The following is a 57671-nucleotide window of genomic DNA, read 5'->3' as shown; positions in this document are numbered from 1 at the left end:
GTCTCGGCAGCCCGGACGTCGTCACGCACCCGGTCGTGCGCCTGCCGGGGACGCCCGACGTCACCGCGGTCGTGATCGGCCGGTACGTGTCCTCGGAGTACGACACCGAGCCGATGTTCTACCAGCTGGCGCGGTCGGTCGCGACGTCGAGCGCGGAGGCCGCACCCGACGACGGTTCGCAGCGGCTGTTCGAGGTGTGGGTACCGGAGAGCGACGGGAAGGCGGTCGCCGGACGGATCGCATCGGACGCCGAGCGGGCGCTCGGCCCCGGGTGGACCGTCGACGCGAACCGTTCCGACGCGGCCGGCTCGGTCGACGGCGACCCGCTCGGTGCGCTGCGCTGGGTGATCGCCGGGGTCGCCGTCCTCGTCCTGGTGCTCGGCGGGCTCGGGCTGCTCAACGTGTCGCTGGTGAGCGTCCGGCAGCGGATCCGCGAGATCGGCATCCGACGCGGGGTCGGTGCGACCGCCGGACGCATCTTCGTCGCCGTGCTGCTCGAGAACGTGCTGGGGACGCTGGTCGCCGGCGGGATCGGCGTCATGGTCGGCGCGGCGGTGCTCGGGAACGAGACCGTCCGGGGGCTCATCACGAGCGGGGTCGACGTCGGGGGAGCGCCCTTCCCGGTCGAGGCGGCGCTGATCGGTGTCGGCTCGGCGCTGCTCGTCGGGGCGCTCGCCGGGTTCCTGCCCGCGATCGTGGCGGTCCGGGTCAAGGTCATCGACGCGATCCGGTACTGAGCGCGGAGGGCGTCCGGTCGCGGCGGGGCATCCACGGAATGTCCCGAGCGGGGATTAGGCTCCGTCGCATGGCCGGAGGCACCAAGTCGACCACGCGCTCGCGCGCGTCCACGTCGTCCCGCGGGAGCGGGTCGCGCGGTACGTCGCGCACGCAGGCCACGACGAAGAAGCTGCCGCAGGCGGCACCCACCCCGGTGTTCCGCGAGCAGAACCCCGTCGTGACCGCATGGCTCGCGATGGCGCACGGCGTCGGAGCACTGTTCCGGCTGCTCGGCAAGGAGACCCTCGCCAAGGACGAACGACGCGACGGTTTCCCGTTCCTCCTGTTCGTGCTCGCGCTCGCGGGCGGTGTCGTCGAGTGGCTCAACCCCACGAACCCGGTGTCCGTCACGCTCGACGCCTACACGTTCGGCGGGCTCTTCGGGCGACTGGCGGTCGCACTGCCCGTCATCATGATCGTCTTCGCCGGATGGCTCTTCCGCCACCCGGCGTCGGTGCACGACAACACCCGGATCGGCATCGGTCTCGGGCTGATGCTCGTCTCCATCGCGTCGCTCTGCCACGTGTTCGGCGGACAGCCGAGCGCGTCCGACGGGATGGTCGCCCTGGCCGCCGCCGGTGGTGTCCTCGGCTGGGTGGTGATCAGCTGGCTCGTCGCGGTCGCCACCGTGTGGGTCGCGGTGCCGGTCGCGGTGGTGCTGCTCGTGCTGTCGCTCTTCATCATCACGAAGACCCCGCCGAACAAGACCGGTCGCCGGCTCCACGAGCTGTACGCGTACCTGTTCGGTGCGCCGGCCCCCGTGGCCGAGGACGAACCCGCCACCGAGGCGGACGCCGCTCCGGCCGCGCCCCGAGCACGGACGTCGAAGCGCCGCACGAAGGACCAGACCGACTTCCCGCTGTTCGAGGACCTCGGGTTCGAGGACGAGCAGGCTGCCGGCAGCGAGGACGCCGAGAGCACCGTCCCGTGGTGGCGCCGGAACAAGTCCGGTCGCGAGGAGGACCCGGCGTACGACAGCCCCGTGCTGCCCGCGTCGGCGACGCAGGCCGTGCCCGACCGCGGAACCGGTGCCGGAGTCGGCGTCGGTGCCGGTACGGCTGCAGGTGCCGCTGCCGGTGCCGCTGCTCCGGCCGTCGGCGCGAACGCGGGCGCGGCCGCCGGACTCGTGGACCACACGCCCGCGGTGCCCGCCTCGGTGAACCTCAACGACTCGGTCGAGCACGACGACGTGCACGGCGCACAGGAGGTCGAGCAGGACCTCGCCGTCGCCGAACAGGCCCTCCGCGACTTCGGCACCCCGGTGCCCGAGCAGCCCGCGGCGGTCGCCCGGCCCGACGCCGGAGTCTCCCCGGTGGTCTCGCCGACGGCGCCCGAGCCCGAGGCCGCTGACGACGGCCTGCCCGCCGCGACCGCCGCCGACGAGGACCCGGCAGCCCCGTACCGCCTGCCCGCAGCCACCACCCTCAGCGCCGGCACCCCCTCGGTCGCCCGCAGCCAGGCGAACGACGACATCGTGGCGGCGATCACCGGCGTGCTCACCGAGTTCAAGGTGGATGCGAAGGTCACGGGGTTCTCGCGCGGACCGACGGTCACGCGCTACGAGATCGAGCTCGGTCCCGGTGTGAAGGTCGAGCGCGTCACGGCGCTGTCGAAGAACCTGTCGTACGCCGTCGCGTCGAACGAGGTCCGCATCCTGTCGCCGATCCCGGGCAAGAGCGCGATCGGCGTGGAGATCCCGAACACAGACCGCGAGATCGTCTCCCTCGGCGACGTCCTGCGCTCCGGCGCGGCCACGAAGTCGAAGCACCCGATGACCATCGGCGTCGGCAAGGACGTCGAGGGCGGCTTCGTCGTCGCGAACCTGGCGAAGATGCCGCACCTGCTCGTCGCCGGCTCCACGGGCTCCGGCAAGTCGGTGTTCATCAACTCGATGATCACCTCGCTGCTGATGCGCGCGAAGCCGTCCGAGGTCCGCATGGTCCTCGTCGACCCGAAGCGCGTCGAGCTGTCGATCTACGCCGGGGTCCCGCACCTCATCACGCCCATCATCACGAACCCCAAGAAGGCCGCCGAGGCGCTGCAGTGGGTCGTGAAGGAGATGGACATGCGGTACGACGACCTGGCGTCGTTCGGGTTCCGGCACGTCGACGACTTCAACAAGGCCGTGCAGAACGACGAGATCGTCCTGCCCGCCGGCAGCGAGCGGAAGCTCAAGCCGTACCCGTACCTGCTCGTCGTGGTCGACGAGCTCGCGGACCTCATGCTCGTCGCCCCTCGGGACGTCGAGGAGTCGATCGTCCGGATCACCCAGCTCGCCCGTGCCGCCGGCATCCACCTGGTGCTCGCGACGCAGCGGCCCTCGGTCGACGTCATCACCGGTCTCATCAAGGCGAACGTCCCGTCGCGCGTGGCCTTCGCGGTCACGAGCGTCACCGACTCGCGGGTCATCCTCGACCAGCCGGGCGCCGACAAGCTCATCGGGCAGGGTGACGGGCTCTTCCTGCCGATGGGCTCGTCGAAGGCCGTCCGTGTGCAGGGTGCCTGGGTGCAGGAGAGCGAGGTCGCCGAGGTCGTCGCGCACGTCACGCGCCAGGCGCGCCCCGAGTACCGGCAGGACGTCCAGGCCGTGGTGGAGCGCAAGGAGATCGACGCCGACATCGGCGACGACCTCGAGCTCCTGCTCGCCGCGGTCGAACAGGTCGTCTCGACCCAGTTCGGCTCGACCTCGATGCTGCAGCGCAAGCTCCGCGTCGGCTTCGCGAAGGCGGGCCGACTGATGGACCTCATGGAGTCGCGTGACATCGTGGGGCCGTCCGAGGGGTCGAAGGCCCGCGACGTGCTCGTCACGCCCGACCAGCTCCCGGGCGTGCTCGCGAAGCTCCGGGGCGAGGAGCCGCCGGCTGCTCCGGCTGCCGACGGACCGCCGTCGGTCCGGCCGGGAGGCACGACCTCCGTCGCCGGGGCCGACTCGGCTCCGGCTGCGGCCGGCTCCGGGGCTCCTGCCGGACCCGCCGGGGCGGGTGCCGGTGGTCAGGACGACGACCGGTACGGCTCGGACCCGGTGGCGGACATGACCCGCGGGTACCCTGAGGTCGAGGACGACGGACCGGACGAGGACGCATGGGGACTGACGGGCAGGGAGTGAGCACGTGACCAGCTCGGAGACCACACACGGGGCTCGGTTCCCCTGGCGCGGACGGTTGCTCCGCAAGGGGGACGGCCCGGCATCGACCGCGAACGTCGCCAACATCATCACCGTGGTGCGCATCCTCATGGCGCCGCTCTTCTTCGTGATGCTGCTCTCCGACGGCGGCCAGGACACGTCGTTGCGCGTCTGGGCGGCCGTCGTGTTCGTCGTCGCGATCGTCACGGACAGTGCGGACGGCATCATCGCCCGACGCCAGAACCTGGTCACGGACTTCGGCAAGCTCGTCGACCCGATCGCCGACAAGGTCCTGATCGGCGGTGCCCTCGTCGCGCTGTCGATCCTGGGTGAGCTGCCGTGGATCGTCACGGTGCTGATCATGCTCCGGGAGATCGGCATCACCGTGTTCCGCTTCGCCGTGCTGTCCGACCGGGTCATCCCGGCGAGCCGCGGCGGCAAGATCAAGACCGTGCTGCAGGCCGTCGCGATCACGCTCGCACTGTTCCCGTGGTGGAACGTCGTCGGTGACCTGGCGCACTGGGTGAACGGCATCCTCATGACGGCGGCGCTCCTCGCGACGGTGCTCAGCGGGGCGGACTACCTGTGGCAGGCCTGGAAGCACAACCGCCGAGCAGCATGACGTCGGCCGGTACCGGGGCCGCCGGTCCGACGGGTCGGTCGTCGATGCCGGGGTCGGGGTCGCAGTCGGGGTCGGTGTCGGACGAGGAACTCGCGCGCGCGCTCGTCGGTGTCCTGACCGCCCGGGGCGAGACCGTCGCGGTCGCCGAGTCCCTCACGGGCGGACTCGTCGTCGCGACGCTCGTGGGCGTCCCCGGGGCCAGCGCCGTCGTCCGCGGCGGGGTGGTCGCCTACGCCACGCCGGTGAAGGCGACGGTGCTCGGGGTCGACGCCGACCTGCTCGCGTCGAACGGCGCGGTCGACCCGGAGGTTGCACGGCAGATGGCCTCGGGCGTCCGGACGGCCCTGGCGGTGGACGGCGTCCCCGCCACGTGGGGGATCAGCACGACCGGCGTCGCCGGACCGGACCCGCAGGACGGCAAGCCGGTGGGCACCGTCTTCGTCGGCATCGCATCCGCGGAACGCAGTGTCGCGACGGAGTTGCACCTCGAGGGGGACCGGGCAGCAATCCGCTCGGCCACCGTCTCCGAACTCCTGGCACGGATGACGACCGAGGTCGACAGCGGGGAATAGGTCCTGTTGCCACTGGGTTACATCCCACGCAATCTCCAGCAGGACGGCAGCCGGCGTGGTTAGCATGCTGCGAACGGCAACGCTACTGTTGCTGAACCCGACCCCAGGTCACCCGGACCGGGCGGGCGCGGAGACGACAGGAAGGAGGAGTCCACATGGTTCTCGTTCGTCAGGAGATCGGCGACGTGCTTCGGGACTTCCGCTTGCAGAAGGGCCGGACCCTCCGTCAGGTCGCATCCAAGGCCAGTGTCGCGCTCGGGTACCTCAGTGAGGTCGAGCGTGGTCAGAAGGAGGCCAGCTCCGAGATCCTCGCCTCGGTCGCGGATGCCCTCGACACCCCGATCTCGACCATCATGCGCGAGGTGGGCGACCGTCTCGCAGTCGTCGAGGGGCTCACCCCGGTCCCCGACACGCTGCCCGACGACCTCGTCGCCGAGTTCGACAACGACCTCGCGGTGCGCTGACGCACCATCCCCTCGAACGCCCTCGCCGGTCCGCCGGCGGGGGCGTTCGTCGTTACGCTGGACCGATGCGCGTGAGTGAGTTCTGGCGAGCCGTCGACCAGGTGTTCGGGGAGGCCTACGGCGCCGTGGTGTCCCGCGACGTCGTGCTCGAGGAGCTCGGTGGACGTTCGGCGGCGGACGCGCTCGACGCGGGCATCGACGCCAGGCGGGTGTGGGAAGCACTCTGTGACTCGCAGGACGTCCCGCTGGACAAGCGGCACGGCAAGGGCCTGGCCGAGCCGCGCGACTGACGCCGTCGTCCGAAACTGTGTTCGGCGTGTTGCTCGAACGCGTGTTCGATCGGTGCTAGGTTCCTGCACATCGGCGCTGTCCCGGACCATCGTCCACAGGTCGCGCGGCCGCAGGCAGTGATGTCGGTGGCCCGCCCTAGGTTCGAGGTCATCGGGAACAGCCCGAAGCCTTGTCGCCGAACACCAGCCCTGCACCACCGGCTGGGGTGGACGCGACAGCCTACAGGCGGCCGACACCGAGCACGAAGGAGCACCCCATGCCATCACCCGCAGACCGCGAGAAGGCCCTCGAGACCGCACTCGCCCAGATCGACCGGCAGTTCGGCAAGGGGACGGTCATGCGTCTCGGCTCGGACGAGCGCGCGCCGGTCGCCACCATCCCGACCGGCTCCGTCGCGCTCGACGTCGCACTCGGCATCGGCGGCCTCCCGCGCGGCCGCATCATCGAGATCTACGGCCCGGAGTCGTCGGGTAAGACGACCCTGACGCTGCACGCCATCGCGAACGCGCAGCGCGCGGGTGGCATCGCAGCCTTCATCGACGCGGAGCACGCGCTCGACCCCGAGTACGCGAAGAAGCTCGGTGTCGACATCGACGCCCTCCTCGTGTCGCAGCCCGACACCGGTGAGCAGGCGCTCGAGATCGCCGACATGCTCGTCCGCTCGGGGTCGATCGACCTGATCGTCGTCGACTCGGTCGCTGCCCTGGTGCCGCGCGCCGAGATCGAGGGCGAGATGGGCGACTCGCACGTGGGTCTCCAGGCGCGCCTCATGTCCCAGGCCCTGCGCAAGCTCGCCGGTGGCCTGAACCAGACGCAGACCACGATGATCTTCATCAACCAGCTGCGCGAGAAGATCGGCGTGTTCTTCGGCAGCCCCGAAACGACCGCCGGCGGCAAGGCGCTCAAGTTCTACGCGTCGGTCCGCCTCGACATCCGTCGCATCGAGACGCTGAAGAGCGGGACTGACGCCGTCGGCAACCGCACCCGCGTCAAGGTCGTGAAGAACAAGATGGCTCCGCCCTTCAAGCAGGCCGAGTTCGACATCCTGTACGGCACGGGCATCTCGCGCGAGGGCTCGCTGCTCGACTTCGGTGTCGACCACGGCATCGTGAAGAAGTCGGGTGCTTGGTACACCTACGACGGCGACCAGCTCGGGCAGGGCAAGGAGAACTCGCGCTCGTTCCTGATCCAGAACGCGGACATCGCGGCGGAGATCGAGGGCAAGATCCTCGCGAAGCTCGGCGTCGGTGGCGCCAAGGCCGATGCTCCGGTCGAGTCGATCGCGCCGAAGCTGGCGGAGCGCAAGGGCGCGTGACCGGCGCAGACGACCACGACGAGGGCCTCGCACCGGTCACCGACCTGTTCGGTGCGCGGTCCCGTCGTGGTCGACGCACCCCGCCGGCGGAGCCGGAACCTGTCCGATCGAGTCCGTTCGAGCCGGGCACGGTCGGGCCGGGGACGGTCGGGCCGGGCACGGTCGAGCCGAACCCGGTCGAGCCGAGCCTGAGCCCGGTCGATCTGGCTCCGCGCGCGGAGCGTGGCGTTCCCGGCGGCACCGGGTCGTCCGACGACGGCTGGGCGCCCGAGTCGATGGTGCTCGGTGACGACGAACGGCGGTTCGGCCGGGCACCGACCACCGCGGTGAACGACGAGTCCGAGTCCGCCAGGTCGGGGTCGGCGACGGGGACGCCCGTCGAGGACGACCCGCCGGTGCCGGCCGCGATCCCCTTCCGCGGACAGCAGTCCGAGGCGGAGTGGGTGTCGCCGGTCGTCGGCGACGGCTCCGGTCGGAGTGCACGCGCCGAGCAGCACGGGTACGACGACGACGACACCGCGGACGCCGCGAGCGCATCGGTGTTCGCCATCGCCAGCGGTGACGAGATCGACCCGGCCGACGCCCCACGACCGCTCGACGAGCAGCGCGCCGATGCCGAGCGCGTGAGCATGCGCGCGCTCGGGCGCAAGGGGGTCAGCGAGTCGGAGATGCGGCAGCTGCTGACGAAGCAGGACCTCGACGACGACGTCGTCGAGCACGAGGTCGCCCGACTGGTGCGCGTGGGCCTGCTCGACGACGTGGCCCTCGCCACCGACCTGGTGGACCGGCTGCACGAGCGCAAGGGCCTCGGTCGCCAGGGCGTGGTCGCCGAGCTGCGGCGCCGTGGCATCGACCAGGCGGCGATCGACGCGGCGCTCGAGGCCGCGGAGGACGACGCCGACGACGAGTTCGTCCGCGCGATCGAGCTCGCTGAGAAGCGTGCACGCCAACTCCGTGGGCTCGACCGTGCGACTGCCGAGCGGCGCCTGAGCGGCTTCCTGATGCGCAAGGGGTACGGCTCGGGAGTCGTCCGCATCGCGGTGGAGCGGGCGCTCGACGGTCCGCCGCGACGCTCGCCCTCGGGTGGGGGCACCGTCCGCTTCGAGTAGCACGGCGGCGGGCTCGACGGCCGTCCTGCGGACGCCGCGGTCGACCTACACTGGGACGATCATGGCCACCGTCGAAGCCCGCCCCAGAACCTACGAGGTCCGCACCCACGGGTGCCAGATGAACGTCCACGACTCGGAGCGCCTGAGCGGGTCGCTGCAGGCGGCCGGGTACGTCGCGTCGGACGGCGAGCAGGCGGACGTGGTCGTCATCAACACCTGCGCCGTGCGCGAGAACGCGGACAACCGTCTCTACGGCAACCTCGGGCAGCTCGCGGGCGTCAAGCGCACGCACCCCGGCATGCAGATCGCCGTCGGCGGGTGCCTGGCGCAGAAGGACAAGAACGTCATCCTCGAGAAGGCGCCCTGGGTCGACGTCGTCTTCGGCACGCACAACATGGGGTCGCTGCCGACCCTGCTCGAGCGGGCCCGGCACAACGACGAGGCGCAGATCGAGATCCTCGAAGCGCTCGACGTGTTCCCGTCGACGCTGCCGACCAAGCGCGACTCCACGCACAGCGGCTGGGTGTCGATCTCCGTCGGCTGCAACAACACCTGCACCTTCTGCATCGTCCCGTCGCTCCGTGGCAAGGAGAAGGACCGTCGTCCGGGCGACGTGCTCGCCGAGATCCAGGCGCTCGTCGACGACGGAGCCATCGAGGTGACGCTGCTCGGGCAGAACGTCAACTCCTACGGCGTGGAGTTCGGCGACCGTCAGGCGTTCGGCAAGCTGCTCCGGGCCGCCGGTCAGATCGACGGCCTCGAGCGCGTGCGGTTCACGAGCCCGCACCCGGCCGCGTTCACCGACGACGTGATCGACGCCATGGCCGAGACCCCGAACGTCATGCCCCAGCTGCACATGCCGCTGCAGTCCGGGTCGGACCGGGTGCTCAAGGCCATGCGTCGGAGCTACCGGAGCGAGCGGTTCCTCGGCATCCTCGACCGCGTGCGGGCGAAGATCCCGGACGCAGCGATCTCCACCGACATCATCGTGGGGTTCCCAGGTGAGACCGACGAGGACTTCGAGGACACCCTGCGCGTCGTGGAGCAGTCGCGGTTCGCCTCGGCCTTCACGTTCCAGTACTCGATCCGTCCGGGCACGCCGGCGGCGACGATGCCGGACCAGCTGCCGAAGGAGGTCGTGCAGGAACGCTACGACCGGCTCATCGCGCTGCAGGACCGCATCACCGCCGAGGAGCACGCGAAGCAGGTCGGTCGGAGCGTCGAGGTGCTCGTCGCCACCGGCGAGGGCAAGAAGGACGAGACCACGCACCGCCTGTCCGGCCGTGCCGAGGACTCCCGCCTCGTGCACTTCGCCGTGCCGCAGGGCTCCGCCGTCCCGCGTCCCGGCGACGTCGTCACCGTCGAGATCACGCGCGCAGCCCCGCACTTCCTGATCGCCGACAACGAGGGCCCCCTGCGGATCCGTCGGACCCGTGCCGGTGACGCCTGGGACCGTGCGCAGGCCGAGAGCTGCGGTGTGCCGACCCCGTCCGCCCCGGGCGCCGGGCCCCGTCCGGTCTCGCTCGGGCTGCCGAGCCTCCGTGTCGGACGCTGACCGGCCGCTCGCGGCGGTCGGACCGCGCCAGGACGGTACCCCCGACCTGATCGCGGTCGTCGGTGCGACCGGCACCGGCAAGTCCGAGGTCGCCCTCGCCGTCGCGGAACGGCTGCGGGCGAGCGGCCGTCCCGCGGAGGTCGTGAACGCCGACGCCATGCAGCTCTACCGCGGCATGGACGTCGGCACCGCCAAGCTGTCGGTCGCGGATCGGCGGGGCATCCCGCACCACCAGCTCGACGTGCTCGCGGTGACCGACGAGGCGAGCGTCGCGGCCTACCAACGCGGCGCCCGTGCGGACGTCGAACGGATCACGGCGGACGGCGGCACCGCGGTGCTCGTCGGCGGCAGCGGGCTCTACGTGTCGGCGGTGCTGTTCGACCTCGCCTTCCCCGGCACCGACCCGGAGCTCCGCGCCGAGCTCGAGCGCGAGCACGCCGAGCACGGGCCGAACGCCCTCCTCGCGCGCCTGCGCGCCCTGGACCCGGCCGCGGCAGCCGACGTCGACTCCCGCAACCCTCGGCGGCTCATCCGGGCCGTGGAGATCGCGAGCCGGTCCGAGGTCGTGACCCCGCGCCTCCCGGCCGCGCCCCGCGCATGGCGACCGGCTCGGGTGCTGCACCTGCACCGCGAGCGCAGCGGGCTCGTCGCGTCCCTGCACGCGAGGGCCGAGCGGATGTTCGCCGACGGCCTCGTCGACGAGGTGGAGGCGCTCCGCGCGGAGGGGTTGGAGCAGGGACGCACGGCGCGCGCGGCGATCGGGTACTCCCAGGCGCTCGACGTCCTGCACGGCCGAGCGACGACGGCCGAGGCGGTGGAGGCGACGGCGGTCGCGACCCGCAAGTACGCCAGGCGACAGGTGTCCTGGTTCAAGCGGTACGACGCCGAGGTGATCGACGTCAGCGGCGCCGACGTCGCGGGGCTGCATGCGGCGGCCCGTAGGATCGTGCCGTGACCGAGCTGCACTTCACGAAGGGCCAGGGGACGGGCAACGACTTCGTCCTGTTCGCCGACCCCGACGCAACGGTCGACCTGACCCCCGAGCGCATCCGGGCCATCGCCGACCGCCGCTTCGGCGTGGGCGCCGACGGTGTCATCCGGGCGGTCCGGTCGGAGGCGATCCCCGAGGGGCGCACGCTCGTCGCCGTCGAACCCGCCGCCACCTGGTTCATGGACTACCACAACGCCGACGGCTCGGTCGCCGAGATGTGCGGGAACGGCATCCGCGTCTTCGCGCGGTACCTGACCGAGTCCGGGCTCGTCGACCTCGCGCCGGGGGAGACGCTCACGGTCGGCAGCCGCAAGGGGCTCGTCGACGTCCAGCGCACCACGAACGGCTTCTCGGCCGACCTCGGGCGCTGGGGCCTCGGCATCGAGGGCGGCGGGGCGAACGACGTCACCGTGCGGGCGAAGGAGCTCGACGGTGCACGACCCGGACTCGGCATCGACGTCGGCAACCCGCACGTCGTCGTGGCCGTGGCGACCGAGGACGAGCTCGCCGAGGTCGACCTGACGTACGTCCCCGTCCTCGACCCGGCGCCCGCAGCGGGCGCGAACGTCGAGTTCGTGCTGCCCGGTGACCCCCTCGTCAAGGACGGCGTGGGGGAGATCACCATGCGCGTGCACGAACGGGGGAGCGGCGAGACGCTGTCCTGCGGCACCGGTGCGGTCGCGGCCGCCCTCGCGACGCGGTACTGGGCGGGGCCCTCGGCGCCGGACACCTGGCGGGTGCGGGTGCCGGGCGGGGTCGTCACCGTGCGGATGTTCGCGGCGGAGGACGGCGAGCACGTCGCGCTGGCCGGTCCGGCAGAGCTCGTGTTCTCCGGGGACCTGACCGTCTGACGGTGCTGCGGTGCTGCGGTGCTGCGGTGCTGCGGTGCTGCGGTGCTGCGGTGCCGCGGTACCGCGCTGCCGCCGTGCCGGCGCGAGCGGGACGCCGTCGTGCCAGTGGGACGGCGAGGCGGAGACGACGCGCAAGTGTGCTCGTGAGACGCCGGCGTGTTCTCGAGACGCCGGCATGCGTGCGAAACGCCGTCGATCATGGCGGCGTCTCGGCTGTCCGGATGCGTCTCGCGTCGACGCCGGCGTCTCGTGCGGGTACGGGCGCAGCCCAGCGCAGCCCGACCCGCCGCCTGCGCCCTGCCCCGGGCTACTCGGCGGTCCGGCGGACCCGGATCACGCGGAAGCCCTTGTCGGTCGTGGCCCGCGACACCGCGAACCCGTCCCCGAGCGCGTCCCCGAGCCACCGCTGCAGGGAGTCCCCGCCGAGGTCCTTCGACACCACCAGCCAGGCGTCCCCGCCGACCTCGAGCCGGGGCAGCCACGTCAGCAGGATGGCGTGCAGTTCGTCCTTGCCCACCCGGATCGGCGGGTTGGACCAGATCGTGCGGAAGCGCAGGTCCGCCGGGAGCTCGTCCGGCAGCCCGACGGTGACGTTCGACACCCCGGCTGCGACGGCGTTGCGCTGCGCGAGACCGAGGACCCGCTCGTTGACGTCCACGCCCCAGACCCGGGCGTCCGGCGACTCGAGCGCCATCGTGATCGCGATCGGACCCCACCCGCAGCCGATGTCGAGCAGGTCGCCCTCGGGCGCGGGCGGCGGCACGGACCCGAGCAGCACCCTGGTGCCGCGGTCGACACCGTCCGGGCTGAACACGCCCGCGGCGGTGGACAGCGTGAGCGACCGTCCGGCGAGCGTGACGTGCACCTGTCGCTCACGGGCCTCCGACGAGGGGTTCGCGGAGAAGTAGTGCTCGTTCGCCATGGAAGAACCGTACCGGCGAGCCCGTGTGTCCCGGGCGTGGCGGCGGTACCCTGTGGAGAAGATGACGGAAACCACCATGAACGACGGACGATCCGACGACAGCGCCGAGGGTGTCGTGGAACGCGTCCTCCGCAATGCCGAGACCCGGGCCACGTCGGCGATCTTCGCTCCGGCCCAGGCCATCCAGACACGATCGGTCGACGAGCACGGCTGGTCCGGCGACGGCGACCAGTACGAGCGCGAGGACCGCGCCGCCCTGCGGCGCGTCACCGGGCTCTCCACCGAGCTCGAGGACGTGACCGAGGTCGAGTACCGGCAGCTCCGGCTCGAGCGGGTCGTCCTGATCGGCGTGTACCCCCAGGGCGACGCCCAGGACGCCGAGAACTCCCTCCGCGAGCTCGCCGCCCTGGCCGAGACCGCCGGTGCCGTGGTCCTCGACGGGCTCCTGCAGCGCCGACCCAATCCCGACCCGGCGACCTACCTCGGCAAGGGCAAGGCCGAGGAGCTCGCCATGGTCGTCAAGGCGACCGGCGCCGACACGGTCGTCGCGGACACGGAGCTCGCCCCCTCCCAGCGCCGAGCGCTCGAGGACGTCGTGAAGGTGAAGGTGATCGACCGGACCGCCGTGATCCTCGACATCTTCAGCCAGCACGCCACCACGCGCGAGGGCAAGGCCCAGGTCGAGCTGGCCCAGCTGCAGTACCTGCTGCCGCGTCTGCGCGGCTGGGGTGAGTCGATGTCCCGCCAGGCCGGTGGCCAGGTCTCCGGCGGTGCCGGCATGGGGTCCCGTGGTCCGGGTGAGACGAAGATCGAGCTCGACCGCCGGCGCATCAACACGCGCATGTCGAAGCTCCGCCGTCAGATCGCGGGCTTCCGGCCGGCCCGGGAGGCCAAGCGCGCCGACCGGCACCGCAACGAGGTGCCGAGCGTCGCGATCGCCGGGTACACCAACGCCGGGAAGTCCTCGCTCCTGAACCGCCTGACGAGCGCGGGCGTCCTGGTGCAGAACCAGCTGTTCGCGACCCTCGACGCCACGGTGCGCCGGACCGAGAGCAGCGCCGGCCGCGAGTTCACGTTCGTCGACACGGTGGGCTTCGTGCGGAACCTGCCGCACCAGCTGGTCGAGGCCTTCCGCTCCACGCTCGAGGAGGTCGGCGAGGCCGACGTCATCGTGCACGTGGTCGACGGGTCGCACCCCGACCCCGCCGCGCAGCTCGCGACGGTCCGCGACGTGATGGGTGACGTCGGAGCGCGGGACATCCCCGAGGTGGTCGCGTTCAACAAGGCGGACCTCATCGACGAGGCGCAGCGACTCGTGCTGGTCGGACTCGTGCCGGACGCGGTGTTCGTCTCCGCCCGCACGGGCGAGGGCGTGCCCGAGCTCCTCGCCGCGATCGAGGCACGGCTGCCCGAACCGGACGTCGAGTTGACGGTGGTGATCCCGTACGACCGTGGCGACCTGGTGTCGTCGCTGCACGATGCGGGAGCGGTCGAGACGACCGACTACGTCGAGGACGGCACCCGCCTGCGGGTGCGCGTCTTCCAGCGCCAGGTCGCGGAGCTCGACCCGTACGTGGTCACGCCGGTCGCGACGGCGTAGTCCCGCAGGCGGTCGCGCCACAGCACCGGCCGGGAGGCACGGGTCGGCTCCGGCGCGCCGGTCCGGCCCCTGGGCGGTACGGTGCGGTCGCCTGCTCACGTCGCGCCGTCGGACGGTGCGGCGTGACTTCGCACAACGCGGAGCAGCCCGCGCCACGGAATTCCGTGGCGCGGGCTGCTCCGCGTTGTTCCGGCGTCAGATCGAGCGCAAGACCGCCACGACCTTGCCGAGGACGGTGGCCGCGTCGCCGAGGATCGGTTCGAACGCGGAGTTGCGCGGGAGCAGCCACGTGTGGCCGTCGCGCTGGCGGAAGACCTTGACGGTCGCTTCCTCGTCGAGCATCGCGGCGACGATGTCCCCGTTGTCCGCGGTCTGCTGCGACCGGACGACCACCCAGTCGCCGTCGCAGATCGCTGCGTCGATCATCGACTCGCCGACGACCTTGAGCATGAAGAGGTCACCCGTGCCGACCAGCTGCCGGGGGAGCGGGACGATCTCGTCGACGTGCTGCTCGGCCGTGATCGGCACACCGGCGGCGATCCGGCCGACGAGCGGGACCAGGGTCGTGGCGTCGACGTCGGGCGTCTCGACGTCGGGGGTCGGCTCGTCGACCAGGACCTCGAGCGCGCGCGGACGGTTCGGGTCACGACGGATCCAGCCGCCGAGCTCGAGCTGGCCGAGCTGGTGGGAGACGCTCGAGAGCGAGGAGAGGCCTGCGGCGTCGCCGATCTCCCGCATGCTCGGCGGGTAGCCCCGGCTGGCGATCGACGCGCGGATCGCGTCGAGGATCGCCTGCTGCTTCGCCGTCAACGGCTTCTGGACCCGCAGTTCGTCCGCCACGTCGTCTCGCCCTTCGTCGGTGCCGGGCGGTCGGGCAGGAATGTCAGTGGTCCCCGCTTGACTCGTCCCAGTCGATCGAAACAGTATCCGACCGCTCCGGGCCGGACAAACACCTGTTCGAGCGTGTCGGCAGAAAATCCCGCACAAACCTCTTCCTGGGACTTGTGCGAGGTTGCATTCGAAACTATGTTCGGTACACGACTTCGGTTCCTCCGAACGGGAAGGCAAGAACGACATGAGCACCATCGCCATCGCTGACCAGCGCACCGCGACGCCCGCCGTCCGTACCCGCCTGCGCATCACGCGCCGCGGCCGCATCGTCCTGACGACCGTCGCGGCCCTCCCGGTCTTCCTCGTCGTCGCCCTCTCCGTGCTGAACGGTGGACAGGCCTCTGCCGGCGACTCCTCGCGTGCCGGAGCTCCCGTGCACTTCGAGACGGTCACCGTGCAGCCGGGTGAGACCCTGTGGCAGCTGGCAGAGGAGACCGCGCCGCAGGCCGACCCCCGCGACTTCGTGCAGGACGTCGTGAGCCTCAACGCCCTCGACGGTTCGACGCTGCAGGCCGGCGAGCAGATAGCGATCCCGGTCAAGTACACCGCGGGCAACTGATCCGGTCGGCGCTCGCCTGACCACCGTCCGGTCGGCGCTCGCCTGACCACCGTCCGGACGGCCGGTCGCCGTCGGGGGTCCCGGCCTACGATGGGTCGGTGGACACCACGCTCGAAGACCTCCCGATCCGTGACGACCTCCGTGGGCAGAGCCCGTACGGGGCTCCGCAGAAGCACGTGCGCGTCCAGCTCAACGTCAACGAGAACACGCATCCCGTACCAGAGGCCGTCGCTGAGGACATCGTCGCCTCGATCCGGCAGGCCCTGACGACCGTGAACCGCTACCCCGACCGCGAGTTCACCGAGCTCCGGGAGTCCCTCGCGGGCTACCTGAACGGTGGACTCTCCGCCGGGCAGCAGCTCATCCCTGCGCACCTGTGGGCGGCGAACGGGTCGAACGAGGTCCTGCAGCAGCTCCTGCAGGCGTTCGGTGGCCCGGGCCGGTCGGTGCTCGGGTTCCCGCCCACGTACTCGATGCACTCGATCCTCGCGTCCGGCACCGGCACGCGCTGGATCCCCGCGCAGCGCGACGACGAGTTCCGCATCGCGCCGGAGACGGTCGTCGCGGCCATCCGGGAGCACCGACCCGACATCGTGTTCCTGTGCGGCCCGAACAACCCGACGGGCACCCCGCTCGACATCGAGACGATCCGCGCGGCCTACGACGCAACGGACGGCATCGTGATGGTAGACGAGGCCTACGCCGAGTTCATGCCCTCGGACGCCCCGAGCGCCGTCACGCTGCTGCCCGGCCGTCCGCGGCTCGTGGTCTCCCGCACGATGAGCAAGGCCTTCGCCTTCGCCGGAGCCCGTGTGGGGTACCTGGCGGCCGACCCCGCCGTGGTCGACGCGCTCCGCCTGGTGCGGCTGCCCTACCACCTGTCCGCGCTGACGCAGGCGGCGGCGGTGGCCGCGCTCCGGCACGCCCCGGCGATGCTGGCGATGGTCGACGACATCAAGCAGCAGCGTGACCGGATGGTCACGGAGCTCCGGGCGATGGGGTACCGCACGTACGAGACCTGGTCGAACTTCGTCCTGTTCGGCGGGGTCGCCGACCCGAACGCGGCGTTCGAGGCCCTGCTCGACCAGGACGTCATCGTGCGCGACCTCGGCATCCCGAACCACTTGCGCGTGAGTGCGGGGACGGAGGAGGAGACCACCGCGTTCCTCGAGGCCATGCGCCGCGTGGCCGCCGCCCAGCCGCCGGTTAGGGTTGACGCATGACCGCCCGCACCGCCTCGATCAGCCGGAGCACGAGCGAGTCGAGCATCGAGCTCTCGCTCGACCTGGACGGCACCGGTTCGTCCGACGTCTCGACGAGCGTGCCCTTCTTCGACCACATGCTGACGGCGTTCAGCAAGCACTCGCTCATCGACCTCCGCGTGCGCTCGACGGGCGACACCGACATCGACGTGCACCACACGGTCGAGGACACGGGCATCGTGCTCGGGCAGGCCCTGAAGCAGGCCCTCGGCGACCGTGCCGGCATCGGCCGCTACGGCGACGCGCTCGTCCCACTCGACGAAGCCCTGGCACAGGCCGTGGTGGACGTCTCCGGTCGTCCCTTCCTCGTGCACTCCGGTGAGCCCGAGGGGTTCGAGTTCCACCGCATCGGCGGGCACTTCACGGGTTCGATGGTGCGCCACGTGTTCGAGGCGATCACGTTCAACGCCGGCATCACGGTGCACGTCCGTGTGCTCGGTGGCCGCGACCCGCACCACATCGCCGAGGCCGAGTTCAAGGCCTTCGCCCGCGCGCTGCGCCGCGCCGTCGAGCTCGATCCGCGGGTCGACGGCATCCCGTCCACGAAGGGGAAGCTGTGACCGCGAAGCCGAACGTCGTCGTCCTCGACTACGGATCGGGCAACGTCCACTCGGCGGCCAAGGCGCTCGAGCGCGCCGGCGCCGACGTCACCCTGACCGCCGACAAGCAGGCCGCGCTCCGCGCCGACGGTCTGCTCGTGCCGGGTGTCGGCGCGTTCGCCGCCGTCGTCGACCAGCTCGAGGGCGTCCGCGGCGGCGAGATCGTCGACCACCGTCTGGCCGGCGGGCGACCGGTGCTCGGCATCTGCGTCGGCATGCAGGTCATGTTCGCCCGCGGGGTCGAGCGCGGTGCGGACGTCGAGGGGCTCGGCCAGTGGCCGGGCACGGTCGAGGAGATCCGTGCCGAGGTCCTGCCGCACATGGGCTGGAACACGGTCGAGGCCCCCGAGGACTCCGTGCTCTTCGACGGCCTGCACGACGAACGGTTCTACTTCGTCCACTCGTACGGCGTGACGGACTTCCCGCTCGACGCCTACGGCCCGTTCCGTGCGCCGCGCCTGACCTGGGCCGAGCACGGGCAGCGGTTCGTCGCCGCCGTGGAGAACGGCCCACTGACGGCCACGCAGTTCCACCCGGAGAAGTCGGGGGAGCCGGGCATCCGGCTGCTCCGCAACTGGGTCGACTCGCTCTGACCCGGCCGTCCACCGGGCGCACGACCGCCCGACGGACGCGAGCCGCGCCTCCCGGCCGTGGCATCCACCGGGGCGGCCGCACCACACCCCACCGAGAACCGACAGGACCATGACCGACCTCACCTCGACCCCGCCCCTCGTCCTGCTGCCCGCCGTCGACGTCGTCGACGGCCAGGCCGTCCGCCTCACGCAGGGCGAGGCCGGCAGCGAGACCTCGTACGGCGACCCCGTCGCCGCGGCCCGCACCTGGCGCGACCAGGGTGCGGAGTGGATCCACCTCGTCGACCTCGACGCGGCGTTCGGGCGCGGTGACAACCGGGCGGTCATCGCGAAGGCGATCCGCGAGGTCGAGGGCGTCTCGGTCGAGCTCTCCGGCGGGATCCGCGACGACGCCTCGCTCGAGGCGGCGCTCGCGACCGGTGCTGCGCGCGTCAACCTCGGCACCGCGGCGCTCGAGAAGCCCGAGTGGGCTGCGCGCGTCATCGGCGAGTACGGCGAGCAGATCGCCGTCGGCCTCGACGTCCGTGGCACCACGCTGGCGAGCCGCGGCTGGACCGAGGACGCCGGGGACCTGTGGGAGGTGCTCGACCGGCTCGAGGCCGCCGGGTGCGCCCGCTACGTGGTGACCGACGTCACGAAGGACGGCACGCTGCAGGGGCCGAACGTCGAGCTCCTGCGCGAGGTCTGCGACCGCACCGACCAGCCCGTGGTGGCCTCGGGCGGCATCTCGACGCTCGAGGACCTCCGAGCGCTGCGCGAGCTGGTGCCGCACGGCCTCGAGGGCGCCATCATCGGCAAGGCGCTGTACTCCGGCGCCTTCACGCTGCCGGCCGCCCTCGACATCGCCTCGGAGTAGGCACCGTGGCGGGCATCTCGAACGGTCGCGGCACCGGGCCCGAGGCACCGGCGTCGGGGGCGCACGACGACGCCCACACCCCGGGCGGTGCCGCGGACTCGGCGGGGAACCCGTGGGCGGGACGGACCTTCGACGCCCACGACGACGTCTACGCCGACGACGACGGCCTGGCGGACCCGGCGCTCGTCGCCGCGATCACCGCCCTGCAGCAGGGCGGGTCGCAGCGAGAGGTCGTCGAGGCCCTGCGTGGCGCACGACTGCTCATCCCGCTCGTGGCCGAGGCCGGTGACGTCGGCCGCACCCCCGACGGGAAGCTCGTCGACAAGACCCAGGAGCTGTCGATCGTCACCGTCGCCGGCCCCGACGGGCGCAGCGTCATGCCGGCGTTCACGTCCGCCGAGGCGATGCGGTCCTGGGACGCCACCGCCCGACCGGTCCCCGCGGACGCACGCCGGGTGGCGATGGCTGCGGCGAGCGAGGAGACGCAGCTCGTCGTGCTGGACCCGACCGCGCCGACCGAGTTCGTGCTCCGTCGACCCGCCGTGTGGGCGATCGGGCAGGACCTGCCGTGGACGCCGTGCTTCGAGGACGCCGAGGTCGGGCAGGCCTTCGCCGCCTCCGTCGTCGACGAGTCCGCCGTCGCACGCGTCGAGCTGTCGCCGGGCGACCCGCTCGGACGCTTCGCCGGTGCCGAGCTGACGGTCGGGCTGGCGCTGCACCCGGGGCTCGACCAGGCTGCCGTCCAGGCGCTCGTCGGCCGGCTGCAGCAGCGGTGGACGGCGGACGCCGTGATCGCGGACCGGGTGGACAGCATGCGCGTGGCGCTGCGACCCGCCTGACGCAGGACCGACCGTGCGGCCGGGAGGCACGGCCCGGCGCCGTCCCGCCCGCTGCGGCCCGTGCGGCGGTGCGACGGGGGCCGCTCGCGCCACGCCGGTACGATGACGGGGTGAGCACGAACCCGACGACCACCCCCGGCTCCGAGCAGACCCCGGTCGGCCCCACCGGTCGGCCCGTCCGGCAGTTCCCGGTGCCCGCGCCGCTCGACGGCCACGGCCCGGCTCGCATCATCGCGCTCTGCAACCAGAAGGGCGGCGTCGGCAAGACCACGACGTCGATCAACCTCGGCGCCGCGCTCGCCGAGTACGGCCGCAGGGTCCTCGCCGTCGACTTCGACCCGCAGGGCGCCCTGTCCGCCGGCCTCGGGGTCCGCACCCACGACGTGCCCACGGTCTACGACCTGCTGATGGGTTCCGTGAAGGACCCGCGCGAGGTCATCCGCCAGACGAACGTGCCGATGCTCGACGTCATCCCCGCGAACATCGACCTGTCCGCCGCCGAGGTCCACCTCGTCAACGAGGTCGCCCGCGAGCAGATCCTGGCGAGCGTCCTCCGCAAGGTGTCGAACGACTACGACCTGATCCTGGTCGACTGCCAGCCGTCCCTCGGCCTGCTGACGGTCAACGCCCTGACGGCAGCACACGGTGTGCTCATCCCGCTCGAGTGCGAGTTCTTCGCGCTGCGTGGTGTGGCGCTGCTCATCGAGACGATCGACAAGGTGCGTGACCGGCTCAACCCGGCGCTGCGGCTCGACGGCATCCTCGCGACCATGTACGACTCGCGGACGCTGCACTCGCGCGAGGTCATGGAGCGCGTGGTGGAGACCTTCGACGACCACGTGCTCGACACGGTCATCAGCCGGACGGTGAAGTTCCCGGACGCGACGGTCTCGGCGCGGCCGATCACGCAGACGGCGCCGGAGCACGCCGCGGCGCACGCGTACCGGGCGCTCGCCAGGGAGCTCGTCGAGCGTGGCGCCGTCGCCTGACCCACCGAGGTCGTCGGCCGACCCGACGACGACGACGCCGGCCGACCGCGCACCCGCGGGCACCACGACCGCCCCGGGGTTCCGGGTCCGACTGCGCAACTTCGACGGCCCCTTCGACCTGCTGCTCTCGCTGATCACGAAGCACGAGCTCGACATCACCGAGGTCTCCCTCGGCGCCGTCACCGGCGAGTTCATCCAGTACGTCCGCCAGGCCGAGTCCGCCGACGAGCTCGACGAGGCCAGTGAGTTCCTCGTGGTCGCGGCCACCCTGCTCGACCTGAAGATCGCCGGGCTGCTCCCGCAGGGTGAGCTCGTCGACGCCGAGGACGTGGCGTTGCTGGAGGCCCGCGACCTGCTCTTCGCACGTCTCCTGCAGTACCGGGCGTTCAAGCAGGCCGCGGAGTGGTTCGGGGCACGGTGGCAGCAGGAGTCCCGCCGGCACGTCCGCAAGGTCCGCCTCGAGGAACGGTTCCGCGCCCGCACGCCGGAGCTCGTCTGGACGCTGTCGGTGCAGGACTTCGCCGCGATCGCGACGCTGGCCTTCGCACCGCGGGAGATCCCGACCGTGGGGTTGGACCACCTGCACGCCCCGCTCGTGAGCATCCGGGAGCAGGCCGCGATCGTCGTGTCGATCCTCCGGACCCGCGGCGACGAGGACGTGTCGTTCCGTGAGCTGGTGGCCGGCGTCTCGGAGACGGGTATCGTTGTGGCTCGCTTCCTGGCGATCCTGGAGCTGTACCGGAACGCGTCGATCTCGTTCGAGCAGTTCGAACCGCTGGGGGAGCTGACACTCCGCTGGACCGCCGAGGACTGGTCCGACGAGAGCCTCGCGAACCTGGGAGCCGACTATGACGGATGACACACGTGCCGCCGCGTCGAGTGCCGAGCCCGGGGGAGCGGACGAGGTCGCCGAGGCCCGCGCGGTCGAGCAGGAACTGCACGCCCAGCACACCCCGCACCCGGACCTGCCGGTCGACCGGCAGCTCGAGGCCATCCTGATGATCGCCGACGAGCCCCAGTCGCTCGTGTCGCTCGGTGCCGCGGTGGGCGCGCCGGTGCCCGCCGTCCGACAGGCGATCGAGCGGCTCGTCGCCGACTTCGACGGTGTCGACGGCACCGTCCGTCGCGGCTTCGAGCTCCGCGAGGTCGGCGGCGGCTGGCGCTTCTACGTGCGGCGCGAGCTCGACGACGTCGTCGAGCAGTTCGTCGAGGCCGAGCGGCCGGCACGACTGTCGCAGGCCGCGCTCGAGACCCTCGCGGTCGTCGCCTACAAGCAGCCGATCACCCGGTCGCAGATCGCCTCGATCCGAGCGGTGAACGTCGACGGTGTCGTCCGCACGCTCGTCGCCCGGGGGCTCATCGAGGAGTCGTTCACCGACGCCGAGACCGGGGCCGTCAACTACGTCACGTCCGACCTGCTGCTCCAGCAGCTCGGCATCAACTCGCTCGACGAACTGCCGCTGATCTCGCCTCTGCTGGAGGACGGCGCGGACGGTTTCGGGCACAACGAAGGGATCCCCGATGGCCGCGTTTGAGGACGAACGACGAGGTGGGTCCCGAGGGGGATCCGACGGACGCTCCGGCGGGTACGGTCGCGGTTCCGACCGCTCCGGCTCGGGTCGGTCTGGAGGCGCGGGGCGCGACCGCGCCGCTGGTCCCGGCCGTGCGGACGGCCGGTCCGGTGAGGACCGTGGCGGGTACCGCGGACGCGAGGAGCGTCCGACGGGTGGCGACCGCGGCGGCCACCGCGGGCGTGACGACCGGGCCGGTGGTGACCGTGGCGGGTACCGCGGGCGTGACGACCGTTCGGGTGGCGAGCGTGGTGGGTACCGCGGCGGCTCGGACCAGGGCGGGTACCGCGGGCGTGACGACCGTTCGGGTGGCGAGCGTGGTGGGTACCGCGGCGGCTCGGACCAGGGTGGGTACCGCGGGCGTGACGACCGTTCGGGTGGCGAGCGTGGTGGGTACCGCGGCGGCTCGGACCAGGGCGGCTACCGCGGGCGTGACGACCGGCAGGGTGGCGAGCGTGGTGGGTACCGCGGCGGCTCGGACCAGGGCGGCTACCGCGGGCGCGATGACCGTTCGGGTGGTGAGCGTGGTGGGTACCGCGGGCGCGACGACCGTTCCGGTGCTGACCGTGGCGGGTACCGCGGCAGGGACGAGCGATCCGGTGGTGACCGCGGACGGTTCGTGAGCCGCGACACCGACCAGCGCAGCAACGACCGCGGCGGGTTCGTCCGTCGCGAAGACGACCGCTCCGGCGGGTACCGCGGCCGTGACGACCGGTCCGGTGGCGAGCGTGGTGGGTACCGCGGCCGTGACGACCGGTCCGGTGGCGAGCGCGGTGGGTACCGCGGCCGCGATGAACGTCCCGGTGGCGAGCGTGGTGGGTACCGCGGCCGTGACGATCGGTCCGGTGGCGAGCGCGGTGGGTACCGCGGCCGCGAGGACGACCGCCGCGGCGCAGACCGTCGCGACGCCGGTCACCGACCGGACCGCAGCGCCGACCGCCGGGACGACCGCCGGGACGACCGCCGTGACCCAGCGCGCGAGGACCGCCGAACCCCCGACGGCCGACCGAGCACCGTCTGGCACAACGGCCGTCGCTACGTCGGCGGCACGACCACCGCACGCAACGGTGACCGGCCGGGCGCGGGCGCGCGGGGACGCGTGCCGAGCAGCGCGGAGCGCGGGACGACGCCGCGCCCGGAGGGCGCTCGTGACGAGCACGGCGTCCCGGTGGAGGGCACGCCCGAACGTCCGATCATCCCCGACTGGGACGCGACCGAGGCGGGGTCGTCCGCCGGGGGTGCCCCGAGCCTCCAGGCCGACGGCGAGCGTCTGCAGAAGGTGATCGCCGCTGCGGGCATCGCGTCCCGGAGGGTCGCGGAGAACCTGATCGTCGAGGGTCGCGTCACCGTCAACGGTGAGGTCGTCGACGCCCTCGGACGCCGCGTCGACCCCGAGACGGACGCGATCGCGGTGGACGGCGTGCCGGTGCAGGTCGACAGCTCCCGGCGGTACGTGCTGCTCAACAAGCCGGTCGGGATCGTGTCGAGCCTGCAGGACGAGCGCGGTCGACGCGACCTGTCGGAGTTCGTCGACCGGTACGAGGAGCGCCTGTTCAACGTCGGTCGGCTCGACACCGAGACGTCCGGGCTGCTCCTGCTGACGAACGACGGCGACCTGGCACACGTGCTGGCCCACCCGTCGTTCGGCGTGACGAAGACCTACATCGCCAAGGTCGCGGGCAACGTGAACCCGGCGACGGTGCAGCGGCTGCTCGACGGGGTGGAACTCGAGGACGGACCGATCGCCGCGGACAAGGTCCGGCTGCTGGAGTCCGCTCGCGGTGAGTCCCTGGTCGAGATCAGCCTGCACTCGGGGCGCAACCGGATCGTGCGACGCATGCTCGACGCGGTCGACCACCCGGTGCTCGAGCTCGTGCGCCGGTCGTTCGGCCCGCTGCAGCTCGGATCGCTGCCGATCGGCAGGGTGCGCGAGCTGTCCACGGTCGAGCTCGGGGCGCTCCTCCGCATCGCCCGCGACGCGAAGGGTGCTGCACCGGGCGACGCCGACGAGGAGGCTGCCGACTGACGCTCGGTAGGCTGAGGCCCGTGACCGACGCCCCCGCCCCGCTCGCCGAACCGGACATCGACCGGCGGCTGCGCGGACCCGTGCGGGTCGTCGGCGCCGGGCTGCTCGGCGCCTCGATCGGGCTCGCCCTGCGCGAGAAGGGCGTCGACGTCGTGCTCGACGACGTCTCACCGGCCGCGCTGGCGCTCGCCGTCGACTACGGCGCGGGTCGTCGACCGGCCGACGGCGACGAGCCGGAGCTCATCGTGGTCGCGGTCCCGCCGGACGTGGTGGCAGCGGTGGTCGAGCGTGAGCTCGTCGCGTTCCCGCGCGCGGTCGTGACCGACGTCGCGAGCGTGAAGACCGGGCCGCTCGAACGCCTGCGGGCATCGGGCGCCGACGTCAGCAGGTACATCGGGTCGCACCCGATGGCGGGCCGGGAGCGCAGCGGACCGACGGCGGCGCGGGCCGACCTGTTCGTCGGACGCCCGTGGGTGATCGCCGGCCACGACGCCATCTCCTACCAGCGTGCCGCGGTGGTCGAGGACCTCGCCCTCGACGTGGGAGCGACGGTCGTCCCGATGGAGCCGGACTCCCACGACCTCGCCGTCGCGTACGTCTCGCACGCGCCGCAGCTCGTCTCGACCCTGATGGCCGCGCGGCTGCAGGAAGCCCCCGACGGGTCGCTCGACCTGGCGGGCGGCGGTGTCCGCGACGTCACGCGGATCGCCGCCAGCGACCCCGGCCTGTGGGTGCAGATCATCGGGGCGAACGCTGCGAACATCCGGCCGGTGCTGACGGACCTGCGTGACGACCTCGACCGGGTCCTCCGCGCGCTCGACGACCCGGACGGCCAGGGGTCCCCCCGGACGATCGCCGAGACCATCGCCGCCGGCAACCGCGGGGTCGAGCGGCTTCCCGGCAAGCACGGTACGACCAAGCGCTTCGCCCAGGTGGTCGTCCTCGTCGACGACACCCCGGGGCAGATCGCCGCACTCCTGCAGTTCATCGGGGAGATCGGCATCAACCTCGAGGACATGCGCCTCGAGCACTCACCGGGCGCACCGATCGGCATCGTCGAGGTGTCGGTCGTGCCCGAGCAGGAACAGCGACTCGTCGAGGAACTCGAGGGGCGCGGATGGAGGATCGCAGCAGCATGGGCATGAACGACGACACGCACGTCACCCTGGACGAGTCCGGCGTCACCGGGGGACCCGAGGGCCCCGACTCCGGCCTGCCCACCCCGACGCCGCCGGGCGACGGAGCGGCCGGCGGAGCCGACGGCGGCGCGCTCGGCGGGCCGGCCGGCGGCCTGGGCACCCCCGGCGGCGAGCCGGGTTCGACCAGCGCCCCGGTCCCGTCCGGTCTGCCGCAGGGCGCCTTCGTGGCGAAGACCGTCATCGCGGTCGACGGACCCGCGGGCAGCGGCAAGTCGAGCGTCTCGCGCGCCGCGGCCCGTGCGCTGGGCTTCGGGTACCAGGACACCGGTGCCGCCTACCGCGCCCTGGCGTGGCACGCACTGCAGCAGGGCATCGACCTCGACGACCCCGCGGCCGTCGTGGCGAGCTGGGACACCTTCGACTACGCGATCGGCACCGACCCCGACGAGTACTTCGTGCGCGTCGGCGACACCGACGTGACCGACGCGATCCGCACGCCGGAGGTCACCGCAGCGGTCGCGCACATCGCGAAGCTGCCCGAGGTCCGTGAGAAGCTCGTGCAGCTCTTCCGACAGGTCATGCGGAAGGCCGACGCGCAGGGCATCATCACCGAGGGGCGCGACATCACCACGGTCGTCGCACCCGATGCCGAGGTCCGCATCCTGCTGACCGCCGACGAGTCGGTTAGGATGGCTCGGCGCTCGGCAGAGGTCACCACGCAGTCAGCCGCCGAGACCTCCGCCGCACTCGCCCGTCGAGACGCGGCGGACGCGAAGGTCGTCGACTTCATGAACGCCGCCGACGGCGTCACGACGCTCGACTCCACCGACCTCGACTTCGACCAGACCGTCCAGGCGGTCGTCGACCTGGCCCGAGCGGCCACGCACTGACGCACGACCGGGCGCCGCCCGGTCACCACGACCGGGCTGCCCGGTCACCACGGCCGGGGAACCGGCCCGGCCGGCACCGGCCACCGACACCGCGGCTCCGGTCGCACACGAGGAAACCCACCATGGCCCAGCAGGACAGCCACGACAACGACGACTTCCCGGAGTACGACGACGCGCTCGGTGAACGGCTCGCCGGACTCGACGACGCCGAGGCGGACCAGCGTGCGAACGCGCTCCGCGTCGGGCTCGACGAGTACGAGCTCGACGACGAGGACGTCGCGCTCCTCGACGCCGGCGAACTCGGCGAGGACGGCGTCCACTACCTGCCCGCGTACCCGGTGCTCGCGATCGTCGGGCGGCCGAACGTCGGCAAGTCGGCGCTCGTCAACCGCATCATCGGTCGACGCGAGGCCGTCGTGCAGGACGTCCCCGGCGTCACCCGCGACCGCGTGAGCTACAAGGCCGAGTGGAACGACAAGCGCTTCACGCTCGTCGACACCGGCGGGTGGGAGCCCGACGCCCGCGGCATCAACGCCTCGGTCGCCGCCCAGGCCGAGGTCGCGGTCGACCTGGCCGACGCCGTGCTCTTCGTCGTCGACGTCACGGTCGGCATCACCGCCACCGACGAGCACGTCGTGAAGATGCTCCGCGGGACCGACCGTCCGGTCATCGTCGTGGCGAACAAGGCCGACGACGACCGCCGTGACCTCGACGCCTTCGAGCTCTGGAACCTCGGGCTCGGCGAGCCGCACCCGGTCTCGGCGCTGCACGGCCGCGGTGTCGCGGACCTGATGGACCTCATCATCACGACGCTCCCCGACACGTCGGCCGTCGCCAAGCAGGAGGTCGGCGGCCCCCGTCGCGTCGCGATCCTCGGGCGCCCGAACGTCGGCAAGAGCTCGCTGCTGAACAAGGCGGCGGGCGAGGAGCGCGTCGTCGTCAACGACCTCGCGGGCACCACGCGCGACCCGGTGGACGAGCAGATCGAGCTCGGCGGGCGCGTCTGGCGCTTCGTCGACACCGCCGGCATCCGGAAGCGCGTGCACCTGCAGCAGGGCGCGGACTTCTACGCGTCGCTCCGCACGACCGCGGCGCTCGAGAAGGCCGAGGTCGCCGTCGTCGTGCTCGACGTGACCGAGCCGATCTCGACGCAGGACCTGCGCATCATCGACCTGGTCCTCGAGTCCGGTCGGGCACTCGTCCTGGCCTACAACAAGTGGGACCTGCTCGACGACGACCGGCGTCGCTACCTCGAGCGCGAGATCGAGCAGGACCTGGCGCACGTGGCCTGGGCGCCGCGCGTGAACATCTCCGCCCGGACGGGTCGCCACCTCGAGAAGCTCGTCCCGGCGCTCGAGACCGCACTCGAGTCGTGGGACACCCGCATCCCGACAGGCAAGGTCAACGCCTTCATCGCCGAGCTCGTGCAGGAGCACCCGCACCCGGTCCGCGGCGGCAAGCAGCCCCGCATCCTGTTCGGGACGCAGGCGTCGAGCCAGCCGCCGACGTTCGTGCTCTTCACCTCGGCGTTCCTCGACCCGCAGTACCGCCGCTTCATCACGCGTCGTCTGCGCGAGGTGTGGGGCTTCGAGGGGACGCCGATCAACGTCAACATGCGGGTGCGCGAGCGCCGCAAGCGCACGTAGCGGTCGGACGACGACGTGGCACGGCGAGCACGGCGAGGCCCCCTGGCGGGCCTGCTGGCGCTCGCCGTCGTCGTGTCCGGGCTCGGTGCCGCCTGGCTCGTCACCGGTGACGACGACGTCGTGCGGACCGCACGTGCCACCGACCGAGCGTCGACGGCACCGGAGGGAGCCGGACCGCTCGGGGTGTCGAACGCCCTCGGCGCTCCGATCCCCGGTGCCGACCGACGACCGGACGTCCCGCGCAGCGTCGAGGACTGGGTCGGCCGGGTCCTGCCCGTCTCCGGCACCGTGGTGCCCCTGGTCGACGGGGTCGCCGCGACCGTCCGGATCGAGCGCATCGACGAGTCGTCCGTGGCGGTCCGGATCGACGACCTGTCCTCGCCGCCGGGCACGCGCGCGGTCCGACTCGTCCTGTCGCCGGACGCGATGCCCGACCGCAGCACCCTCGCGCACGCCCCCGGCGTCGTGACGGCCTCCGTCGACGAACACACCTCCGGGGGCTTCTCGCTCATCACCGACGGCTCGTCGCTCCAGGCGGACACCCGTTCCGCGGCCCTGGTGGACGACGAGACCGACGAGGTGCTCGGCGTCGCACTGCTCGTCCCCGCCGACTGAGGGGACCCGCGTCGACCGACGAGGACCGGCCCGCACCTCGGACACGTCCCGGATGCGGCACCATTGACGTGTGCGTCTCCCCGTCCTCGCCGACCGTCTCTGGTGCCGGCTGCACCTGGACCGTCTCGCCGGTGGGCGACAGGCCGACTACGTGATCCGCGAGGACATGCTCGCCCACCCGGACACGGTCCGTTCGTTCCGGTGGATCCGCTGGTTGCTCGTCGCCGAGACCGCGGTCGGACTCGCGGCGATCGTCGTCGCCGTGCTGCTCACCCGTGCGGGGGAGACCGTGGCCTGGGCCGTCTGGTTCCGGGCGACCGTGGTGCTCCTCATCACCCTGACGCTCTACGTGTTCGCGTGGCGGGCGCAGCTCGGCTACTACTGGGCGTACCAGCGCCTCCGGCTCTTCAGCAGGATCTTCCCGGTCGTGACCCTGGTCGTCGCTGCCGTCCCCGGGCTCTACCCGTTCTGGATGGTCATCGAGCAGATCCTCTTCTCGCTCCTGATGATCGGCATCGGCGACGTGCTGACGAGCGACCACATGCGCGCGACGTTCCCGAAGCCGGTCCGCACGCCGCGGGAGGACCACTCCACGGACTGACCGACGGCGGTCCCCAGGTCGGCGTGCACCCGTACGATGGTCGGCACGGGGGTGGTGTGTGAAACTCAAGGTGACCATCGCGGGGCCACGAGCAGACCGCGACGTCGTGGTGACGGCGGACGTGACGGCGACCATCGGTTCGCTCGCCGACCGGCTGTCCCGTGGGCGGACGGCGGCCGACGGCGTCCCGCTGACGCTGCGCGTGTGGTTCCCCGACCGACCGCAGCCACGCCTGCTCAACCCGTCCGCGACGGTGCACGAGTCGTCGCTCCGTTCCGGCTGCCGGGTCGAGGTCGTCGCCGCGACCGACCGCCGCCGCGGCGACGACGTCGAGGACGCCCCCGCCGCCGTGGCGCACGTCGTCTCCGGGCCGGATGCCGGCAACGAGTACACCCTGTCCGAAGGGGTGAACCTGATCGGCCGCGACGCGATGGCCCAGGTCTGGCTCGCCGGGGACGACCTGGTCTCCCGTCGTCACGCCACGGTCATGATCGGCGACACGGTCGAGGTCGTCGACCTGAACTCCGCGAACGGGGTCGAGGTCGACGGTCGGCTCGTCGCGCGGGCGTTCGTCGACCCGGAGACGACGGTCTCGGTCGGTGACACCACGCTGCGCATCCGACCGCTGCCCGCCGCACCGCCCGTGCCGGGCACGGGTACCCCGGCGTCCGCGGTCCCCGAGGTGGACTTCAGCCGCTCGCCCCGCGTCGAGCCAGCGCACCGCGGGCGGCAGTTCACGCTGCCCGAGATCCCGGTCCCGGGGGAGAAGCCCCGGCTGCCGATGATCGCGATCATCGCGCCGATCATCCTCGGCGCCGTCCTGTTCCTCGTCACGAAGCAGCCGTACACGCTGATCTTCATCGCGCTCTCGCCGGTCATCATGATCGGGACGTGGATCGACCAGCGTGTCCAGGCCCGGCGGCGCCGCCGCGACGAACGCCAGCGGTTCGAGGAGTCGCTCGCCGACTCGCGCGAGCGGCTGGCGGCGGCCCGCACGACGGAGATCGCGGCGCGGACGGCCGAGTCGCCGGCCCCGGCCGTCGTGACGGCCGCGATGCGCGACCGCTCGGCGCTGCTGTGGACCCGGAAGCCCGAGCACACCACCTTCCTCGAGGTCCGCTTCGGTGCCGGCACGCAGCCGTCGCGGTCGACCGTCACGCTGCCCTCCAGGAACTCCGGCAGCGTCGACGACTGGAACCGCGCCGAAGCACTCGCCGACGAGTACGCCACGGTCGGACCGGTGCCCGTGGTGGAGACGTTCGAACGTGCCGGCGCGATCGGTGTCGCCGGCACCGGGCTGGCGGCGGACGACGTCGCACGGTCGCTCGTGGTGCAGCTCGCGGGGCTGCACAGCCCGGCGGACCTCGTGCTCACCGCCTTCGCCGGCGGCACCACCACCGACCAGTGGTCCTGGCTGAAGTGGCTCCCGCACGTCGACTCGCCGTACAGCCCACTGCGGTCCACGGGGCTCGTGCACGACTTCGCCGGCGCCTCGACGCTGCTGGCCGAGCTCGAGGGACTCGTGGCGACCCGCCGTGCAGCCGGCTCGGGCCGCGGTGAGCAGGTCCGGTCGCGCATCGACGAGTCCCGCGCCCTCGACGAGGACCACGGCGAGTCCGTCGACCGCCTGCCCGCGACGCCGGCCGTCGTCGTGCTCGTCACCGCCGAGGCTCCCGCCGACCGTGCCCGTCTCGTCGCCCTGGCCGAGGAGGGCCCGGACCTCGGCGTCCACGTCCTCTGGCTCGCGCCCACGCTGCAGGCACTGCCCGTCGTCTGCCGGACGCACATCGTGCTCGACCGGACGAGCGGGTCTGCCACGGTCGGCTTCGTCCGGTCCGGGCAGTCCGTGGTGCTCGACGAGCTCGACCGGGTGGACAGCATCGAGGCAGCGACCGTCGCCCGTGCGATCGCCCCGATCCAGGACTCCGGCGCGCGGGTCCTCGACGAGACCGACCTGCCGCACAGCGTGGCGTTCGTCGACCTGTACGAGGGCGACGTCGCCGGTGACCCGTCCGCGATCGTCCAACGGTGGTCGAAGAACGACAGCCTGACTGCCGCGTGGTCACCGGGATCCGGGCGCGAGAGCGGCGGCGTCCGTGCCGTCGTCGGTCAGGGACCGAGCGAGCCGCTCGCCCTCGACCTCCGCGCCCACGGCCCGCACGCGCTCGTCGGCGGGACCACGGGCGCCGGCAAGAGCGAGTTCCTGCAGACGTGGATCATGGGCATGGCGACCGAGTACGCGCCGGATCGACTCACGTTCCTGCTCGTCGACTACAAGGGTGGCGCGGCGTTCGCCGAGTGCGTCGGCCTGCCGCACACCGTCGGGCTCGTCACCGACCTCAATCCGCACCTCGTCCGCCGCGCCCTCACCTCGCTGCGGGCCGAGCTCCGGTACCGCGAGCACCTGCTCAACGACCGTGGCGCGAAGGACCTCGTCACGCTCGAGCAGCGCGGTGACCCGGCGGCACCGCCCGTGCTCGTCATCGTGATCGACGAGTTCGCCGCACTCGCCACCGAGATCCCGGAGTTCATCGACGGCGTCATCGACGTCGCGCAGCGCGGTCGGTCCCTCGGACTGCACCTCGTGATGGCGACCCAGCGCCCGAGCGGGGTCATCAAGGACTCCCTCCGGGCGAACACGAACCTCCGCATCGCCCTCCGCGTCGCCGACCCGGTCGACAGCGAGGACGTCCTCGGCGTGGCCGACGCCGCCTTCTTCGACCCGGGCACCCCCGGTCGCGCGGCCGCCAAGATCGGCCCGGGACGCGTGCTGGACTTCCAGACCGCCTACCTCGGTGGTCGCTCCGACGACGTCGTGCACGAGCCGGGCGTCGACGTGCAGGACTTCCCCTTCGGCCCCGGCAGCACCTGGCCGAGTCCACCGCGGGCACCGCGCGACTCGACGCGGGCGCGCGACATCGAGCGGCTCGCCGCCACGATCGTCCGCGCGGCGGACCGGCAGGGCCTCGAGGTCCCCCGGAAGCCGTGGCTGGACCAGCTGCCCGATGCAGTCGGCCTGGAGGCACTGCCCGCCTCCGACGGGTCGGCACTCGTGATCGGGACGGTCGACCTGCCCGAGTCCCAGCGGCAGACCCCGTTCCGTCTCGACCTCGACGCGGCCGGCAACGTGGCCGTGCTCGGCGCGGGCGGGGCCGGGAAGTCCGCGGCGCTCCGCGCCGTGGCGGTGGCGGCCTCCGCCGCAGCGGACCGGTTCCCGGTCCGGATCACCGGACTGGACTTCGGCGGTGGTGGCCTGCGCATGCTCGAGGCGCTGCCGACGGTGGGCACCGTGATCAGCGGGCCGGACGACGAACGGATCACGCGCCTCCTGGCCGACCTCGAGTCGACCGTCGCCGACCGCTCCGGGCGGTTCGCGGCCGCCCGGGCCGCGAACCTCAGCGAGTACCGCGACGTGACCGGCATCGCCGAACCGCGCATCCTCGTCCTGGTCGACGGCATGGGGGCGTTCCGCAACGAGTACGAGTTCCGCCTCGGCACCCAGCCGGTCTTCGACCAGCTCGTCGCGATCGCGGCGACCGGGCGCGGGCTGGGCGTGCACCTGGTGATGAGTGCGGACCGCATCGCGGCCTTCCCGTCGAACCTGCAGGCCGCGATCGGCGAGCGCATCGTGCTCCGCCTGGCGACCGAGATGGAGTACCACGCGGCCGACGTGCCGGCGGACGTGCTCGAGGACGCCGTGCCCGGCAGGGGACTCGTCGACGAGCACGAGGTCCAGGTGGCGGTGCCCGGTGGCAGCGCCGACCTCGTCGCGCAGGCGGCGGCGGTCGACGAGCTCGCCGCCGACCTGCTGCGCCGTGGTGTCGCGGAGGCCCCGCCGATCCGCCGACTGCCCGAGGACGTCGATCGAGCCGCGCTGCCGGTCGCCGTGGCCGGGCGACCGACGATCGGCCTCGCGGACGACACCCTCGGCCCGGTGGGCATCCCGACCGACGGCCTCTTCGTGGTCACGGGACCCTTCGGCTCCGGACGCTCGACCACCATGCGGACCGTCCTGCGGTCCGTGCGCGCGACGTGGCCGGACCGACCCGCGCACCTGGTCGTCGGCAGGCGGTCCACGCTGCGCGACGCCACCGACTGGGCGTCGGCGGCGCAGGACGCGACGGACGCCGAGGCCATCGCCTCGCAGCTCGCGACCGCGCTCGAGAGCGGTGCGTCGAGCGGGCCGGACCCGGTGATCGTGATCGAGAACGTCGGTGACTTCGAGGGGCTGCCCGCGGAGAGCCAGGTCGCGCGGCTCATCAAGGCCGCCCGCCGTGCTGGCGTGTTCGTGCTCGCCGAGGCCGACACGGTCACGGCCCCGAACGCGTGGCAACTCTTCGCCGAGCTGAAGACCGCGCGTGCCGGGATCGCCCTGCAACCGGAGGAGACCGACGGGCTCACGCTCTTCCGGACGGCGTTCCCGCGGGTGACCCGGACCGACTTCCCCGTCGGGCGCGGCATCATGGTCGACTCCGGGCGGATCACCCGCGTGCAGGTCGCTCGGGACCCCGAGTCCTCCTGATCGGGGACCCGTTCGTCCCCCTCGAACGGGGGTGTGGACATCGCATGGGTGATTTGTTCCGGACCGGTGTTACCGTTGTCGCGGTCGCCGGAGGGGCTGGCGATCCAGACCACCGTGAAGGGGTGCAACGTGGCCAACATCAACGTCTCCTACCAGGAGCTCAACAGCAACGCCGACCGTCTGCTCGCAGGGCGTGACGAGATCAACGCGACCCTGTCGAAGCTGCAGGCACAGATCGCGTCGCTGACCCAGGCCGGGTTCCAGACGGACCGTTCCTCCGGTGCCTACAACGAGGCGTACAACCGCTTCACGAGCGGCGCGCAGAACACCATCGGCGGGCTCAACGACCTCGCGCAGTTCCTCCGCACGACCGCGCAGACGCTGGGCGACATCGACCAGCAGCTCGCGTCGCGACTCGGGCGCTGATCGGGACGACCGGACCAGGGACGGCCGGCGCTGCAGGTGCCGGCCGTCTCCTCCGTTGGGGGTAGAGCATGTACGGGGAGATGGCACAGCTCCGGGCGAAGGCCCGTGCGCTGCGCGACGACGCCGACGGGCTGCGGTCACGAGCGAGCGCGCTCGTGGCGCAGGCCGACGGGCTGTCGTCGGCGGGGAAGGCCGCCGACGCCGTGCGTCGTCGAGTCCAGGAGTCGGGCACGGAGCTCGGCAAGAAGGCGCAGCTGCTCGACGAGGCAGCAGACGCACTCGATGCGCACGCCAAGGCAGTCGACGCCGTGAAGGCACAGATCGCGGAAGCCGAACGCATCGCACGTGACCTCTGGAACCAGGCCGCGCACCTGGCGGCGAACGTCGTGAACGCCGTCAAGGACGTCGCGTCGAACGCAGTCAACGGCTTCATGCAGGTGATCGGTGCCGCGGGCTCGGGGGAGCCCGACCACGTCCGTGTCTCCGTCCACGAGCTCGGTGGTCAGCAGGTCTCCGACAGCCAGGTCGCGAGAGCAAGGTCGTTCATCGCGCAGGTGCCGTCACCGCCGCCGTCCGGGTCGAAGGACTGGATCGACGTGCGCGGCGCCGCCATCCGGAACGGCGTGGGATGACCGAGGCACCGGCGACCGACGTCATCGACTGGGACCTGACCGTCGACGAGCTACGAACCGTCCGTGAGCACCTGCCCGGGCTCGTCCTGCCGTCGTTCGTGCCCGGGGGTGCGCCGGAGCAGCAGTCCACGGGAGCGCTGGTCGAGCGCGGGGTGCTCACGCGACAGCCCGACGCTGACGCTGAGTCGTGGTCGGATGACCTCGACGCGCCGTTCCTGCTCACGCTCGCACTGCAGAACGCCGGCTCGATCGTCATCCAGGTGAGCGCCTGGGCCCCCGACACGACGTGGGCGCACTCGACCGTCATCGGGGGCGACGCTGCTTCGCACCTCACCGTGCAGGGCGCGCGGTCCGGCGACGGCAGCCGTGCGCACCTGCGCGGGACGGTGCTCGACCAGGCGTGGTCGTCACTCGTCGAACTCATCCCGTCGCTCGAGGTCACCGACCCGGCCCGTGGGACGACGACGGTCAGCACGGTTGCCTCGCAAGCGTTGGTCGACGCCATCCAGCGCGGCGACGCCCGGGTGCTCGATGCCGTCGTCGACGAACTGCACGTCCCGACCGATGCGGTCGGCCTGTTCCGTGGCCTGGCCGAGCCCGTGCAGCACGGCTTCCGCGTGAAGGCCTTCACCGCTGACCGTGGCCCGGTCTTCGTCGCGGACTGGTTCGGCACCCGCCGCGGATGGCTGCGGATGAGCGTCGGGATCGACGCGGGAGCGCGTGGCTCGGAGGTCACGCCCGAACTCCTCACTGATGCCGGCACGGTCACCGTGACGGCGCAGACGGACCAGGAGATCCGCACGGATCTGCTCGGGCTCGTCGCTGGACTCATCAGGGATCGAGATGTCTGACGGGATCAAGGTCGACTACGCGGAGATCGATCGCCTGACCACGGGGATCACCGCGCTCAACGCCTTCGCTGGGCCGCTCGTACCGAAGGTCGGGGCGCTGTCGGTGGACGGGGACCTGCTCGCTTCGGCGATCCTGTCGCCGGGTACGGCGCTCGCGGCCGAGGGCGCGGTGATGAACGCTTCGGCGCAGCTCAGCGTAACGATCGTCTCCAGCGAGGCGCTCGTGATCATCACGGCGTCGATCTCGAAGGTGTACGAGGCCGCCGAACTGACGCTTCGCGCTGCTGCACTCGGACTTCGCGTCGCTTGGACTGCGACTGGCCCGATCCTCGCCGCAGTGGGTACTCGGCTCGGCGAAACGCTGCTGTTCACATTGACGGCCAACACGACCATCACGGCGACGCTGCTGATCACGGTCGGATCAGCTGTCCGCGGGGCGGTGCAAGATCTCTCCGTCACTGCTGCTGTCAGTCTCGCAGAAGCATTCGGTCAGATGGACGCGCCGGACGACCTCATCAACGGCTCATTCGCCTCGAATCTGGCGGAGGCTTGGCAGCACAACTTTTCGTGGTCGAACATGTGGACTGACGTGACTGGGTCTTTCCAGAGTGCCCTGGGGGCGGTACCAGGCGGTTATGAAGCTCTCATGTTCCTCGTCTACCACGACGGGCACGCAATCGGCCTCTTCGATGACGGACACTTCGAACGGGAGTACGTAGATCCGGAGGCGATGCACGATTCCGCCGACAGGGCGGTTCAGGACCTCGGCAGTAAGATCAGCGACATCGCAGGGGGCCTCGACATCGACTCCGAGACGGGTGCAATCATCCCGCACTCGCTTGCGGACGTTTATGCAGGTGCCGCGCAGATCGACGAAATCGGTGGCAAGGACTTTGCGGACATTCGCATCATCGAGAGGCAGGTCGGCGGCGAGAAGTACTTCACTGTCCAGATCCCGAGCACGCAGCGCTGGTTCCCGATGGGCAATGGCAATCCCTGGGGCCAAGCGGCCCCGAACGACTTCACCTCAGATGTCATCGCCCTGCAGTCCGGAGATCAAACGGCCCTTGCCGAGGCAGTCAAGGATGCGATGCGCCAAGCTGGTGTCGGCGATCATCCGGTCATGCTCACGGGCTTCAGTCTGGGCGGCATCACCGCAGGTGCCATCGCACAAGGGAACGACGGCGAGTTCAACATCCAGCGCGTGGCCACAGCCGGGGCGCCGATCGCGCGCATGGACATTCCGAACTCGGTCAAGGTGACAGCTCTGGAATCACCGCAGGACGCGGTTCCGAAACTCGATGGAGCTGACAACCCGACGAGCTGGGGAGCCGGAATCGGCAGCCAAGAAACGGCAACATTGGACGCCGAGGGCTCCTCGACGACCATGCATCCAGGTAACGTGCATGACGCGGCGCGTTATTCTCAGATGGCACGCGAGTACTCGCATGAAGTAGATCAGGGTTTGAGCGATTACCTGGGGGGAAAGCCGGCGGGGACCGAACAGAAGGATTACTCCATGACGGTCAAGGACTACCAGGCGGTGCGCAGATGAGGCTCAGCACAAAGGGTTTGCTGGTATTCGCGATGTCAGTGGGTCTCACGGCAATGCTCACGTCGTGTACGGCGAACGCGCAGCACGGTCGCACGGTGGAGCAGGCGTCCGCCGCAGCGGCCGAGGTACCTGGTATCCAGGATGCGACCGTGGAGCTGCGAAATTACCGCTCCGGGTTCACATCGGAGTGGGGGACGACCGTCAATTTCAGACCGTCCTCCCTGTTCGAGGACGAAGACAAGAGCGTGGTACTGCGGGATCTACTGCAGATTGGATGGTCTGTGAATGAACACAAGCTGAACAACGGGGTCGCGCTTTCTGTTGGACGTGATTCTGACGTGAATCTCATCAAGTTGGCCCGCGAAGCTGAGTTGCCGTCTTTCGCGAGTAATCCGAATCTGCCCTACCAGATCACGTTCTCCACCTCGGTCATGGAGCAGATGTTTGGCATGTGGCCCGGGGAATAACGGCAGGGGCGCGAGTCGGGTATCGGGTGAATGGCCTAGAAAGCTGCCAGAATGCTTCCCCGATCAGGCCATTGTCGTCGAATCATCGGATGATCAGAACTTGAAGGGGCCGTCAATGCTGGTTCTGCACATGTGGGCACGCGCTACGGGCTGATGGCCGAAGACGCCCATCGACATGCCGGATCCGATTCGGCTTACCGGCAATCCGAGGTGGATGTCAGCCGATTCCTTTGCGGGAACAAGACCGTGACCGACTACCAGGCCGAGAGATGACGATGCGGAAAGCCGCTGTCCTGGGGATTCTGATTGCCGTTTCTGTCGCATCGGGAGGATGTTCCATGTCGAACGATAACTCCACCGAGACGCAATCGCAGGACAAGGTTGCGCAGCGTCTCAACGGGCTGCCTGATGTATCCGAAGCTACGGTTGAGTACGAGCAGACCACGGACGGCTTGTCGAAGCACTACGCGATCGCAGTCCAGATCACAGCTCCCGAAGCTGGCACATCCGAGGAGAAGGTGGCGCAGCTCGTCGATGAAGTTCTGCCGCTTGCATGGTCTGTGCAGGGCAAGGAGCCTGATCGCGGCGTCATCCTGAGGATCAGAACGAATCCACAGGTCGCAATCGGGCCCATCGCGGTTGCAGCGGGCTGGAAGGACGTGGCATACCCGAAGAACCCTGATCTCCTGGCGAAACTTTCCTATCAAGCGAGCTTCGGCAAGCAAGCACTTGACGATCAGATCGGTCCTTGGCCCGTCGATGCTGACGGATAGATCCACATCGCGCGAGGCAGGTACGGGCTGATCCCGCGAAGTCTCGCAGACATTCGGTCCGACCACGATCGTCGTTCTTGCAGCTGATCAACCGTCAAGCACTGTGAAGGACTTTCCCGAGTTCGAGGAACTCCTCGAGGCCGCGTGCACGGTACGAGATGGTGAGCCGGCCGCGGGCGTTCGAGTCGTCCTGCGCGGTCACGTCGGTGCGCCGCTCGCGGTCGCGCTCGAGCAATCTGGATGGAAAGTCATCGGATGTGATGAGAGTGATCCGGGTACCGTCATCGTGTCGTTCTCTGAACTACAGGAACACTTCGGCGAGTGGCCGGGCAAGGCGGATCTGGTGCGATGAACGTCGCGTCGTCGTGACCCGGCGGTTGGTCTCTTTGCTCACTGGGAATGCGGACCAGGGGACAACCAGGGCCAGGCACACCGCAGTGATCGGGAGCATCGTCGAACCATGACGACGATCAGCCTGCCCGGTGGCACCTACGACCTCGGCGACCTCGAGGTCACCCGCTTCGGCTACGGCGCGATGCAGCTCGCCGGCCCGCACGTCTTCGGCCCGCCGGCCGATCGTGACGAGGCCGTCCGCGTGCTGCGCACGGCGGTCGAGCTCGGCATCACCCACATCGACACCGCGGACTTCTACGGCCCGCACGTCACGAACGAGATCATCCGCGAAGCCCTGCACCCGTACCCGGAGCAGGTCCACATCGTCACCAAGGTCGGTTCGCGCCGGAACGACAAGGGGCAGTGGCCGCCGGCGCGGAAGCCCGAGCAGCTCGTCGAGGACGTGCACGCGAACCTCGAGCGGCTCGGTCTCGAGCAGCTCGACGTCGTGAACCTCCGTGTCGGCGGGTTCGACGCCCCGGAGTCGGGCAGCATCGCACCGCAGTTCGAGGCACTCGCCGAACTGCAGCAGCAGGGCAAGATCCGCCACCTCGGACTGTCGACCGTGACGGGCGCGCAGCTCGTCGAGGCCCTCCGGATCGCGCCCGTGGTCTGCGTGCAGAACATGTACAACGTGGCGCAGCGGGGCGACGACGACCTCGTCGACCTCACGGCGGCCGAGGGCATCGCCTACGTGCCGTACTTCCCGCTCGGCGGATTCTCGCCCATCCAGTCCGAGGCGCTCGACACCGTCGCGCAGCGGTTGGGGGAGTCGCGCCTGTCGGTCGCCCTCGCATGGCTGCTCCAGCGCTCGGACAACATCCTGCTCATCCCGGGTACGTCATCCGTGGAGCACCTGCGGCAGAACGTCGAGGGCGCGGGCATCACGCTGCCGGCGGACGCGATCCGCGAGCTGGACGCGATCGGCGCGGCCTGACCCGAGCGGCGCATGCGGGCGGAGCCGAAGCTGGAGTCGGCACGCACCGACGCCTGCACAACCGGGAGCACGTCGCACCACGGGAATCCCTGGCACGACGTGCTTCCGGTTGTGCGGGAGCACCCCGCAGCCCGCACCCCGCGCCCCGCAGCCCGCAGCCCGCACCCCGCGCCACCGGACGGACCACGGACACGGTCTGCCGGACCCGGCCGGCGTCAGGCCACGGTCGCGAGCGCGAACGGCAGCACGGCCGAGGCGCCGGCACGCCGGAGCGCCCGCCCGGCGACGGTGACCGTCCACCGGCTGTCCACCAGGTCGTCGACGAGCAGCACCGGTCCCTGGTGCGACGCCAACGCCGCAGCCAGCTCCGGGTCCACCACGAAGGTGTCCCACACCCCGGCCAGCCGGTAGGCGCTGTTCGTCGCACCGTCGCCGCGGGGCTCCCCGCCGCTCCGTCCGAGGGTCCCGAGGAACTGCAGCCGCCCGATGGACGACAGCGCCTGCGCCAACGACCCGACGAGCTCCGGCCGCGAGCGCGAGGACATCGCCACGACACCGGTCGGCCGCTCGGCCCAGGGCCAGTCCTTCAGGGCGCGGATGCACCCGTCGACCAGCTCGCGGGACACGGGTCCGTCCGGAGTGGTGGCCGAGAACAGCGCGCGGAGCGGCCCGCCCCAGCCGAGATCGGTGAGCCGGGCGACGGCGCGGCCCGGTTCGACGAGCTCGCCGGCCGGGATCCTGCCCTTCACGGGCACGCCGAGCGAGGCCATGCCGGACGGCCACTGCGCGCGCGGCGCGATCTCGACGCCGACCCGGTCGAGCGCGGCAGCCGCACCGGAGGTGTCCGACTCCGAGATCGACGTCGGGTACCAGACACCGGCACAGTTGTCGCACCGCCCGCAGGGTTCGGCGGAGGGGTCGTCCAGGTCCTGCTGCAACAGCTGCATGCGACACGCCGAGGTGGACTCGTACGCGAGCATCGACGCGGCCTCGGCCTCGCGAGCGGCGGCGACCCGCTCGTACCGGGCTGCGTCGTACTGCCACGGCTGCCCGGTCGAGACCCAGCCGCCGGCGACACGGTGCACGGCACCGTCGACGTCGAGCACCTTCAGCAGGAGCTCGAGTGTCGATCGCTTGATGTCGACGAGGCCCTCGAGCGCGACGGTCGACATCGCCGTGTCGGTGGAGAGCGCGCCGAGGACGGCGGAGGCGCGGGCCTCGGTCGGCATCGACGCACTCGCGAAGTACTGCCAGATCTCGCGGTCCTCGCGTCCGGGCAGGAGCAGCACGTCGGCGTTGTCGGTCGCACGCCCGGCGCGGCCGATCTGCTGGTAGTAGGCGACGGGCGACGAGGGAGCGCCGACGTGCACGACGAACCCGAGGTCCGGCTTGTCGAAGCCCATCCCGAGCGCACTCGTCGCGACGAGCGCCTTGAGCTCGTTGCCCTTGAGCTGCTGCTCGAGCTGCTCGCGTTCCTCGGTGTCGGTCCGCCCGGTGTAGGCGCGGACGGCGTACCCGTTCTCGCGCAGGAGTCGGGCGATGTCCTCGGCCCCGGACACGGTCAGCGTGTAGATGATGCCGCTGCCGGGCAGGTCGCCGAGGTGCGCGAGCAGCCACCCGAGGCGCTGTCGGGCGTCCGGCAGCGTCAGGACGCCGAGCCGGAGCGACGCCCGCGCCAGGGAACCGCGGATCGTGAAGACGGGAGCGTCCGGGCCCGCGGTGAGCTGCTCCGCGACGTCCTCGACCACGCGCTCGTTCGCGGTCGCCGTCGTCGCGAGCACGGGGACACCCTGGGGGAGGGAGCGGATGAGCTCGGCGAGCCGGCGGTAGTCGGGGCGGAAGTCGTGTCCCCAGTCGGAGATGCAGTGCGCTTCGTCGACGACGAGCATGCCCATCCGGGCGATCAGCGTCGGCAGCTGCTCGTCGCGGAATCGCGGGTTGTTGAGGCGCTCGGGGGAGACGAGGAGCACGTCGACCTCGTCACGCGCGAGGGCCGCCTGCGTGTCCGCCCACTCGTGCGCGTTCGCCGAGTTGATCGACACCGCGCGGACGCCGGCCCGCGCGGCCGCTGCGACCTGGTCGCGCATGAGGGCGAGCAGCGGCGAGACGAGCACGGTCGGGCCGCCGCCACGTCGCCGCAGCAGCAGGGTCGCGAGGAAGTACACGGCCGACTTGCCCCACCCGGTGCGCTGCACCACGAGGGCACGCTGCCGGTGTTCGACGAGCGCCGAGATGGCCTCGAGCTGCCCGGGGTGGAAGACCGCGTCCGGTCGCCCGGTCAGGGCGGCGAGGGCCGCCTGCGCTTCCGCAGCGATCTCGGCGGACGGCGGGGCCGCCGCAGGAGCAGGTGAGCCGACGGACGAACCGACACCGAGACCAGACATGACCCCATGCTGTCAGCACCCGCCGACGCACCGTGCCCCGGCCCTCCAGGCTGTGGACACCACGACAGGACGCGACGAGACGCGACCCCGCTACTGGTACGTGATGAGCGACGGCGTCGGCTGCACGTCGGCCATCGTCTGCTGCGGCGAGAGCATCGGCGTGTCCTCGTCGTAGAAGTTCTTCCAGCCCCAGTGCACGCCTTCCGGTGCGTCCTGGTGCAGCGCCTTCCAGGTCGCCTGCTTGTCGGGCTGCGAGCCCTGCCCGTCCACGTGGATGAGGACGTCGAGCTCCGGGTGCGACGCGAGCGACGACCGGTCCTGGATCATCGACAGCCGGAACTGGTGCAGGACGAACGCCTTCGGCGGTAGCCCCTTCGACCGCACCAGGTCGGCGAGCCACGACGAGACCTCGTTCACCTCGGACGCCGAGACGCTGCCGATCTGCTGCAGGGGCACCTGGTCGGCGGTCAGTCGCCACTCCGGGTCGAGTGCGAGCCAGACGTTCGGCTTCGCGAGCAGCGACTCGTACCGCTTCGCCTGCGACAGGAAGTCGGACCGCCCCGGCTGCAGGTCGAGGATGACCGGCATCCCGGCGTCGCTCGCCGCGTCGACGTAGGGCTCCAGCGTCGACGCCGGCAGCTCGGTCGAGTAGTCGCCGTCGGCCCCGGCGTCCCCGGCGGCGACGGTCGCGATGACCTCCATCGCGGGCGTCACCGGCTCGTCGCCGAGCCCGTCGTACTCCTTCGCCGTCCCCTCGGCGCGGCGCACGGTCGCCGCCGGGTTCTGCTCGCCCAGCACCCCGAGCACCGGCGCGCCGGGAGCGCCGTACAGCGCCACGTAGCGGTGTCCGTCGAAGGGCCGCTGCCCGCCGTGCGGCAGCTGCCAACCGCTCTCCGCCGCCCGGACCGTCCACTGCGGGTCCGGCAGGTCGCCGAACGCCGAGCCGACCAGCACGGTCGGGTGCTCCGCGCGGTCGTGGAGGGCCGACACGACGTCCGGGGCGGCAGCCGGGTCGGTCACGCCGTCCGGCATCGCGACCACACGGGCGCCGGCAGCCTCCGCCGTGGCCACGGCTGCGGCCTCCGACCGACGGTCGGACACGACCACGGTCGCCGCACGGGAGGCATCGCTCGCCTCGGGCACGTCGCCCCGTTCCGGCGCGTCCTGCTCCGGGACGTCGGTGTCGACCGCCACGCTGCCCTCGGCCTGGTACCAGTCGGCCCCGAGCCGGCGGAGCTCGGCTGCCACCCGGTCACCGTCGTCGCCTGCGTCGGCGGACGGTGTCGACGAGGGCGTGCCGCCGTCGGACGTCAGCAGCAGTGGGACGTGCGCCGCACGCGCGGCGCTCGCCGCGTCGCGCACCGCACCCGCGTCGGAGGCCGACGCCACGACCGCACCGGGAGCCGACGCGAACAGCGCTCGGCTCGCGGCGACGGAGCGCGCCGACGGGTCCTGCTGGGCCACGACGTCCACCGAGTCGGCGGAGGACCGTGCCAGCTGCGCGACCGTCGGCGCGTCGTCGTGGGAGGTGCAGCCGGCAGCGCCGAGCAGGAGCCCGGCGACCGACAGTGCGAGCAGGGTACGGGTGGGACGAGCGCAACGCATCCGAGCCACCCTACGAGGGACCGTCACGACACCCTGTGAGCGCAACAGGTGTCGTCTCGTAGACAGGGTGCATGCCATCCGCGCCGGACGACCACCCGACGATCGGGGCGGTGGTGGCCCCCGAGGTGCACTGCGCCACCCTCAACGTCAGACGTCGGGTGCCGCACGCGCCCGGTCACGCCGACGCGTGGGAACGTCGCCGCGACGCCGTCGTCGCGCTCGTCGCCAGCGAGCAGCCGACGGTGCTGGCCGTCCAGGAGGCACTGCCCGCCCAGACCGCGGACCTCACGGCCCGTCTCGGGTCACGCTGGGAACCCGTGGTCGTCGGTCGCGGTGCGCGTGGCGGTGGCGAGGCGGTCGGCCTGTTCCTCGACCGGGAGCGCCTCGACGTCGTCGAGCGGCGCACGTGGGCGCTGTCCCGGACGCCGTCGCGCCCGGGCTCACGGTCCTGGGCGACGGCCTTCCCGCGGCACGCCGTCGGCGCCGTCGTCGCGGACCGCACCACCGGGCGGGAGTTCACCGCGATCGCGACGCACCTCGACGTCGCCTCGTCCTGGGCACGGCTGCGCGGCGCGCAGCTGCTCGGGCGCATCGTCCGCGAGCGCGGACTGCCGGCCGTCGTGATGGCCGACTGGAACTGCCCGGCCGGGTCGGCACCCTGGCGAGCACTGGCGGACGCGGGGGTCGTCGACAGCTGGGGACGAGCCTCCCGGCAGGTGGGGGAGGCCTACGGGACGTACCCGCACTACCGGGAGCCGCGTGTCGGCGGCCGGCGGATCGACGGGGTGCTCGTGACCGAGGACGCCGTCGTCGACCGGGTCGCGGTGAACGTGCGCCGACCGGGCGGTGTCTGGCCCTCCGACCACGCGGCCGTGCACGCGGTCGTGCGGTGGGCCTCGTGATGCGCTCGCTCGGGCTGACCTTCCTGCGCCGGCGGTTCCTGCCGGCCGACGTGGTGCGGGTCCTGACGCTCCTCAGCATCCCCGTGGCCACGATCGGCTGGGGGAGCACGTCGTTCGCGGTGATGTCGCTCGCGTTGTTCGGGGTGGTCCTGCCGCGGATGCTCGGACTCCGGCCCGCGTTCGACCTGGCGGTCTGCGTGCTGGTGCTCGTCGCCGGGTGGTCGAGCGCGCTCGAGTGGTACACGTCGGTGTTCCTCTGGGACAAGCTGATCCACGTCGTCCTGACCGGACTGCTCGCGGCGCTGCTCGCGGTGATCGCCGCGGACCTCCGGCTCGTGCCGCACGCCCCGGACGCCGGACGCGTGACCGTGTCGCTCCTGGTGTTCACCCTCGGACTCGCGATCGGGTCCGTGTGGGAGATGTGCGAGTGGCTCGGGCACAACTACGTCGACTCGGCGATCTACGTCGGGTACGACGACACGATCGGCGACCTGGCCGCGGACGGGCTCGGCGGGCTGCTCGTGGGGCTCGCGCTGCCGTGGCTGGCGGCCGAGCGGGACGTGGTGCGGCAGCCAGCGCGCTCGCCGCGGGGCTGACGGCCCGGCCCGGCCGATCGCTCCCGTGGAGGCGGCGACGCGCCGTGGCACGAGCAGGGTCCGGCGTCCGCTATGCTTGACGGGCTGCTCGCGCTCCGGTCGGACGCGGGCGGTGGAACGCCGGAGACGGAGTTCCGAGCCTCTCGGGGCTCAGAGCTCGTGAGAGCTCACGGGCTGTGGCGCAGCTTGGTAGCGCACTTGACTGGGGGTCAAGGGGTCGCAGGTTCAAATCCTGTCAGCCCGACCGAAACCGATGAAGCCCCCGGCGAGACACGTTCTCGCCGGGGGCTTCTCCGCGTTCCGCACGGGGGAGCGGTGCCAGCCGCTCTTGCGCCGCCGCTGCTCGGCCTCCTAGCGTCGACCGGGATGGACGACGACGATCTGCTCACCGCCCTCGTGCCGTGGGCGCCGGAGCACCTGGCCCGCTGGAACGAGCACTGGCGATCGGACCTGCTGCGGACGGTCGGACCCGACCTCGCACTGGTGGGGGACACCTCGTGGGGAGCGGCGGTCCGCGACGCCGTCGGACTCGCCGTCCCGGACCCGCTCGACTGGGCGAACCGGGTCGTCGTGCTGCCCTCCGGCGGATGGGCCCTCACCGGCATCCGCTTCCGCGGCCGCGACGTGTCGAAGCCGTTCGTCGACGTGATCGCGACCAGCGTGCGCCCCGACGCAGCCGGTCTGGCGGAGCTCGGCTCCGTGCTCGAGGACTTCCGGGCCTTCTCGCCGCTCTGCTTCCGCGTCCGACTCCCCGGAGACCTCCTGCGCGTCCGCGCTCTGGCCGGACACGGGTCCTCGGTGGCACCCGACCAACTCGTGGTCGCGGGGCCGGTGTCGGTGATCGCCGGTCGTGAGCAGACGCCGGGAGCCTCCGCGGTCGAACTCGTCCCGACCACGCCCGAGGCTGCGGCGCCGAGGGTCGCCGCGATCTACGAGACCGTCCGTCGCGTCACGCCCGACCTGGACGAGTGGGCGGCGCCCGCCGACGAGGACGGGCTCGGCGACGCCGACGAACAGGGATTCCTGTTCGAGGTCGTGGTCGACGGACGGGACGCCGGTGTCGTCGCCGCCGCTCGGGACGACGCGTACGGGTTCACCGGGTTCGTCGTCGAGGAGATCGCGCTCGACGACGACCACCGCGGACAGGCACTCGGGCCGGCGGTCCTCCGGGCCTTGGCACGGCGGCTCCCGGCGACGGAGGCCGACGTGCTCTGGGGGCACGTCCACGCCGACAACACCCCCTCGTTGCGTAGCGCCCTCGCCAGCGGTCGGGCGGTCTGCGCCACGTTGGCCTGGGTGACGCCGGACGGCTGGCCCGGGATGCCGGGGTCGCGGCCCGTCAGGTGACCGAGGACCGACCCGGTTCGCTGGAGCCGCTGCTGACGCCGGACGGAGGGCGACAGGGCCGGCGCAGACCGCTGCGGTACGCTCCCGCCATGCTCTGGGGGAGACGACGCACGGGGTCCGCCGCGCTCTTGGCCGCCACGCTGACCGGGGTCCTGCTGCTCACCGGGTGCTCCGGCAACGTCAACGCGGGGAGTGCGGGTGCCGAGAAGGCCGAGCGCGAGCTGTCGGCAGTCGACGGTGTGCGGTCCGTGCGCGGTTCGGGCACGAACAACCTGCCGTTCGCCGGCGAAGCGTCCGTCACCGTGACCACCGAGGACGACCTGTCCGACGCCGACCTTCGACGCGTGACCGACGAGGTCGGACGCTGGATCCGCGATGCCTCCGGCCCGGGTACGACGTACCGCGGCTCGATGGAGGCCGACGGGTTCGGGTTCTTCCTGGAGGAACGCGCCTCCGAGAACGACCGACTGCTCGCCGTCGTCGATCGGCTCCGCGGCGACGACCGCTGGCTCGGTGGCGACGTCGACGCTCCGTCCGCCTCCGGCACCGGCGGAGGTCGCATCGCACTCACCGTCCGCGATGCCGATGACCTGGTGGCCGGCTGGGAGTCGGTGCGGCGGATCGCCACGTCGTCCGACTGGGACACGGCGTCGACGTCGGCGTCCTGGTCGTCGGCGCAGCAGGACGTCATCCGCTCCGACGACGTGCCGGACCTGCGGATCGCGAACGACATCGCCGGGACGGACGACACCGTCGGTGACCCGACGCCCGAGATCACCGCGTACGAGCGTGTGCGTGCCGAGCACGAGGTGACCCGCGCCTCCGTCACGCCGGGTCGTCTCCAGATGCACCTCGCGGACCTCGACGACGTCGGGGACGCGACGGCGCTCGCACAGCAGGCCGCACCGGACGCGCAGGTCATCGTGGACGGCGGCATCGTCACGAAGGACCAGCCCCGAGGCGACGACGACCTGCCCGACGCCGCCGACTACGCCGAGGCGGACCGGCTCGCTGCGATCGCGGCGCGGCCGGGGGTCGCTGCCGTCGAGCTCACGCCGTCCTGGGTGCGGGTCACGGTCGACGACCCGGACGAGGTCCTCGCGACGGCGACGGCGCTCGCCGCCGCTGCTCCGGCCGACCCGGTGGAGTCGATCCGCGTCGGTCCGCAGGCCGATCCCGCTGACGGCAACGACGACGCTGCTGACCGGGACGCTGCGGACGACACGGACCGTCTGTCCGTGAGCGGCTCCCCGGCGATGTTGGGCCGGTCGATCGACGTCGGCACGGAGCTGCGGGGCTTCCTCCCGGCGTCGTCGGAGCAGTTCGACACGAACCAGTCGGTCGCGGCCACGCTGTCCGACGCAGGTCAGGTGCCGGCGTTCGTCGCTGCCCTGCGACCGGTGCTGCCGGACGGCACCGGGCTGCACGTGAGCCTCGTCGACCGCGGCACCGACAGCACGACGGAGTTGACGCTCCGCGACGGGGAGCTGACGGCCGAACCGCTCCGTGACGGGGAAGAGCGGGGATCGGACCGCACCGACCTGGAACGCGCGCTGCGGGACGCCTGGAACGGCTGATACACGACCGACGGCACCGCCGCGACGACCCGTCCCCGGCGTGACGCCGGTGTCCGCCGCGCAGGCGCTACTGTCAGCACGTGGGGACCAGGGGCATCTACGTCGAGACGGTCATCGATGCGGACCTCGACCGCGTGTGGGCCGCGACGCAGGACCCCGAGCAGCACGTGCGCTGGGACGTCCGGTTCTCGGAGATCGTGCCCGCGGGCGCGGAGGACGGGGCACCGACGCACTTCCGCTACGTCCGACGCTCGCCGCTGCACGACGTGCACGGCACCGGCGTGAGCATCGGGGAACGCCGCCGCCCGGACGGATCGCGCACGTCGGCGCTGCGCTTCGGGACCGCCGACCGCCTCTCGCCGATCCGCACGGGCCGGGGCTACTGGCGCTACGTCCCGACCGACGACGGGCGCACGCGGTTCATCACCGGCTACGACTACCACGGCGGATGGGGGCCGCTGGACCTGGTCGTCCGGCCGCTCCTCGGCTGGGCGACCGCGTGGAGCTTCGACCGCCTCCGGATCTGGCTCGAGGGCGGACCCGCACCGGAGGCGTGGCCGCTCACCTCGGTCCTGCAGCCCTGGCGCCGGGACCGGCCACGAGCCTCCAGGACGCTGCGGGCACCCGCAGGCAGCGCCCGACGCACCGACCACCTGCACGATGCGCCGGCGACGCTGGCGACGCTGCCCGACCCGAGGGACGACCGATGACGTCCGTGTTCGAGGAGGCGCTCGGCGCCGACTTCCAGCGACTCCACCCGATGATGCGACGACGCTTCGGAGTCGGCCTCGACGCCGGCGAGGCCTGCACCGGACGTGGCGTCATGTCGTCGATCCGACGCGGCCCGTGGTGGACCGTCCCCTTCCTGCAGATCGGACGGCTCCGGAACATCCTGGTTCCCGACGTGGGGGAGGACGTGCCGTTCACGATCGAGAACCACCCGTACCGCGACGAGCTCGGCCGCGAGACGGTGACGTTCGTGCGGACGTACGAGACCAGGCCCGGTCGCACGGCGCGCTTCGACGCGACGATGGTGCTCGTCGACGGCAGGGTGCTCGACTACCTCGGCACGCACCAGCACCTGGCGGTCGACCTCGACCTGGCGGTGGACGAGCGGGGCGGGCTCGTGCTGACGTCCGACGCGCAGCGGTTCCACGAGGGGCCGGTCTCGTTCCGGTTCCCGATGCTCCTGAGCGGTCGCGCCACCCTGCACGAGTGGTGGTCGGAGGACGACCAGGCGTTCCACGTCGACCTCGAGGTGCACAACCGCGTGTTCGGCTTCCTGTTCGGGTACCGCGGGACGTTCACGTGCGAGTGGACCCCCGCCACCGACGCGCCGGACCGGTTGAAGCCGGTCCGCACCGAAGCGCGGACCTGACGGCACCGACCGTCAGTCCGTCGGCGGCCGCCCGGAACGGACCGCCCGCACGACCTGGACGACCGCGATCGCGACGACCACGACGGCGACCGCACCGGCGGACCACGACCCGGTGACCCCGAGCACGGGTCCGCTCGTGCACCGGCTCGTGCCCGCACCCGGCGCCGCATCGGCGCACGAGCTCACCCGCGTGACGGCGAGGAGCAGTGCCGGCACGGCCGTGACGAGTGCCAGCACGACCCACGCGATCGCTCGGTCCACAGCGTGCTCCGTCCGCTCCCGTGGTCAGGTGCGACCAGGCTCGCACGCACCGGGGTGACGGGCCGTCTCGATCCCGCAACGATGGTCGCCGCGCGTGGGCGCCCGGCGGACCGCCACCGGCCGCCGGACGGGAGGCGCGTGGCGGCGTCGCCCAGCGCCTCCCGTCCGCCACGGGTTGCGTTTCCCGGACGTGCGCGCGCCGTCCAGGCGTTCTCCCGGTTCCGTGACCTACTGTCGCCGGAAGCGCGGATGCGTGAACTCTCCGGATCGGTCGAAGGATCGCTCACCACAGAAGGTCGGTCCTCGATGACGACCACCCCGCTCGCCCCCGGTTACACCCGGACCCGACCCGGTCCGGGCAGCCGCAACGGTACGTCCACCTACTCCGCGCTCCTGGCGCAGGTGAAGGAGAACGGCCTGCTCCGTCGGCGCACCGGTTTCTACTGGTCCCTGTTCGGCAGCCTGGTCGCAGGTCTCGCGCTGGCCTGGGTGGCGTTCGCGTTCCTCGGTGACTCGTGGTTCCAGCTGATCGTCGCGGGAGCGCTCGGGGTCATCTTCACGCAGTTCGCGTTCCTGTCGCACGAGGCCGCGCACCGTCAGGTGTTCGCGTCGCAGAAGTGGAACGACCACGCGGGCCGGTGGCTCGGCACGTTCATGGTCGGCCTGAGCTACTCGTGGTGGATGAACAAGCACACCCGCCACCACGGCAACCCGAACACCGTCGGGAAGGACCCCGACATCGCGCCCGACGGCATCCGCTTCCTGCCCGAGGACGCCGCCGCGGCGAAGGGCCCGCTGATGCGGACCTTCCTGCGCTTCCAGGGCTGGCTGTTCTTCCCGCTGCTCACGCTCGAGGGTCTCAACCTGCACCGCTACGCCGTGACATCGATCGTGACGGGCTCCGGGACGAAGGCCGACGCACGGCACCGGTGGCTCGAGGGCAGCATGCTCGTCGCCCGGTTCGGCATCTACCTGACGGTCGTGTTCTGGTTCCTGCCGTTCGGCATGGCGTGCGCGTTCCTCGGTGTGCAGCTCGCCGTGTTCGGCGTGATGATGGGCGCCTCGTTCGCCCCGAACCACAAGGGCATGCCGACCATCGCGCACGGCGCCAAGGTCGACTTCTTCTCCCGACAGGTCCGGACCTCGCGGAACATCCGCGGTGGCTGGTGGGTCTCCTTCCTGATGGGCGGCCTGAACTACCAGGTCGAGCACCACCTGTTCCCGTCGATGCCGCGACCGGCGCTGAAGCAGGCCCGCCTGCTGGTCCGCGACCACTGCGAGACGCTCGACGTGCCGTACACCGAGACGACGCTGCTGCGGTCGTACGGCATCGTCGTCCGCTACCTGAACCGGGTCGGTCTCGCCGCACGCGACCCCTTCGCCTGCCCGATGGTCGCCGAGCTCCGCATCCACTGACGCGGTCCTCCGCGCCGGCGGGCTGCGGGACCTCGCAGGTCTGCGCGGGTTGCCGCACAGCCCCCACTGCGGAGCGCACCCCCGAGGTACCGTCGGGCGACCACAGTCCGCGCGCACGGTGAAGGGGGCCTCGTGACCACGGCGACCGACACGACGGCGACGACCGACAGGACGACGACGCGGCAGCCGACGGTGGACCCCGGAGCGGCGGCGCCGCCGCACGCGGGGACGGAGCCGTCCGTCCTCGACGGTCTGGCCGTCGTCGCCGACCGCGACCCGCATGCCCTCGCCCTGGTCGACGAGCACGGCGAGACCACCCACGGTGCCCTCGACCGCACCGCCCGCGCCCTCGGCCTGCTCCTGGACGCACAGCTCACCCCCGACGACCACACCGGCCGCGGGGTCGACGTCGAGCAGGGCCGTGCACCCGTCCCCGTCGGCGCGATGGTCGCGCACGGTGCCGGGTCGGTCGTCGCCCTCCTCGGACTCCTGCACGCGGGCCGTGTCGTCGTCGCGCTCGACCCGTCCCTCCCCGGGGCCCGGCTGCAGCACGTGGTGGCGCTCGCCGGCATCGTGGACGTCGTCGCGGACGCGGAGCACGCCGACCGCGCCGCGGCCCTCGTCCCCGAGCAGGGCCGGGTGCTGTCGCTCGAGGACCTGCTCGGAGACGCTCGGACCGCCGCCGCGACCGAGGGCGACCTCGCCGTCGTCCCGGGAGCCCGGGAACGCGGTGGTCGCGACCCGGCGGTCGTCGTCTTCACGTCGGGGTCGACCGGGGTGCCGAAGGGCGTCACGATGACCCACCGGCAGCTCGTCGTCGACAGCGTCGCCCAACGGGAGGCCTTCCGGCTCGTCCCGACGGACCGCGTGGCCTCGGTGCTCCCGCACGGGTTCGCCGCCGGGCTGACGCTCGTGCTGTCGGCCCTGCACGCCGGTGCCTCCGTGCACGTCGCCGATCCGCGTCGCACCGGCGTCGACCGCCTCGTCACCTGGGTCCGCGACGCACGCCTGACGACACTGCACACCACCCCGCACCTGCTGCGGTCGATCACCGGCGCCCTCGACCCCTCCGACGACCGGTTGCGTGCGCTCCGCGTCGTCGCCACCCTCGGCGAGGCGGTGACGGGCACGGACGTCACGGCGCTGCGGCCGCTGCTCGGCCCCGGCGCGTCGTTCTGCAACCAGACCGGGTCGAGCGAGACCGCCGTGTACGCCGTGCACGAGATCCGCACGGGGGACCCGGTGCCCGAGCGCAGCGTGCCCGCCGGCAGGATCGTCACGGGCAAGCGCATCGAGGTCCGCCGACCCGACGGCTCCGTGGCCGACGTCGGCGAGAGCGGTGCGGTCGTCTGCGTCTCCGACGCCATGACGAGCGGGTACTGGGGCGCGCCGGACGCGACCGCAGACCGGGCGGGCACCGCCGCGGACGGCACGCCGACGTGGACGGTCGGTGACCTCGGACGCTTCGACGACCAGGGCCGGCTCACCCTGCTCGGCCGCGCCGACGACGCGGCGAAGGTGCGCGGGCACCTGGTCGAGCCGAGCGAGGTCGAGGCGGCGCTCCGCACCGTCGACGCGGTGCAGGAAGCGGCGGTCGTCGCGGTGCAGGCCCCACCCGCGCCGACCCGGCTCGTCGCCTACGTCGTGAGCCGCCCGGGTCGCCGCTCGCCGTCACCGGCCGCGATCCGCAGGGCCCTCCGCGACCTGCTGCCCGACCACATGGTGCCGACCACGATCGTCCCGGTGACGACGCTGCCCCGGAACGAGCGCGGCAAGGTCGACCGGACCCGCCTGCCCGAGGCACCCGCGCTCAGCACCACGGTGGGCGGAGACGGCGCGGCGTTCGGCGAGGACACCTACGACCAGTGGCAGCTCGCGGTCGGGCAGATCTGGGCCGAGGTGCTCGGGCTGCCCGCCGTCGGGCCGCTCGAGCTGCCGGCGGTCGGGCTCGACAACGACTTCTCCGCACTCGGTGGCGACTCGCTCTCGGCGGAGGAGATGCTCGCCGCCGTCTCCGACCGGCTCGGCGTGGACGTCCCCTCGTCGGAACTCCTCCGGCACCCGACGCTGCGCAGCTTCACCGCGCGGATCCGCCTCGGCGCCGCCGCGGTCCCCGGTCACCCGGACGTCGTGACGCTGACGGCGCGTGAACCGGGCGACGCCGACCCCCTGTTCTGCGTCGCGGGTGCCGGAGCCCTGGCACTGACGTTCGTCCCGCTCGCCCGTCACCTGGGTGACCGTCCGGTGTTCGCCTTCCAGCAGCACGGTCTGGAGCGGCGCTCGGTGCCGGACTGGAGCATCCCGGCCATGGCCCGCCGCTACATCGAGCTCCTGCGGGTCGTACAGCCCTCCGGCCCGTACACCCTCGTCGGGCACTCGTTCGGTGGCCTCGTCGCCCTGGAGATGGCCTCGGTGCTCGCCGGTGCCGGTCACGAGGTCGCCCGGGTCGTCCTGCTCGACACCCACCTGCCCGAGCAGGCCTCCGAGCGGGCCGACACCGTCGAGTTCGGGCAGCTCGACCTCGGCCGGCCGGCAGCGCGTCCGGTGCCCGGCGTGCTCCGGCGGCTCGCCGTGCGCACGAGTGCGCTCCGCAGTCGCTCCGCCACCCCGTTCGCGCGCATCGGCCGCCGGGCTCGGGGCGTCGGCGCCGGGGTGGTCCGCTGGCAGGGCCAGCGCCACTTCCGGGCCTTCTTCGACCAGGCGCTCCTCGTGTCCCGCCGGTGGGAGCCGCGCCCGTACGCGGGCCCCGTCACGCTCGTCGTCGCCGACGGCAACGACTCCGGTCCGGCCCGGTGGGCGCGGTACCTCCGGGGACCGGTGGACGCGGTGCGCGTGCACGCCGAGCACAGCTCGGTGCTGCGGGAACCACACGTCGCCGAGGTGGCGGCGCTCGTTGCCCGGCAGAGCGGGGCGCCCTGAGCGAGCGCGGACGGACGGACGGGAGGCGCGGCACCGGACCGGTGTCGCGCCTCCCGTCCGTCGTCGACGTGCGTCTTCCGACCGGAGCGCACCGACACTGTCCGGTTGCGCACCACAACGAGCACTCCGGTGGCAGATCGGGGTACAGGAACGGCCCTCGAAGTCCGTTTCCTGGGGAAATGCCCGACACGGAACGGGGGACGTGACGAATCTCGGTGTCAGCCCGTCTCATCCGTGAACAGCAACCGCTGGGAACGAGTCCCGGCGGGTCCTCGAAGGGAGACACCAATGGCTGACACCACCACCAACCTGACCGCTGCCACGACCCGCTCGGCGGGCACTCACGCCTCGGCTGCAGGCACCTCGGGCAAGACCACGATCGACGACACCGTCGTGTCGAAGGTCGCCGGCATCGCCGCTCGTGAGGTCAACGGCGTGCACTCGCTGGGCGGCGGCGCTGCCCGTGCGATCGGCGCGATCCGTGACGCGATCGGGCAGCGTGACCACGGTCAGGGCGTCAAGGTCGAGGTCGGCGAGAAGCAGGTCGCCGCGGACGTCGTGATCGTCGCGGAGTACCCGGTGTCGCTGCAGCAGGTCGCTGACGGTGTCCGTTCGTCGGTCGCCCGCGCCCTGGAGCAGATCGTGGGCATGGAGGTCGCCGAGGTGAACGTGACCGTCCAGGACGTCTTCATCCCGGGTGATGACGACGACAACGACGACAAGAAGGAGTCCCGCGTTGAGTAACACACTCGTCGGCGCGCTGATCGGCGCCATCCTCGCCGTCGTGGCACTGCAGTTCGGGTTCTGGGGCTTCGTCCTGGTGATCGTGTTCGGTCTGGTCGGTGCCCTCGTGGCCGCGATCACGACCGGGAAGATCGACCGCGGCGCCCTGACCGACGTGCTGACCGGACGCCGGAGCTCCCGGTGAGCGCCGGCCCGGTAGGAGTCGACGCGACTGCCGTCCCGGGCCGCGTCGAGATCACCGCACGAGCGCTCACGGCGCTGGCGCGGGCAGCCGCAGCCGAACAGCTCGGCGTGCCCGCGAAGCGTCTGCGCGTGGGACTCGACGACGACCGGGGGTCCATCGTCCTCGACGTCACGGGTCCCGTGCGCGAACAAGCCGACATCGTCGCCGCGGCCGCTGCCGCCGCTGACGCGGTGGGTCGCAGGGTGGGCGAGTTGGCGGGACGTCACGTGGGTCGGACCCACATCGAACTGACCGGGATCGTGCGTGCGCACGAGGGCCGGGTCCGGTAGGAGACAGAGCACATGAGCACCGAACAGCTCGAGAAGCGGCTGCGTCGTCGCAGCATCCACCGGTCCCGGTCCACCGCGGTCGCGATCACCCTGGTCGTCGTCGCACTGGTCGCGGCGTGGATCGGCACCGAAGCGGTCCTGAAGGCCATCGGGCAGCAGCCGCTGCTGGCGGACCCGCAGACCGTGGTCGACACCGCCCTCACGCCCGACGCCGCGTTCACCACCATCATCGAGGTCATCGCCGCCGCCCTGGTGATCCTCGGCATCGTCCTGGTCGTGCTGGCCCTCAAGCCCGGCCGGCAGCCCCGGTCCGGGATCGACCGTGACCGCGGTGCGGTCGTGATCGACACCCGCATCCTGGCCTCCACCGCCGCGAACGCCGCCGCCCACGCAGCAGGCGTCCCGGAAGCCAACACGACCGCGTCCGCTCGTGGGCACCGCACCCAGGTGCACGTGGTGCCCCTGTCCGGCATCCCCGTCGACGCCAGCGCCGTCGAGCACGCCGTCGGGGACCGGCTCGGTCGCCTCGGCGGCAAGCACGGCTCGTCGGTGCAGGTCACCGTGGAACAGAAGGGAACCCTGGCATGACCACCACCAACCGCGGCTTCAACCGGGTCCTGCTGCTCCTGATCGGCCTGATCGCCATCATCGTCGGTGTCACCATCGGCGCCGGGGTCCTGCAACCAGTCCGCGACGCCCTCCAGCCGTACCTGACGCTGCCGCAGCAGGTCACCGTGCCCGACCAGGCACTGTGGATCATCGCCGCGGTCTGCGCGGTGGTCATCGTCCTCGCCGTGATCGTGATCGCCACTCGCGGTGGCGGCGGCACCAGCGTCGCGGTCCGGGAACGCTCCGGCGAGGACCAGGTCACCGTGAACGTCGCCCTCGTGCGAGACGTCATCGACCACGAACTCACCGGCGTCCACGACATCGTCGCCGCGAAGGTCGACACGTACCTGGTCAAGAAGACCCGCGCCGCACGCATCCGGGTCCACGTCCGCCGCGGCGGCGACGCGGTCACCGTCCTCGACGCCGTCGACCACGCCCTGACCACCCTCGACCAGACCCTCGGCCGACAGATCCCGGTCCTGGTCCACCTCACCGGCGGCACCCGCACCGCACTGGCACGCACCACCCGCGTCCAGTAACAGCACCACCAGCACCACGCAGCACCACCCACAGGCCGGGGGACGCCCGACGTCCCCCGGCCGTTCCGTGCCCGGAACCGGCCGTCCACACAGCCGCAGCCGAACCCGGGAGGCGACCCGAGCCTCCCGTCCGCAGACCCAGGAGGAGACCCCACATGGCACGCAACCACGGAGCCGTCAGCGCATCGACCTCGGAGCAGCGTCGCGAGGACGCTGCCGAGTGGAGCCCGCTGGCCCGCTACCTGTCCGAGTTCTTCGGCACCTTCCTGCTCGTGCTCGGCGGCGTCGGGGCTAGGCCGGCGCCTTCCGGGCCGCGCACGACGCCGGCTTCGCCTCGAACGGCTTCGGCAGCGCCAGCCCGGGCGGGTACGGCCTCGGCGCCGTCTTCCTGACCGAGGCGGTCCTCACCGGGGTCTTCCTCGCGGTGATCCTCTCGATCACCGCCAAGCAGGAGTACCAGTCCCTCGCCCCGATCGGCATCGGCCTCACCCTGACCCTCATCCACCTGGTGAGCATCCCGGTGAGCAACACCTTCGTGAACCCCGCACGCTCCGTCGCTGCCGCGGTCTACGGTGGGGCCACGCCGCTCGCCCAGCTCTGGGTCTTCATCGTCGCACCGGTCCTCGGTGCGGTCGTCGCCGGCCTGATCGTCCGCGTCGGCGGTCGCCGCCGCATCACCGGCTGACCCCACGAGGTCACCCACCGAGAGAAGGAGAACAGCATGCGCAACCGCATCATCGTCATCGGGCTCATCGCCCTGGTCGGCATCTGGATCGGGTCCCGGTCGAACCGGCCCGTCGTGAAGAAGACGAGCACGGCCGAGACCATCCGCAAGGCCTGGAACGACCCGCACGCGCGGAAGCAGCGCGCGAAGCTCCGCAAGAAGATCGAGAAGGCCGCCTCGCACTGACGGGGTGACCACGGACGGGAGGCGGGGGGGCCCCGGGGCCCCCCCCCCCCCGGCCGCCCCCCCCCCCCCCCCGGCCCCCCGCCCCGGCCGCCGGGGGGGCACCGCTGGGGCGGGGGGGGCGCGGCGCGGGGGGCGCCGGGGTGCCC

55 protein-coding genes, 1 tRNA gene and 1 pseudogene (1 of these 57 cut by a window edge) are annotated in these 57671 nt (G+C 71.9%); 52 read left to right on the top strand and 5 right to left on the bottom strand.

Features of this window, described 5'->3' with window-relative positions; translation table 11 throughout:
* The 11 genes from ACIQFY_RS15515 to dapF form a co-directional block, all read left to right on the top strand.
* Positions 1 to 737: the 3' portion of an ABC transporter permease gene (locus tag ACIQFY_RS15515; protein WP_209686057.1), read on the top strand. It extends 511 nt beyond the left edge of the window; the window shows 737 of its 1248 coding nt (coding positions 512-1248); its start codon lies off the left edge, out of view; the stop codon is at positions 735 to 737.
* A gap of 68 nt (positions 738 to 805) precedes the next feature.
* A complete protein-coding gene (locus tag ACIQFY_RS15510; RefSeq protein WP_400340835.1) occupies positions 806 to 3883 on the top strand; it encodes a DNA translocase FtsK in 3078 nt (1025 codons plus the stop codon).
* 4 nt (positions 3884 to 3887) lie between these two features.
* The gene (gene pgsA / locus ACIQFY_RS15505; RefSeq protein ID WP_066653285.1) at positions 3888 to 4523 is read left to right on the top strand and encodes a CDP-diacylglycerol--glycerol-3-phosphate 3-phosphatidyltransferase; all 636 of its coding nucleotides are present in this window, start codon (positions 3888 to 3890) and stop codon (positions 4521 to 4523) included.
* Between the two features lie 44 nt (positions 4524 to 4567).
* Positions 4568 to 5095, top strand: a complete 528-nt coding sequence (locus ACIQFY_RS15500; protein ID WP_400340869.1) for a CinA family protein — start codon at positions 4568 to 4570, stop codon at positions 5093 to 5095.
* A gap of 155 nt (positions 5096 to 5250) precedes the next feature.
* A complete protein-coding gene (locus ACIQFY_RS15495; protein WP_058742950.1) occupies positions 5251 to 5559 on the top strand; it encodes a helix-turn-helix domain-containing protein in 309 nt (102 codons plus the stop codon).
* A 65-nt stretch (positions 5560 to 5624) separates the two neighbouring features.
* Positions 5625 to 5849, top strand: a complete 225-nt coding sequence (locus ACIQFY_RS15490) for a DUF3046 domain-containing protein (RefSeq protein WP_209686053.1) — start codon at positions 5625 to 5627, stop codon at positions 5847 to 5849.
* A gap of 257 nt (positions 5850 to 6106) precedes the next feature.
* On the top strand, positions 6107 to 7165 hold the full coding sequence (gene recA / locus ACIQFY_RS15485; protein ID WP_066653287.1) for a recombinase RecA: 1059 nt from the start codon (positions 6107 to 6109) through the stop codon (positions 7163 to 7165).
* Entirely contained in the window at positions 7162 to 8274 is a 1113-nt protein-coding gene (locus tag ACIQFY_RS15480; protein ID WP_400340832.1) for a RecX family transcriptional regulator, read from the top strand. The genes recA and ACIQFY_RS15480 overlap by 4 nt, the downstream gene beginning before the upstream one ends.
* Positions 8275 to 8335: 61 nt before the next feature.
* The gene (gene miaB / locus ACIQFY_RS15475) at positions 8336 to 9829 is read left to right on the top strand and encodes a tRNA (N6-isopentenyl adenosine(37)-C2)-methylthiotransferase MiaB (protein WP_400340830.1); all 1494 of its coding nucleotides are present in this window, start codon (positions 8336 to 8338) and stop codon (positions 9827 to 9829) included.
* Complete coding sequence (gene miaA / locus ACIQFY_RS15470; RefSeq protein WP_400340828.1) at positions 9816 to 10784, top strand: tRNA (adenosine(37)-N6)-dimethylallyltransferase MiaA; 969 nt, start codon at positions 9816 to 9818, stop codon at positions 10782 to 10784. The genes miaB and miaA overlap by 14 nt, the downstream gene beginning before the upstream one ends.
* Entirely contained in the window at positions 10781 to 11671 is an 891-nt protein-coding gene (gene dapF / locus ACIQFY_RS15465; RefSeq protein WP_066653297.1) for a diaminopimelate epimerase, read from the top strand. Before miaA ends, dapF begins: the two co-directional genes overlap by 4 nt.
* A 307-nt stretch (positions 11672 to 11978) precedes the next feature.
* On the opposite strand, the gene ACIQFY_RS15460 is transcribed toward dapF, so the two are convergent.
* Complete coding sequence (locus ACIQFY_RS15460; RefSeq protein ID WP_209686045.1) at positions 11979 to 12593, bottom strand: class I SAM-dependent methyltransferase; 615 nt, start codon at positions 12591 to 12593, stop codon at positions 11979 to 11981.
* Between the two features lie 61 nt (positions 12594 to 12654).
* Between ACIQFY_RS15460 and hflX the strand changes: the two genes are divergently transcribed.
* Positions 12655 to 14193: a GTPase HflX gene (gene hflX / locus ACIQFY_RS15455; protein WP_066657961.1), complete on the top strand. Its 1539-nt coding sequence runs from the start codon at positions 12655 to 12657 to the stop codon at positions 14191 to 14193.
* Positions 14194 to 14388: 195 nt separating this feature from the next.
* Here the strand turns inward: hflX and lexA are convergent, their stop codons facing one another.
* Positions 14389 to 15033: a transcriptional repressor LexA gene (lexA, locus tag ACIQFY_RS15450; RefSeq protein ID WP_066653301.1), complete on the bottom strand. Its 645-nt coding sequence runs from the start codon at positions 15031 to 15033 to the stop codon at positions 14389 to 14391.
* Positions 15034 to 15268: 235 nt separating this feature from the next.
* Between lexA and ACIQFY_RS15445 the strand changes: the two genes are divergently transcribed.
* The 24 genes from ACIQFY_RS15445 (at position 15269) to ACIQFY_RS15330 (ending at position 39825) form a co-directional block, all read left to right on the top strand.
* Positions 15269 to 15643 carry a LysM peptidoglycan-binding domain-containing protein gene (locus tag ACIQFY_RS15445; RefSeq protein WP_066653310.1) on the top strand — a complete coding sequence of 125 codons (375 nt, stop codon included), beginning with the start codon at positions 15269 to 15271 and terminating at the stop codon, positions 15641 to 15643.
* Between the two features lie 98 nt (positions 15644 to 15741).
* Entirely contained in the window at positions 15742 to 16866 is a 1125-nt protein-coding gene (locus ACIQFY_RS15440; protein ID WP_400340825.1) for a histidinol-phosphate transaminase, read from the top strand.
* Positions 16863 to 17465 carry an imidazoleglycerol-phosphate dehydratase HisB gene (hisB, locus tag ACIQFY_RS15435; RefSeq protein WP_066653318.1) on the top strand — a complete coding sequence of 201 codons (603 nt, stop codon included), beginning with the start codon at positions 16863 to 16865 and terminating at the stop codon, positions 17463 to 17465. The genes ACIQFY_RS15440 and hisB overlap by 4 nt, the downstream gene beginning before the upstream one ends.
* Positions 17462 to 18097 carry an imidazole glycerol phosphate synthase subunit HisH gene (gene hisH, locus ACIQFY_RS15430; RefSeq protein WP_066653320.1) on the top strand — a complete coding sequence of 212 codons (636 nt, stop codon included), beginning with the start codon at positions 17462 to 17464 and terminating at the stop codon, positions 18095 to 18097. Before hisB ends, hisH begins: the two co-directional genes overlap by 4 nt.
* Before the next feature lie 109 nt (positions 18098 to 18206).
* Positions 18207 to 18953 carry a bifunctional 1-(5-phosphoribosyl)-5-((5-phosphoribosylamino)methylideneamino)imidazole-4-carboxamide isomerase/phosphoribosylanthranilate isomerase PriA gene (gene priA, locus ACIQFY_RS15425; protein WP_066653322.1) on the top strand — a complete coding sequence of 249 codons (747 nt, stop codon included), beginning with the start codon at positions 18207 to 18209 and terminating at the stop codon, positions 18951 to 18953.
* 14 nt (positions 18954 to 18967) lie between these two features.
* Positions 18968 to 19792, top strand: a complete 825-nt coding sequence (locus ACIQFY_RS15420; protein WP_400340867.1) for an SseB family protein — start codon at positions 18968 to 18970, stop codon at positions 19790 to 19792.
* Between the two features lie 110 nt (positions 19793 to 19902).
* Entirely contained in the window at positions 19903 to 20781 is an 879-nt protein-coding gene (locus ACIQFY_RS15415) for a ParA family protein (protein WP_066653324.1), read from the top strand.
* Positions 20765 to 21640 (top strand): segregation and condensation protein A, encoded by an 876-nt coding sequence (locus ACIQFY_RS15410; RefSeq protein ID WP_400340823.1) that lies wholly within the window; start codon positions 20765 to 20767, stop codon positions 21638 to 21640. Before ACIQFY_RS15415 ends, ACIQFY_RS15410 begins: the two co-directional genes overlap by 17 nt.
* Positions 21630 to 22316, top strand: coding sequence for an SMC-Scp complex subunit ScpB (scpB, locus tag ACIQFY_RS15405; RefSeq protein WP_285841128.1), 687 nt, complete (start codon positions 21630 to 21632; stop codon positions 22314 to 22316). Before ACIQFY_RS15410 ends, scpB begins: the two co-directional genes overlap by 11 nt.
* A gap of 1306 nt (positions 22317 to 23622) precedes the next feature.
* Positions 23623 to 24378, top strand: coding sequence for a pseudouridine synthase (locus tag ACIQFY_RS15400; RefSeq protein ID WP_066657976.1), 756 nt, complete (start codon positions 23623 to 23625; stop codon positions 24376 to 24378).
* Positions 24379 to 24389: 11 nt separating this feature from the next.
* Positions 24390 to 25523 carry a prephenate dehydrogenase gene (locus ACIQFY_RS15395; protein WP_374109571.1) on the top strand — a complete coding sequence of 378 codons (1134 nt, stop codon included), beginning with the start codon at positions 24390 to 24392 and terminating at the stop codon, positions 25521 to 25523.
* 200 nt (positions 25524 to 25723) lie between these two features.
* Entirely contained in the window at positions 25724 to 26407 is a 684-nt protein-coding gene (gene cmk, locus ACIQFY_RS15390) for a (d)CMP kinase (RefSeq protein ID WP_285841182.1), read from the top strand.
* Positions 26408 to 26529: 122 nt separating this feature from the next.
* Positions 26530 to 28053 carry a ribosome biogenesis GTPase Der gene (der, locus tag ACIQFY_RS15385; protein WP_066653326.1) on the top strand — a complete coding sequence of 508 codons (1524 nt, stop codon included), beginning with the start codon at positions 26530 to 26532 and terminating at the stop codon, positions 28051 to 28053.
* 15 nt (positions 28054 to 28068) lie between these two features.
* Entirely contained in the window at positions 28069 to 28668 is a 600-nt protein-coding gene (locus ACIQFY_RS15380; protein ID WP_400340820.1) for a hypothetical protein, read from the top strand.
* A gap of 70 nt (positions 28669 to 28738) precedes the next feature.
* On the top strand, positions 28739 to 29269 hold the full coding sequence (locus tag ACIQFY_RS15375; RefSeq protein ID WP_209686029.1) for a hypothetical protein: 531 nt from the start codon (positions 28739 to 28741) through the stop codon (positions 29267 to 29269).
* 58 nt (positions 29270 to 29327) lie between these two features.
* On the top strand, positions 29328 to 33791 hold the full coding sequence (locus tag ACIQFY_RS15370; protein ID WP_400340818.1) for an FtsK/SpoIIIE domain-containing protein: 4464 nt from the start codon (positions 29328 to 29330) through the stop codon (positions 33789 to 33791).
* A 129-nt stretch (positions 33792 to 33920) separates the two neighbouring features.
* Positions 33921 to 34217 carry a WXG100 family type VII secretion target gene (locus tag ACIQFY_RS15365; RefSeq protein WP_400340817.1) on the top strand — a complete coding sequence of 99 codons (297 nt, stop codon included), beginning with the start codon at positions 33921 to 33923 and terminating at the stop codon, positions 34215 to 34217.
* 68 nt (positions 34218 to 34285) lie between these two features.
* Positions 34286 to 34849: a hypothetical protein gene (locus ACIQFY_RS15360; RefSeq protein WP_400340815.1), complete on the top strand. Its 564-nt coding sequence runs from the start codon at positions 34286 to 34288 to the stop codon at positions 34847 to 34849.
* The gene (locus ACIQFY_RS15355; protein ID WP_400340813.1) at positions 34846 to 35700 is read left to right on the top strand and encodes a hypothetical protein; all 855 of its coding nucleotides are present in this window, start codon (positions 34846 to 34848) and stop codon (positions 35698 to 35700) included. Before ACIQFY_RS15360 ends, ACIQFY_RS15355 begins: the two co-directional genes overlap by 4 nt.
* The gene (locus tag ACIQFY_RS15350) at positions 35693 to 37255 is read left to right on the top strand and encodes a hypothetical protein (RefSeq protein WP_400340812.1); all 1563 of its coding nucleotides are present in this window, start codon (positions 35693 to 35695) and stop codon (positions 37253 to 37255) included. Before ACIQFY_RS15355 ends, ACIQFY_RS15350 begins: the two co-directional genes overlap by 8 nt.
* Before the next feature lie 95 nt (positions 37256 to 37350).
* Complete coding sequence (locus tag ACIQFY_RS15345; RefSeq protein WP_400340810.1) at positions 37351 to 37722, top strand: hypothetical protein; 372 nt, start codon at positions 37351 to 37353, stop codon at positions 37720 to 37722.
* Positions 37723 to 38060: 338 nt separating this feature from the next.
* Positions 38061 to 38495: a hypothetical protein gene (locus tag ACIQFY_RS15340; RefSeq protein WP_400340809.1), complete on the top strand. Its 435-nt coding sequence runs from the start codon at positions 38061 to 38063 to the stop codon at positions 38493 to 38495.
* 103 nt (positions 38496 to 38598) lie between these two features.
* Positions 38599 to 38847, top strand: coding sequence for a hypothetical protein (locus ACIQFY_RS15335; protein ID WP_209686016.1), 249 nt, complete (start codon positions 38599 to 38601; stop codon positions 38845 to 38847).
* Between the two features lie 108 nt (positions 38848 to 38955).
* Positions 38956 to 39825, top strand: a complete 870-nt coding sequence (locus ACIQFY_RS15330; protein ID WP_400340807.1) for an oxidoreductase — start codon at positions 38956 to 38958, stop codon at positions 39823 to 39825.
* 215 nt (positions 39826 to 40040) lie between these two features.
* On the opposite strand, the gene ACIQFY_RS15325 is transcribed toward ACIQFY_RS15330, so the two are convergent.
* Together ACIQFY_RS15325 and ACIQFY_RS15320 are read right to left on the bottom strand one after the other, a co-directional pair.
* Positions 40041 to 42209 carry a RecQ family ATP-dependent DNA helicase gene (locus ACIQFY_RS15325; protein ID WP_400340806.1) on the bottom strand — a complete coding sequence of 723 codons (2169 nt, stop codon included), beginning with the start codon at positions 42207 to 42209 and terminating at the stop codon, positions 40041 to 40043.
* A 90-nt stretch (positions 42210 to 42299) separates the two neighbouring features.
* Positions 42300 to 43814, bottom strand: a complete 1515-nt coding sequence (locus ACIQFY_RS15320; protein ID WP_400340804.1) for a hypothetical protein — start codon at positions 43812 to 43814, stop codon at positions 42300 to 42302.
* A gap of 71 nt (positions 43815 to 43885) precedes the next feature.
* On the opposite strand from ACIQFY_RS15320, the gene ACIQFY_RS15315 reads away from it, so the two are divergent.
* The 7 genes from ACIQFY_RS15315 to ACIQFY_RS15285 all read left to right on the top strand — a co-directional run bounded on the left by ACIQFY_RS15315 (position 43886) and on the right by ACIQFY_RS15285 (position 49614).
* On the top strand, positions 43886 to 44716 hold the full coding sequence (locus ACIQFY_RS15315) for an endonuclease/exonuclease/phosphatase family protein (RefSeq protein ID WP_251160837.1): 831 nt from the start codon (positions 43886 to 43888) through the stop codon (positions 44714 to 44716).
* Entirely contained in the window at positions 44713 to 45312 is a 600-nt protein-coding gene (locus ACIQFY_RS15310; RefSeq protein ID WP_400340801.1) for a hypothetical protein, read from the top strand. The genes ACIQFY_RS15315 and ACIQFY_RS15310 overlap by 4 nt, the downstream gene beginning before the upstream one ends.
* A gap of 170 nt (positions 45313 to 45482) precedes the next feature.
* Positions 45483 to 45556: transfer RNA gene (locus tag ACIQFY_RS15305), tRNA-Pro, on the top strand.
* A 122-nt stretch (positions 45557 to 45678) separates the two neighbouring features.
* Entirely contained in the window at positions 45679 to 46659 is a 981-nt protein-coding gene (locus tag ACIQFY_RS15300) for a GNAT family N-acetyltransferase (protein ID WP_400340799.1), read from the top strand.
* 89 nt (positions 46660 to 46748) lie between these two features.
* Entirely contained in the window at positions 46749 to 48236 is a 1488-nt protein-coding gene (locus ACIQFY_RS15295) for a hypothetical protein (protein ID WP_400340798.1), read from the top strand.
* An 80-nt stretch (positions 48237 to 48316) separates the two neighbouring features.
* Positions 48317 to 48946 carry an SRPBCC family protein gene (locus ACIQFY_RS15290; RefSeq protein ID WP_400340796.1) on the top strand — a complete coding sequence of 210 codons (630 nt, stop codon included), beginning with the start codon at positions 48317 to 48319 and terminating at the stop codon, positions 48944 to 48946.
* On the top strand, positions 48943 to 49614 hold the full coding sequence (locus ACIQFY_RS15285) for a DUF4166 domain-containing protein (RefSeq protein ID WP_251160833.1): 672 nt from the start codon (positions 48943 to 48945) through the stop codon (positions 49612 to 49614). The genes ACIQFY_RS15290 and ACIQFY_RS15285 overlap by 4 nt, the downstream gene beginning before the upstream one ends.
* 12 nt (positions 49615 to 49626) lie before the next feature.
* Here the strand turns inward: ACIQFY_RS15285 and ACIQFY_RS15280 are convergent, their stop codons facing one another.
* Positions 49627 to 49875, bottom strand: a complete 249-nt coding sequence (locus tag ACIQFY_RS15280; RefSeq protein WP_400340795.1) for a hypothetical protein — start codon at positions 49873 to 49875, stop codon at positions 49627 to 49629.
* A 306-nt stretch (positions 49876 to 50181) separates the two neighbouring features.
* Here ACIQFY_RS15280 and ACIQFY_RS15275 point away from each other — a divergent pair, with 306 nt between their 5' ends.
* The 9 genes and pseudogenes from ACIQFY_RS15275 (at position 50182) to ACIQFY_RS15235 (ending at position 57525) form a co-directional block, all read left to right on the top strand.
* Entirely contained in the window at positions 50182 to 51291 is a 1110-nt protein-coding gene (locus tag ACIQFY_RS15275) for an acyl-CoA desaturase (RefSeq protein ID WP_209685998.1), read from the top strand.
* A 132-nt stretch (positions 51292 to 51423) separates the two neighbouring features.
* A complete protein-coding gene (locus ACIQFY_RS15270; protein ID WP_400340794.1) occupies positions 51424 to 54210 on the top strand; it encodes an alpha/beta fold hydrolase in 2787 nt (928 codons plus the stop codon).
* Between the two features lie 288 nt (positions 54211 to 54498).
* The gene (locus tag ACIQFY_RS15265) at positions 54499 to 54954 is read left to right on the top strand and encodes an Asp23/Gls24 family envelope stress response protein (RefSeq protein WP_066653406.1); all 456 of its coding nucleotides are present in this window, start codon (positions 54499 to 54501) and stop codon (positions 54952 to 54954) included.
* On the top strand, positions 54947 to 55138 hold the full coding sequence (locus tag ACIQFY_RS15260) for a DUF2273 domain-containing protein (RefSeq protein WP_066656066.1): 192 nt from the start codon (positions 54947 to 54949) through the stop codon (positions 55136 to 55138). Before ACIQFY_RS15265 ends, ACIQFY_RS15260 begins: the two co-directional genes overlap by 8 nt.
* Positions 55135 to 55467, top strand: a complete 333-nt coding sequence (locus ACIQFY_RS15255) for a hypothetical protein (protein ID WP_066653408.1) — start codon at positions 55135 to 55137, stop codon at positions 55465 to 55467. The genes ACIQFY_RS15260 and ACIQFY_RS15255 overlap by 4 nt, the downstream gene beginning before the upstream one ends.
* A gap of 12 nt (positions 55468 to 55479) precedes the next feature.
* Positions 55480 to 56055: a DUF6286 domain-containing protein gene (locus ACIQFY_RS15250; protein WP_066653411.1), complete on the top strand. Its 576-nt coding sequence runs from the start codon at positions 55480 to 55482 to the stop codon at positions 56053 to 56055.
* Entirely contained in the window at positions 56052 to 56615 is a 564-nt protein-coding gene (locus ACIQFY_RS15245) for a hypothetical protein (protein WP_400340791.1), read from the top strand. Before ACIQFY_RS15250 ends, ACIQFY_RS15245 begins: the two co-directional genes overlap by 4 nt.
* Positions 56616 to 56964: 349 nt before the next feature.
* Positions 56965 to 57300: pseudogene (locus ACIQFY_RS15240) on the top strand (aquaporin); the annotation flags it as partial.
* A 36-nt stretch (positions 57301 to 57336) separates the two neighbouring features.
* Positions 57337 to 57525 carry a hypothetical protein gene (locus tag ACIQFY_RS15235; protein WP_066653419.1) on the top strand — a complete coding sequence of 63 codons (189 nt, stop codon included), beginning with the start codon at positions 57337 to 57339 and terminating at the stop codon, positions 57523 to 57525.
* Positions 57526 to 57671: the final 146 nt, after the last annotated feature.

Source organism: Curtobacterium sp. NPDC092190 (assembly GCF_044755625.1).
GTDB lineage: Bacteria > Actinomycetota > Actinomycetes > Actinomycetales > Microbacteriaceae > Curtobacterium.
The sequence above is the reverse complement of the archived record's forward strand: the minus strand, read 5'-3'. Positions and strand labels throughout refer to the sequence as shown.

Coding starts and splice junctions, on each gene's coding strand:
- ACIQFY_RS15460 (WP_209686045.1), bottom strand. CDS start 12,593: ATGGCGAACGAGCACTACTTCTCCGCGAACCCCTCGTCGGAGGCCCGT.
- ACIQFY_RS15250 (WP_066653411.1), top strand. CDS start 55,480: ATGAGCACCGAACAGCTCGAGAAGCGGCTGCGTCGTCGCAGCATCCAC.
- ACIQFY_RS15315 (WP_251160837.1), top strand. CDS start 43,886: ATGCCATCCGCGCCGGACGACCACCCGACGATCGGGGCGGTGGTGGCC.
- recA (WP_066653287.1), top strand. CDS start 6,107: ATGCCATCACCCGCAGACCGCGAGAAGGCCCTCGAGACCGCACTCGCC.
- scpB (WP_285841128.1), top strand. CDS start 21,630: ATGACGGATGACACACGTGCCGCCGCGTCGAGTGCCGAGCCCGGGGGA.
- ACIQFY_RS15490 (WP_209686053.1), top strand. CDS start 5,625: ATGCGCGTGAGTGAGTTCTGGCGAGCCGTCGACCAGGTGTTCGGGGAG.
- ACIQFY_RS15500 (WP_400340869.1), top strand. CDS start 4,568: ATGCCGGGGTCGGGGTCGCAGTCGGGGTCGGTGTCGGACGAGGAACTC.
- ACIQFY_RS15510 (WP_400340835.1), top strand. CDS start 806: ATGGCCGGAGGCACCAAGTCGACCACGCGCTCGCGCGCGTCCACGTCG.
- der (WP_066653326.1), top strand. CDS start 26,530: ATGGCCCAGCAGGACAGCCACGACAACGACGACTTCCCGGAGTACGAC.
- ACIQFY_RS15285 (WP_251160833.1), top strand. CDS start 48,943: ATGACGTCCGTGTTCGAGGAGGCGCTCGGCGCCGACTTCCAGCGACTC.
- ACIQFY_RS15235 (WP_066653419.1), top strand. CDS start 57,337: ATGCGCAACCGCATCATCGTCATCGGGCTCATCGCCCTGGTCGGCATC.
- ACIQFY_RS15360 (WP_400340815.1), top strand. CDS start 34,286: ATGTACGGGGAGATGGCACAGCTCCGGGCGAAGGCCCGTGCGCTGCGC.
- ACIQFY_RS15275 (WP_209685998.1), top strand. CDS start 50,182: ATGACGACCACCCCGCTCGCCCCCGGTTACACCCGGACCCGACCCGGT.
- hflX (WP_066657961.1), top strand. CDS start 12,655: ATGACGGAAACCACCATGAACGACGGACGATCCGACGACAGCGCCGAG.
- ACIQFY_RS15320 (WP_400340804.1), bottom strand. CDS start 43,814: ATGCGTTGCGCTCGTCCCACCCGTACCCTGCTCGCACTGTCGGTCGCC.
- ACIQFY_RS15300 (WP_400340799.1), top strand. CDS start 45,679: ATGGACGACGACGATCTGCTCACCGCCCTCGTGCCGTGGGCGCCGGAG.
- ACIQFY_RS15350 (WP_400340812.1), top strand. CDS start 35,693: ATGTCTGACGGGATCAAGGTCGACTACGCGGAGATCGATCGCCTGACC.
- ACIQFY_RS15330 (WP_400340807.1), top strand. CDS start 38,956: ATGACGACGATCAGCCTGCCCGGTGGCACCTACGACCTCGGCGACCTC.
- miaB (WP_400340830.1), top strand. CDS start 8,336: ATGGCCACCGTCGAAGCCCGCCCCAGAACCTACGAGGTCCGCACCCAC.
- ACIQFY_RS15265 (WP_066653406.1), top strand. CDS start 54,499: ATGGCTGACACCACCACCAACCTGACCGCTGCCACGACCCGCTCGGCG.
- ACIQFY_RS15355 (WP_400340813.1), top strand. CDS start 34,846: ATGACCGAGGCACCGGCGACCGACGTCATCGACTGGGACCTGACCGTC.
- ACIQFY_RS15340 (WP_400340809.1), top strand. CDS start 38,061: ATGTCGAACGATAACTCCACCGAGACGCAATCGCAGGACAAGGTTGCG.
- ACIQFY_RS15325 (WP_400340806.1), bottom strand. CDS start 42,209: ATGTCTGGTCTCGGTGTCGGTTCGTCCGTCGGCTCACCTGCTCCTGCG.
- hisB (WP_066653318.1), top strand. CDS start 16,863: ATGACCGCCCGCACCGCCTCGATCAGCCGGAGCACGAGCGAGTCGAGC.
- ACIQFY_RS15245 (WP_400340791.1), top strand. CDS start 56,052: ATGACCACCACCAACCGCGGCTTCAACCGGGTCCTGCTGCTCCTGATC.
- ACIQFY_RS15445 (WP_066653310.1), top strand. CDS start 15,269: ATGAGCACCATCGCCATCGCTGACCAGCGCACCGCGACGCCCGCCGTC.
- ACIQFY_RS15295 (WP_400340798.1), top strand. CDS start 46,749: ATGCTCTGGGGGAGACGACGCACGGGGTCCGCCGCGCTCTTGGCCGCC.
- priA (WP_066653322.1), top strand. CDS start 18,207: ATGACCGACCTCACCTCGACCCCGCCCCTCGTCCTGCTGCCCGCCGTC.
- ACIQFY_RS15495 (WP_058742950.1), top strand. CDS start 5,251: ATGGTTCTCGTTCGTCAGGAGATCGGCGACGTGCTTCGGGACTTCCGC.